This is a genomic window from Cupriavidus sp. KB_39 (assembly GCF_052114485.1).
GTDB lineage: Bacteria > Pseudomonadota > Gammaproteobacteria > Burkholderiales > Burkholderiaceae > Cupriavidus.
This window is the reverse complement of the sequence record NZ_JBFREV010000002.1, coordinates 167,399-223,294: the sequence shown is the minus strand read 5'-3', so window position 1 is coordinate 223,294 and position 55,896 is coordinate 167,399. Positions and strand designations below refer to the sequence as shown.

At 65.0% G+C, this 55,896-nt stretch carries 57 protein-coding genes, 1 tRNA gene and 1 pseudogene (1 of these 59 running past the window's edge); 54 read left to right on the top strand and 5 right to left on the bottom strand.

Annotated features, from left to right (window positions below; translation table 11 throughout):
• Positions 1-10 precede the first annotated feature (10 nt).
• From ilvC to AB4Z27_RS02340, 5 genes are all read left to right on the top strand, one after another.
• Complete coding sequence (gene ilvC, locus AB4Z27_RS02360) at positions 11-1,027, top strand: ketol-acid reductoisomerase (RefSeq protein ID WP_092292365.1); 1,017 nt, start codon at positions 11-13, stop codon at positions 1,025-1,027.
• A gap of 263 nt (positions 1,028-1,290) precedes the next feature.
• Positions 1,291-1,953 carry a phosphatidylserine decarboxylase gene (locus tag AB4Z27_RS02355; RefSeq protein WP_092292367.1) on the top strand — a complete coding sequence of 221 codons (663 nt, stop codon included), beginning with the start codon at positions 1,291-1,293 and terminating at the stop codon, positions 1,951-1,953.
• A 34-nt stretch (positions 1,954-1,987) separates the two neighbouring features.
• Complete coding sequence (gene pssA, locus AB4Z27_RS02350) at positions 1,988-2,893, top strand: CDP-diacylglycerol--serine O-phosphatidyltransferase (protein ID WP_092292369.1); 906 nt, start codon at positions 1,988-1,990, stop codon at positions 2,891-2,893.
• Between the two features lie 113 nt (positions 2,894-3,006).
• Positions 3,007-3,510 (top strand): peptidoglycan-binding protein LysM, encoded by a 504-nt coding sequence (gene lysM / locus AB4Z27_RS02345; RefSeq protein ID WP_092292371.1) that lies wholly within the window; start codon positions 3,007-3,009, stop codon positions 3,508-3,510.
• A gap of 317 nt (positions 3,511-3,827) precedes the next feature.
• The gene (locus tag AB4Z27_RS02340) at positions 3,828-5,366 is read left to right on the top strand and encodes a 2-isopropylmalate synthase (protein ID WP_092292373.1); all 1,539 of its coding nucleotides are present in this window, start codon (positions 3,828-3,830) and stop codon (positions 5,364-5,366) included.
• Positions 5,367-5,492: 126 nt separating this feature from the next.
• Here AB4Z27_RS02340 and AB4Z27_RS02335 read toward each other — a convergent pair whose 3' ends face one another.
• Entirely contained in the window at positions 5,493-6,029 is a 537-nt protein-coding gene (locus AB4Z27_RS02335) for a hypothetical protein (RefSeq protein WP_092292375.1), read from the bottom strand.
• Positions 6,030-6,184: 155 nt separating this feature from the next.
• Here AB4Z27_RS02335 and AB4Z27_RS02330 point away from each other — a divergent pair, with 155 nt between their 5' ends.
• From AB4Z27_RS02330 to ureG, 46 genes are all read left to right on the top strand, one after another.
• Complete coding sequence (locus tag AB4Z27_RS02330; RefSeq protein WP_441591969.1) at positions 6,185-7,477, top strand: branched-chain amino acid ABC transporter substrate-binding protein; 1,293 nt, start codon at positions 6,185-6,187, stop codon at positions 7,475-7,477.
• Positions 7,478-7,649: 172 nt separating this feature from the next.
• Positions 7,650-7,913, top strand: coding sequence for a 30S ribosomal protein S15 (rpsO, locus tag AB4Z27_RS02325; protein ID WP_092292379.1), 264 nt, complete (start codon positions 7,650-7,652; stop codon positions 7,911-7,913).
• Positions 7,914-8,355: 442 nt separating this feature from the next.
• Positions 8,356-10,518, top strand: coding sequence for a polyribonucleotide nucleotidyltransferase (gene pnp / locus AB4Z27_RS02320; protein ID WP_092292381.1), 2,163 nt, complete (start codon positions 8,356-8,358; stop codon positions 10,516-10,518).
• Between the two features lie 149 nt (positions 10,519-10,667).
• Positions 10,668-11,672, top strand: a complete 1,005-nt coding sequence (locus AB4Z27_RS02315; protein WP_441643848.1) for an NAD(P)H-quinone oxidoreductase — start codon at positions 10,668-10,670, stop codon at positions 11,670-11,672.
• Between the two features lie 130 nt (positions 11,673-11,802).
• Positions 11,803-12,540, top strand: a complete 738-nt coding sequence (gene tpiA, locus AB4Z27_RS02310) for a triose-phosphate isomerase (RefSeq protein WP_441643847.1) — start codon at positions 11,803-11,805, stop codon at positions 12,538-12,540.
• Positions 12,541-12,589: 49 nt separating this feature from the next.
• Entirely contained in the window at positions 12,590-12,955 is a 366-nt protein-coding gene (secG, locus tag AB4Z27_RS02305; RefSeq protein ID WP_092292387.1) for a preprotein translocase subunit SecG, read from the top strand.
• A gap of 189 nt (positions 12,956-13,144) precedes the next feature.
• A tRNA-Leu gene (locus AB4Z27_RS02300) sits at positions 13,145-13,229 on the top strand.
• 173 nt (positions 13,230-13,402) lie between these two features.
• Entirely contained in the window at positions 13,403-13,762 is a 360-nt protein-coding gene (locus tag AB4Z27_RS02295) for an NADH-quinone oxidoreductase subunit A (RefSeq protein ID WP_092292389.1), read from the top strand.
• 6 nt (positions 13,763-13,768) lie between these two features.
• On the top strand, positions 13,769-14,251 hold the full coding sequence (locus AB4Z27_RS02290) for a NuoB/complex I 20 kDa subunit family protein (RefSeq protein WP_008643342.1): 483 nt from the start codon (positions 13,769-13,771) through the stop codon (positions 14,249-14,251).
• 1 nt (position 14,252) lies between these two features.
• Complete coding sequence (locus AB4Z27_RS02285; RefSeq protein ID WP_092292391.1) at positions 14,253-14,855, top strand: NADH-quinone oxidoreductase subunit C; 603 nt, start codon at positions 14,253-14,255, stop codon at positions 14,853-14,855.
• 10 nt (positions 14,856-14,865) lie between these two features.
• The gene (locus tag AB4Z27_RS02280; RefSeq protein WP_092292393.1) at positions 14,866-16,119 is read left to right on the top strand and encodes an NADH-quinone oxidoreductase subunit D; all 1,254 of its coding nucleotides are present in this window, start codon (positions 14,866-14,868) and stop codon (positions 16,117-16,119) included.
• 224 nt (positions 16,120-16,343) lie between these two features.
• Positions 16,344-16,841, top strand: coding sequence for an NADH-quinone oxidoreductase subunit NuoE (gene nuoE, locus AB4Z27_RS02275; RefSeq protein ID WP_092293283.1), 498 nt, complete (start codon positions 16,344-16,346; stop codon positions 16,839-16,841).
• Between the two features lies 1 nt (position 16,842).
• The gene (nuoF, locus tag AB4Z27_RS02270) at positions 16,843-18,138 is read left to right on the top strand and encodes an NADH-quinone oxidoreductase subunit NuoF (protein ID WP_092292395.1); all 1,296 of its coding nucleotides are present in this window, start codon (positions 16,843-16,845) and stop codon (positions 18,136-18,138) included.
• Between the two features lie 12 nt (positions 18,139-18,150).
• A complete protein-coding gene (gene nuoG / locus AB4Z27_RS02265) occupies positions 18,151-20,523 on the top strand; it encodes an NADH-quinone oxidoreductase subunit NuoG (RefSeq protein WP_441591979.1) in 2,373 nt (790 codons plus the stop codon).
• 18 nt (positions 20,524-20,541) lie between these two features.
• Positions 20,542-21,606, top strand: a complete 1,065-nt coding sequence (nuoH, locus tag AB4Z27_RS02260; protein WP_092292399.1) for an NADH-quinone oxidoreductase subunit NuoH — start codon at positions 20,542-20,544, stop codon at positions 21,604-21,606.
• A gap of 74 nt (positions 21,607-21,680) precedes the next feature.
• The gene (gene nuoI / locus AB4Z27_RS02255) at positions 21,681-22,169 is read left to right on the top strand and encodes an NADH-quinone oxidoreductase subunit NuoI (protein ID WP_177219886.1); all 489 of its coding nucleotides are present in this window, start codon (positions 21,681-21,683) and stop codon (positions 22,167-22,169) included.
• Between the two features lie 171 nt (positions 22,170-22,340).
• Entirely contained in the window at positions 22,341-22,982 is a 642-nt protein-coding gene (locus AB4Z27_RS02250) for an NADH-quinone oxidoreductase subunit J (protein ID WP_092292403.1), read from the top strand.
• 17 nt (positions 22,983-22,999) lie between these two features.
• Positions 23,000-23,305 carry an NADH-quinone oxidoreductase subunit NuoK gene (gene nuoK, locus AB4Z27_RS02245; RefSeq protein ID WP_029050842.1) on the top strand — a complete coding sequence of 102 codons (306 nt, stop codon included), beginning with the start codon at positions 23,000-23,002 and terminating at the stop codon, positions 23,303-23,305.
• A gap of 55 nt (positions 23,306-23,360) precedes the next feature.
• Positions 23,361-25,451: an NADH-quinone oxidoreductase subunit L gene (gene nuoL / locus AB4Z27_RS02240; RefSeq protein ID WP_441643846.1), complete on the top strand. Its 2,091-nt coding sequence runs from the start codon at positions 23,361-23,363 to the stop codon at positions 25,449-25,451.
• 27 nt (positions 25,452-25,478) lie between these two features.
• On the top strand, positions 25,479-26,945 hold the full coding sequence (locus tag AB4Z27_RS02235) for an NADH-quinone oxidoreductase subunit M (RefSeq protein WP_092292407.1): 1,467 nt from the start codon (positions 25,479-25,481) through the stop codon (positions 26,943-26,945).
• A 21-nt stretch (positions 26,946-26,966) separates the two neighbouring features.
• Positions 26,967-28,442 (top strand): NADH-quinone oxidoreductase subunit NuoN, encoded by a 1,476-nt coding sequence (nuoN, locus tag AB4Z27_RS02230; RefSeq protein WP_092292409.1) that lies wholly within the window; start codon positions 26,967-26,969, stop codon positions 28,440-28,442.
• A 28-nt stretch (positions 28,443-28,470) separates the two neighbouring features.
• A complete protein-coding gene (locus AB4Z27_RS02225; RefSeq protein WP_092292411.1) occupies positions 28,471-28,785 on the top strand; it encodes a DUF2818 family protein in 315 nt (104 codons plus the stop codon).
• A gap of 44 nt (positions 28,786-28,829) precedes the next feature.
• A complete protein-coding gene (locus AB4Z27_RS02220; RefSeq protein WP_092292413.1) occupies positions 28,830-29,471 on the top strand; it encodes an NUDIX domain-containing protein in 642 nt (213 codons plus the stop codon).
• 205 nt (positions 29,472-29,676) lie between these two features.
• Positions 29,677-30,147 carry a DUF1178 family protein gene (locus tag AB4Z27_RS02215; RefSeq protein ID WP_092292415.1) on the top strand — a complete coding sequence of 157 codons (471 nt, stop codon included), beginning with the start codon at positions 29,677-29,679 and terminating at the stop codon, positions 30,145-30,147.
• A 96-nt stretch (positions 30,148-30,243) separates the two neighbouring features.
• Positions 30,244-31,446 carry an acyl-CoA dehydrogenase family protein gene (locus AB4Z27_RS02210; RefSeq protein ID WP_092292417.1) on the top strand — a complete coding sequence of 401 codons (1,203 nt, stop codon included), beginning with the start codon at positions 30,244-30,246 and terminating at the stop codon, positions 31,444-31,446.
• Between the two features lie 13 nt (positions 31,447-31,459).
• Positions 31,460-32,578 (top strand): acyl-CoA dehydrogenase family protein, encoded by a 1,119-nt coding sequence (locus AB4Z27_RS02205; protein WP_441643845.1) that lies wholly within the window; start codon positions 31,460-31,462, stop codon positions 32,576-32,578.
• A 79-nt stretch (positions 32,579-32,657) separates the two neighbouring features.
• Positions 32,658-33,107: a MaoC family dehydratase gene (locus AB4Z27_RS02200; protein WP_092292421.1), complete on the top strand. Its 450-nt coding sequence runs from the start codon at positions 32,658-32,660 to the stop codon at positions 33,105-33,107.
• A gap of 40 nt (positions 33,108-33,147) precedes the next feature.
• Complete coding sequence (locus AB4Z27_RS02195) at positions 33,148-33,621, top strand: MaoC family dehydratase (protein ID WP_092292423.1); 474 nt, start codon at positions 33,148-33,150, stop codon at positions 33,619-33,621.
• 615 nt (positions 33,622-34,236) lie between these two features.
• Positions 34,237-35,205 carry a ubiquinol oxidase subunit II gene (gene cyoA / locus AB4Z27_RS02190; RefSeq protein ID WP_441643844.1) on the top strand — a complete coding sequence of 323 codons (969 nt, stop codon included), beginning with the start codon at positions 34,237-34,239 and terminating at the stop codon, positions 35,203-35,205.
• A gap of 8 nt (positions 35,206-35,213) precedes the next feature.
• On the top strand, positions 35,214-37,187 hold the full coding sequence (gene cyoB, locus AB4Z27_RS02185; RefSeq protein ID WP_441643863.1) for a cytochrome o ubiquinol oxidase subunit I: 1,974 nt from the start codon (positions 35,214-35,216) through the stop codon (positions 37,185-37,187).
• Between the two features lie 5 nt (positions 37,188-37,192).
• Positions 37,193-37,843, top strand: coding sequence for a cytochrome o ubiquinol oxidase subunit III (cyoC, locus tag AB4Z27_RS02180; RefSeq protein ID WP_092292427.1), 651 nt, complete (start codon positions 37,193-37,195; stop codon positions 37,841-37,843).
• Complete coding sequence (gene cyoD, locus AB4Z27_RS02175) at positions 37,843-38,190, top strand: cytochrome o ubiquinol oxidase subunit IV (RefSeq protein ID WP_092292429.1); 348 nt, start codon at positions 37,843-37,845, stop codon at positions 38,188-38,190. The genes cyoC and cyoD overlap by 1 nt, the downstream gene beginning before the upstream one ends.
• Before the next feature lie 313 nt (positions 38,191-38,503).
• Positions 38,504-39,766, top strand: coding sequence for an urea ABC transporter substrate-binding protein (gene urtA, locus AB4Z27_RS02170; protein ID WP_092292431.1), 1,263 nt, complete (start codon positions 38,504-38,506; stop codon positions 39,764-39,766).
• 117 nt (positions 39,767-39,883) lie between these two features.
• Positions 39,884-41,527: an urea ABC transporter permease subunit UrtB gene (gene urtB, locus AB4Z27_RS02165; RefSeq protein ID WP_092292433.1), complete on the top strand. Its 1,644-nt coding sequence runs from the start codon at positions 39,884-39,886 to the stop codon at positions 41,525-41,527.
• A 1-nt stretch (position 41,528) separates the two neighbouring features.
• Positions 41,529-42,746, top strand: coding sequence for an urea ABC transporter permease subunit UrtC (gene urtC / locus AB4Z27_RS02160; RefSeq protein WP_092292435.1), 1,218 nt, complete (start codon positions 41,529-41,531; stop codon positions 42,744-42,746).
• Entirely contained in the window at positions 42,743-43,612 is an 870-nt protein-coding gene (urtD, locus tag AB4Z27_RS02155) for an urea ABC transporter ATP-binding protein UrtD (RefSeq protein ID WP_092292437.1), read from the top strand. The genes urtC and urtD overlap by 4 nt, the downstream gene beginning before the upstream one ends.
• 2 nt (positions 43,613-43,614) lie before the next feature.
• Positions 43,615-44,307, top strand: a complete 693-nt coding sequence (gene urtE / locus AB4Z27_RS02150) for an urea ABC transporter ATP-binding subunit UrtE (protein WP_092292439.1) — start codon at positions 43,615-43,617, stop codon at positions 44,305-44,307.
• Positions 44,308-44,316: 9 nt separating this feature from the next.
• Positions 44,317-45,186 carry an urease accessory protein UreD gene (locus AB4Z27_RS02145; protein ID WP_441643843.1) on the top strand — a complete coding sequence of 290 codons (870 nt, stop codon included), beginning with the start codon at positions 44,317-44,319 and terminating at the stop codon, positions 45,184-45,186.
• A 33-nt stretch (positions 45,187-45,219) separates the two neighbouring features.
• Entirely contained in the window at positions 45,220-45,522 is a 303-nt protein-coding gene (locus AB4Z27_RS02140) for an urease subunit gamma (protein ID WP_441643842.1), read from the top strand.
• Positions 45,523-45,550: 28 nt separating this feature from the next.
• Positions 45,551-46,189 (top strand): HupE/UreJ family protein, encoded by a 639-nt coding sequence (locus AB4Z27_RS02135; protein ID WP_092292445.1) that lies wholly within the window; start codon positions 45,551-45,553, stop codon positions 46,187-46,189.
• A 31-nt stretch (positions 46,190-46,220) separates the two neighbouring features.
• Positions 46,221-46,526, top strand: coding sequence for an urease subunit beta (locus AB4Z27_RS02130; RefSeq protein ID WP_092292447.1), 306 nt, complete (start codon positions 46,221-46,223; stop codon positions 46,524-46,526).
• Positions 46,526-48,244 (top strand): urease subunit alpha, encoded by a 1,719-nt coding sequence (gene ureC, locus AB4Z27_RS02125; RefSeq protein WP_441643841.1) that lies wholly within the window; start codon positions 46,526-46,528, stop codon positions 48,242-48,244. Before AB4Z27_RS02130 ends, ureC begins: the two co-directional genes overlap by 1 nt.
• A 12-nt stretch (positions 48,245-48,256) precedes the next feature.
• Positions 48,257-48,877: an urease accessory protein UreE gene (gene ureE / locus AB4Z27_RS02120; RefSeq protein WP_092292451.1), complete on the top strand. Its 621-nt coding sequence runs from the start codon at positions 48,257-48,259 to the stop codon at positions 48,875-48,877.
• 75 nt (positions 48,878-48,952) lie between these two features.
• Positions 48,953-49,513, top strand: coding sequence for an endonuclease domain-containing protein (locus tag AB4Z27_RS02115; RefSeq protein ID WP_255370740.1), 561 nt, complete (start codon positions 48,953-48,955; stop codon positions 49,511-49,513).
• Entirely contained in the window at positions 49,510-50,202 is a 693-nt protein-coding gene (locus tag AB4Z27_RS02110) for an urease accessory protein UreF (RefSeq protein ID WP_441643840.1), read from the top strand. The genes AB4Z27_RS02115 and AB4Z27_RS02110 overlap by 4 nt, the downstream gene beginning before the upstream one ends.
• Before the next feature lie 13 nt (positions 50,203-50,215).
• Complete coding sequence (gene ureG / locus AB4Z27_RS02105; protein ID WP_092292457.1) at positions 50,216-50,839, top strand: urease accessory protein UreG; 624 nt, start codon at positions 50,216-50,218, stop codon at positions 50,837-50,839.
• Between the two features lie 3 nt (positions 50,840-50,842).
• Here ureG and AB4Z27_RS02100 read toward each other — a convergent pair whose 3' ends face one another.
• Both AB4Z27_RS02100 and AB4Z27_RS02095 read right to left on the bottom strand, forming a co-directional pair.
• Positions 50,843-51,025 (bottom strand): hypothetical protein, encoded by a 183-nt coding sequence (locus tag AB4Z27_RS02100; RefSeq protein ID WP_369823399.1) that lies wholly within the window; start codon positions 51,023-51,025, stop codon positions 50,843-50,845.
• 57 nt (positions 51,026-51,082) lie between these two features.
• Positions 51,083-51,223 (bottom strand): annotated as a pseudogene (locus AB4Z27_RS02095) (helix-turn-helix domain-containing protein); the annotation flags it as partial.
• Between the two features lie 288 nt (positions 51,224-51,511).
• Between AB4Z27_RS02095 and AB4Z27_RS02090 the strand changes: the two are divergent.
• Positions 51,512-52,165, top strand: coding sequence for a hypothetical protein (locus AB4Z27_RS02090; protein ID WP_092292461.1), 654 nt, complete (start codon positions 51,512-51,514; stop codon positions 52,163-52,165).
• A gap of 22 nt (positions 52,166-52,187) precedes the next feature.
• Here AB4Z27_RS02090 and AB4Z27_RS02085 read toward each other — a convergent pair whose 3' ends face one another.
• Both AB4Z27_RS02085 and AB4Z27_RS02080 read right to left on the bottom strand, forming a co-directional pair.
• Positions 52,188-52,880, bottom strand: coding sequence for a glutathione binding-like protein (locus AB4Z27_RS02085; protein WP_092292463.1), 693 nt, complete (start codon positions 52,878-52,880; stop codon positions 52,188-52,190).
• 204 nt (positions 52,881-53,084) lie between these two features.
• The gene (locus AB4Z27_RS02080; RefSeq protein WP_092292465.1) at positions 53,085-54,347 is read right to left on the bottom strand and encodes an acyl-CoA dehydrogenase family protein; all 1,263 of its coding nucleotides are present in this window, start codon (positions 54,345-54,347) and stop codon (positions 53,085-53,087) included.
• Between the two features lie 156 nt (positions 54,348-54,503).
• Here AB4Z27_RS02080 and AB4Z27_RS02075 point away from each other — a divergent pair, with 156 nt between their 5' ends.
• Complete coding sequence (locus AB4Z27_RS02075; protein ID WP_092292467.1) at positions 54,504-55,445, top strand: LysR family transcriptional regulator; 942 nt, start codon at positions 54,504-54,506, stop codon at positions 55,443-55,445.
• A gap of 237 nt (positions 55,446-55,682) precedes the next feature.
• Positions 55,683-55,896, top strand: the start of a protein-coding gene (locus AB4Z27_RS02070) for a CAP domain-containing protein (RefSeq protein WP_441643839.1). Its footprint extends 947 nt past the window's final position; only the first 214 of its 1,161 coding nucleotides appear in the window; its start codon is at positions 55,683-55,685; its stop codon lies off the right edge, out of view.

Genomic DNA, 55,896 nt, shown 5'->3' with positions numbered 1-55,896 from the left:
AGGAATCATCATGAAAGTGTTTTACGACAAGGACGCCGACCTCTCCCTGATCAAGGGCAAGAACGTCACCATCATCGGCTACGGCTCGCAAGGCCACGCCCACGCACTGAACCTGAAGGATTCGGGCGTGAACGTGACGGTCGGTCTGCGCAAGAGCGGCGCGTCGTGGAACAAGGCCGTCAACGCCGGCCTGCAGGTCAAGGAAGTGGGCGAGGCCGTCAAGAACGCCGACGTGGTCATGATCCTGCTGCCGGACGAGCAGATCGCCGACGTGTACAAGAACGAAGTGCACGGCAACATCAAGGAAGGCGCCGCCCTGGCCTTCGCGCACGGCTTCAACGTGCACTACGGCGCCGTGATCCCGCGTGCCGACCTGGACGTGATCATGATCGCCCCGAAGGCCCCGGGCCACACGGTGCGCTCGACGTACTCGCAAGGTGGCGGCGTGCCGCACCTGATCGCCGTGCATCAGAACAAGTCCGGCGCCGCCCGTGACATCGCGCTGTCGTACGCTACCGCCAACGGCGGCGGCCGTGCCGGCATCATCGAGACCAACTTCCGCGAAGAAACCGAAACCGACCTGTTCGGCGAGCAGGCCGTGCTGTGCGGCGGTACCGTCGAGCTGATCAAGGCTGGCTTCGAAACGCTGGTGGAAGCCGGCTACGCGCCAGAAATGGCCTACTTCGAGTGCCTGCACGAGCTGAAGCTGATCGTCGACCTGATCTACGAAGGCGGCATCGCCAACATGAACTACTCGATCTCGAACAACGCCGAATATGGCGAATACGTCACCGGCCCGCGCGTCGTGACGGAAGAGACCAAGAAGGCCATGAAGCAATGCCTGACCGACATCCAGACCGGCGAATACGCCAAGAGCTTCCTGCTCGAGAACAAGGCCGGCGCCCCGACCCTGATCTCGCGCCGTCGCCTGACGTCCGAGCACCAGATCGAGGAAGTGGGTGCCAAGCTGCGCGCGATGATGCCGTGGATTGCCAAGAACAAGCTGGTCGACCAGTCGAAGAACTAAGCTGACGACAGCTGGCAGGGCGGGGCCCCCGGGCCCGCCGCCCTCGGCCGTCCAGCCCGCCGCCGGCCCCGCGCAGTGTTGCGTGAGGCATTTTGGCGGAGGCTGGACGGCTTTTTGTTATCCTTGTCGGACTTTTTTCGGGCGTTGGCTCGAATCTTTCTTATTATTCGCGGCGATACCCCTGAATTGCCCACGGCGGCCAGCCCCTGGCGCCGGCGCGGCATGGCGTATCGTTTCTACCTGAACTTCAGACCAAGTCTTGCATGAACTATCCTCATCCGCTGATCGCCCGTGAAGGCTGGCCATTCCTGGCCGGCGCATTCGTCATCTCGCTGCTGGTGCATGTCAGCGCAGGTTTCTGGTGGGCGCTGCCGCTGTGGATTCTCACGATCTTCGTGCTCCAGTTCTTCCGCGATCCGCCCCGGCCGATTCCGTCGACGCCCAACGCCGTGCTGGCACCCGCCGACGGCCGCATCGTCGTGGTCGAGAAGACCCAGGACCCGTACGCCGGGCGCGAGGCGCTGAAGATCAGCGTGTTCATGAACGTGTTCAACGTGCATTCGAACCGCGCGTCGGTGGATGGCAAGGTCGAGAAGCTCGAGTACTTCCCGGGCAAGTTCGTCAATGCCGATCTGGACAAGGCGTCGGTGGAGAACGAGCGCAACGCCATCGTGATCCGCCGCGCGCAGGACGGCCAGGTGGTCACGCTGGTCCAGGTGGCCGGGCTGGTGGCGCGCCGGATCCTGTGCTACACCAAGGTGGGCGACGCGATCTCGCGTGGCCAGCGCTACGGCTTCATCCGCTTCGGCTCGCGCGTGGACGTGTACCTGCCCGTGGATGCCCGGCCGCGCGTGACGATTGGCGAGAAGGTGTCCGCCTCGTCGACCGTGCTGGCCGAACTGGACGTGCAGGGCGCGCAGCAGTAAGCCGCCGCCATCCACACTGATAGGAGAGGCTGGCATGGGTGCCTTCAATCGACGGAACAAGCGCGTCAGCATCGGCAACGTGACGCATCTGCGACCGTTCCGCCGCAACCAGTTGCGCAACGACCCTGGCTACGACGAGGCCGAGGAAGGGCCGGACATCGAGTACGTGCGCCCGCGCCGGCGCGGCATCTACCTGCTGCCCAATGCGTTCACCACGGCCGCGCTGTTCGCCGGCTTCTACGCCATCGTGGCGGCGATGAACGGCCATTTCGACTCGGCCGCCATCGCCATCTTCGCGGCCATGGTGCTGGACGGCATGGATGGCCGCGTGGCGCGCATCACCAACACGCAGAGCGCATTCGGCGAGCAGTACGACTCGCTCTCGGACATGACCTCGTTCGGCGTGGCGCCGGCGCTGGTCATGTACACCTGGATCCTGCGCGACCTCGGCAAGTGGGGCTGGATCGCCGCGTTCGTCTACTGCACCTGCGCGGCGCTGCGCCTGGCGCGCTTCAACGCCAATATCGGCGTGGTGGACAAGCGCTTCTTCCAGGGCCTGCCGAGCCCGGCCGCGGCGGCCCTGGTGGCCGGCTTTGTCTGGCTGGTCATCGATAACAAGCTGCCGGTCAGGGAGCTGTGGATGCCGTGGGTCGCCTTTGCGATCACGCTCTATGCGGGCCTGTCGATGGTCTCCAACGCCCCGTTCTACAGCGGCAAGGCGCTGGACGTGCGCTACCGCGTGCCCTTCGGCATGATGGTGCTCGTGCTGGTGCTGTTCGTGGTGGTTTCCACCGATCCGCCGGTAGCGCTGTTCGGGCTGTTCGTGGCCTATGCCGTGTCGGGCTACCTGCTGTGGGCCTGGCGCGCGCTGCACGGCGAGCCGGGCGAGGTACGCAAGGCACGCGCCGGCGGACCCGACGGTCTCGGCGGCGGTAACTAGCAAGCATGGCAACAGGGCGTCTTCGGGCGCCCTGTGTCGTTCCAGCGGTATCCCAATCCGCATCACGCATCACGCGTTACGCATTACGTTCCACTCACCGTCAGGAGAATGTCATGGGTATGTTTGACTTCATCAAGGAAGCGGGCGAAAAGCTGTTCGGCAAGGGCGAGGCCAAGGCTGCGCAGGATGCGGCCAAGGCGGATGCCTCGGCAGAGAAGCTGGAGGCCGCCAACCGCGCCGCCGGCGATGCCATCGAAAATTACATCAAGCAGATGGGGCTCGACGCCACCGGGCTGATGGTCCAGGTGGATGGGTCGCAGGGCAAGGCGACGGTGTTCGGCGTGGCGCCGGACCAGGCCACCCGGGAGAAAATCATCCTGTGCGCCGGCAACGTGGAGGGCGTGGAGTCGGTGGAGGACAAGATGTCCGTCAACGTGGAGTCCACCGAATCGCAGTGGCATACCGTGGTCAAGGGAGACACGCTCTGGGCCATTGCCCAGGCCGCCTACGGCAACGGTGCGGACTACAACAAGATCTTCGAAGCGAACAAGCCGATGCTTTCGCACCCGGACAAGATCTATCCGGGTCAGAAACTGCGGATTCCGCCGAAGGGCTGAAACCGGCTCGGGTCAGCCCGCCTTGCACGCGCGCGCCAAACCGGATATAGTCCCCGACATGATTTCGCGCCAGTCCCTACTCGCCCGCACCACCCTAGGTGGCCTACTAGGCCATCGGGTCGGGACGCGCGCGCGCTAAGGGACGCTATCGCCCTAGCGCGGAATCACCAGGAATTTTCCTAGTTTTCAAACGCCCCGGCCTGCAACCATGCACGCCGGGGCGTTTTGCATTTCGATTTCGAGGACTGCGACGCCCGACGGCAAGAAGGACGGGACGGCACGGCACACAACAAGGTACAGCCCAGGAGCTCCACAAAATGTCTGACAAACTCATCATTTTCGATACCACCTTGCGTGACGGCGAGCAGTCGCCCGGCGCCTCGATGACCCGCGAAGAGAAGATTCGCATCGCGCGCCAGCTGGAACGCCTGAGGGTCGATGTGATCGAGGCAGGCTTTGCGGCTAGTTCCAATGGTGACTTCGAAGCCATCCGCTCGATCGCCCAGGTGATCAAGGATTCGACGATCTGCTCGCTGGCCCGCGCCAACGACAAGGACATCGCCCGTGCCGCGGAGGCCCTCAAGCCCGCCAACTCGTTCCGGATCCACACGTTCATCGCCACCTCGGCGCTGCACATGGAGAAGAAGCTGCGCATGACGCCGGACCAGGTGTACGAGCAGGCGCGCCTGGCCGTGCGCTTCGCGCGCCAGTTCACCGACGACATCGAATTTTCGCCAGAAGACGGCAGCCGTTCGGACATGGACTTCCTCTGCCGCGTGCTCGAGGGCGTGATTGCCGAAGGCGCGACCACGATCAACCTGCCCGATACGGTGGGCTACGCGGTGCCGGAAGGCTACGCGGACCTGATCCGCTCGGTGCGCGAGCGCATCCCCAACTCGGACAAGGCTGTCTGGTCGGTGCACTGCCATAACGACCTGGGCATGGCCGTGGCCAACTCGCTGGCCGCCGTGAAACTGGGTGGCGCGCGCCAGATCGAGTGCACGATCAACGGCCTCGGCGAGCGGGCCGGCAACACGAGCCTGGAAGAGGTGGTAATGGCCGTGAAGACGCGCCGCGACTACTTCGATATGGACGTGAACATCGACACCACGCAGATCGTGCCGGCATCCAAGTTGGTATCGCAGATCACCGGTTTCGTGGTGCAGCCGAACAAGGCCGTGGTGGGCGCCAACGCCTTCGCGCATGCCTCCGGCATCCACCAGGATGGCGTGCTCAAGGCGCGTGACACCTACGAGATCATGCGCGCGGAGGACGTGGGCTGGAGCGCCAACAAGATCGTGCTGGGCAAGCTCTCGGGCCGCAATGCGTTCAAGCAGCGCCTGCAGGAGTTGGGCATCGAACTCGAGAGCGAGAGCGAAGTCAACGCCGCCTTCGGCCGCTTCAAGGAACTGGCCGACCAGAAGGCCGAGATCTTCGACGAAGACATCATGGCCATCGTTTCGGATGAGGCGCACGACGTGAACGAGCACTACCGCTTCGTGTCGCTGTCGCAGCGCTCCGAGACCGGCGAGCGCCCGCATGCGCGCGTGGTATTCAATATGGATGGCAGCGAGCAGACCGGCGAAGCCGAGGGCAATGGCCCGGTGGACGCCACCATGCACGCCATCGAAGGCAAGGTCAACAGCGGCGCGGAACTGGTGCTGTACTCGGTGAACGCGATCACCACCGGCACCCAGGCGCAGGGCGAAGTGACCGTGCGCCTGTCGAAGGCCGGCCGCATCGTCAACGGCGTGGGCACCGATCCGGACATCGTCGCGGCATCGGCCAAGGCCTACCTGGCCGCCTTGAACAAGCTGCACGACAAGGCCGTACAGAAGATCAACCCGCAGATCTGATCCCCGATCCGCGTGCCGGCGCCGGGGGCTCACAAGGCCTCCGCGACCATCAACCGCCCGTCAGTCGCCTATCCCGCGACGACGGGCGGTTTTTCGTTGGATTGCGATGTTTGCAAGCGATGCGGGTCAGCGACGATCGGAGCGGTCGTACAGCGGATCGGGCGTGATCTGGGTCTGGCGCAGCACGCCGGCGTCATCGAAATAGAAGTTGAACAGCGAGTACCACTGGTCCTCGTGACGGAACCGGTAGCTCCACACCTCGCGTTTCATCAGCGGAAAGTACTGGTTTGGCTCGCGCGGGGCACCGAAGTGCTCGAGCACGTCTTTCTTGGTCCAGACATTGACCTGCGCCTTGTACAGTTCCGGCGTTCGGAGCATCTGGCGGAAATTCGTCAGATTGCCATTCTTGTCGAAGTCAGCGGCGTACGATTCCTGGCCCAGCGGCTGTTTCGAATAGAACCAGCGCACGGTGCCGTCGTCGAGCTTAAAGATGTCGGTGGGCTTGCCGAAGGTGGCCATCACGGCGCTCTCGGGCTGGCCGACCAGTTTCAGGCCGGTATCGACCGGGGCGAGGGCGGAACAGGCGGCGAGCAGGGCGGCACCCAGGCCCAGGGCCACGGTCTGGGCCAGCCGGCGGCCGGCGAAGCGGAGGGGGGAGGTCATGGGATTTCTCGACTGGCAATCGTACGAATGCTGGAAGTGTAGTCCGCTCGGGCGCTGGTGTGCATCACACGCTGCTTTTTTGGTGGGATTGCCGCCATCGGCCCCACTGCCGTACCATCCACGCCTTTGTTGTGCGATGTAGAACAGGAGTGAGGATGTCCGGAGCGGAAAAAGGGCGGCGGCGCGGCCCGTGGCGTGCATGGCTGGCGGCGACGCTGCTGTGCCTGGCGGGGAGCGGGCATGCCCAGGGCGAGGCTGGCGCGCCGATCCGGCTTGGCATGATCGAGGGGCTGTCCGGCCCGTTCGCCAACGCAGGGGACGCCGTGGCGCGCAACCTGCGCATCGCCATCGACCGCGTGAACGCGCGGGGCGGGGTGAAGACCGCCGAGGGCGCCCGGCCGCTGGAATTGGTCACGTTCGACAGCAAGGGCAATGTCGATGAGAGCCTGATCCAGTTCCGCTCGCTGGTGGACAAGCGCATCCCGTTTGTACTGCAGGGCAACAGCTCGGCCGTGGCCGGGGCGCTCGTGGCGGCGATCAACCGCCACAACATGCGCCAGCCGGACGCACGCGTGCTGTTCCTCAACTACTCGGCCGTCGATCCCGCGCTGACCAACGAGAATTGCAGTTTCTGGCATTTCCGCTTCGACGCGAGTTCGGACATGCGCATGCAGGCGCTGACCGAGGCGATTCGCGGCGAACACGCGGTGCGGAAGGTCTATCTGATCGACCAGGACTACAGCTTCGGCCATCAAGTGGCGAAATCGGCACGTGAGATGCTGGCGGCCAAGCGGCCGGACATCCAGATCGTGGGCGACGAATTCCACCCGATCGGCAAGATCAAGGATTTCGCGCCGTACATCGCCAAGATCAAGGCCAGTGGCGCCGACGCGGTGATCACCGGCAACTGGGGCAATGACCTGACGCTGATGGTCAAGGCCGCGCGCGAGGGTGGGCTGGGCGCCCGCTTCTATACCTTCTATGGCAACGGCCTGGGCGCGCCGGCGGCGATGGGCGATGCCGGCGTGGGCCGTGTGCTGGCGGTGGCCGAATGGCATCCGAACGTGGGCGGCGCGGCGTCCGACGCCTTCTACCAGGCGTTCCGCACCCGCTACCCCGAGCCGCGCGACGACTACGTGCACCTGCGCATGCAGATGATGGTGGAAATGCTGGCGCGGGCCATCACCCAGGCTGGTACCACGGAGGCGGTCAAGGTGGCGCTGGCGCTCGAGAACATGCGCTTCACCAACGATTTCCACGACGCCACCGTGCGCGCGGACGACCACCAGGTGCTGCAGCCGCTCTATGTCTCGGTCATGGCGAAGCAGGGCGGGGACGTGCGCTTCGACAACGAAGGTTCTGGCTACGGCTTCCGCACGGTAAAGAAGCTCAAGACGGCCCAGACCACGCTGCCCACCACGTGCCGTATGGAGCGCCCGGCGGGCTGATCAGGCAGGCCGCGCGGATGAATTTCGCCGCGCCGGCAAATTCGGCTATAATCCGCGGCTGTCGTGCAAGGACCCCTGCGCACGGCACATGCCTCAGTCCATACCAGGCTTCAAGGCACGACGCAGGTGGCGCATTCCGCGCTGCAGCGTTCGCAAGTGAAAGGAAACCATCATGGCAATCGCCAACAAGTCCGAAGTTATCAAGCAGTTCGCCCGCGGCACCAACGACACGGGTAGCCCCGAAGTTCAGGTCGCTCTGTTGACCACCCGCATCAACGAACTGACCCCCCACTTCAAGGCCAACATGAAGGATCACCACAGCCGCCGCGGTCTGCTGCGCATGGTGAGCCGTCGTCGCCGCCTGCTGGACTACCTCAAGGCCAACGACGCCGACCGTTACCGCACCCTGATCGAAAAGCTGGGCCTGCGTAAGTAAGGTCTGCGGATGGCAGCACGAATCCTGCACAAGTTGTTCCTGCACGATTTCACGTGAGGCCGCGATGCCTGCGTCAGCTCTGCTGAGGCAGGCATTTTGCTTTTCTGGCCCGGCGGCACACCCGCTGGGTCGGCGTTGATTGTGATGTTTGCTTCACTAAATTGTCCTGGCCAAGCGGCCCGGACGCCCGTTGCGCCAAGACGTGTAACGGAGTAAGTTACCTCGCTCTTTATATTGCTCTGTGACCGGAGTCGGCCAAGGAACCGGGGTTTTGTGTCATTCCATCGCCGCATCGCCAGCCTGGTGGTGCCGCGATGGAATGGCATAGCACTTCCCTGAGACTGCGACCGGCATGAATCCGGCAGTTCGCCTGCCGCTGTGAGCGCAGGCGTCGCGGGACGCGCGTGTGTGCGCCCCGCATGCATGTATCAAGGAAACGCTCATGACCATGTTCAACAAGATCGTCAAGGAATTCCAATGGGGCCAGCATACGGTCCGCATGGAAACCGGCGAAGTCGCCCGCCAGGCTGGCGGCGCCGTGATCGTCGACGTGGAAGACACCGTGGTGCTGGCCACCGTGGTGGCCGCCAAGAGCCCGAAGGCGGGCCAGGACTTCTTCCCGCTGACCGTCGACTACATCGAAAAGACCTACGCTGCCGGCAAGATCCCCGGTGGCTTCTTCAAGCGTGAAGGCCGTCCGTCGGAAAACGAGACGCTGACCTCGCGCCTGATCGACCGTCCGCTGCGCCCGCTGTTCCCGGAAGGCTTCTACAACGAAGTGCAGGTGGTGATCCACGTGCTGTCGATCAACCCGGAAGTGCCGGCCGACATCCCCGCGCTGATCGGCGCGTCCGCCGCGCTGGCCGTGTCGGGCATCCCCTTCAATGGTCCGGTGGGCGCCGCCCGCGTGGGCTACAAGGATGGCCAGTACCTGCTGAACCCGACCCGCTCGCAGATCGCCGCGTCCGACCTGGACCTGGTGGTGGCCGGTACCGAGCGTGCCGTGCTGATGGTGGAATCGGAAGCGCAACAGCTGTCGGAAGAAGTGATGCTGGGCGCCGTGGTGTACGGCCATGAGCAGATGCAGATCGCCATCAACGCGATCCACGACCTGGTGCGCGACGGCGGCAAGCCCGAGTGGGACTGGGCCCCGGCAGCCAAGAACGAGCCGCTGATCGCCAAGGTTGGCGAGATCGGCCTGCCGCTGCTGCAGGAAGCTTACCAGCTGCGCCAGAAGTCGGCCCGCAGCCAGAAGCTGAAGGAAGTCTACGCCTCGGTGACGGCCGGTCTGGCCGAAGCTGGCGTGGAAGCCGAGAAGGTGGAAGTCGGCAACATCCTGTTCGACCTCGAAGCGAAGATCGTCCGTGGCCAGATCCTGGCCGGCGAGCCGCGCATCGACGGCCGCGACACGCGCACCGTGCGCCCGATCGAGATCCGCTCGTCGGTGCTGCCGCGCGCGCACGGCTCGGCCCTGTTCACGCGTGGGGAAACCCAGGCGCTGGTGGTGGCCACGCTGGGTACCAAGAGCGACGAGCAGATCATCGACGCGCTGGCTGGCGAATACCGCGACCGCTTCATGCTCCACTACAACATGCCCCCGTTCGCCACTGGCGAGACGGGCCGCGTGGGTAGCCCGAAGCGTCGTGAAATCGGTCACGGCCGTCTGGCCAAGCGCGCGCTGATTCCGGTCCTGCCGAAGGACGACGAGTTCGCGTACACGATCCGCCTGGTGTCGGAAATCACCGAATCGAACGGTTCGTCGTCGATGGCTTCGGTCTGCGGCGGCTGCCTGGCACTGATGGACGCCGGCGTTCCGGTCAAGGCACACGTGGCCGGCGTGGCCATGGGCCTGATCCTCGAAGGCAACAAGTTTGCCGTGCTGACCGACATCCTGGGTGATGAAGATCACCTGGGCGACATGGACTTCAAGGTGGCCGGCACCGACGCGGGCATTACCGCGCTGCAGATGGACATCAAGGTCCAGGGCATCACGAAGGAAATCATGCAGGTGGCGCTGGCGCAAGCCCGCGAAGGCCGCATCCACATCCTGCAGAACATGCAGGGCGCGATGGGCCATGCGCGTACCGAACTGTCCGCACACGCACCGCGCATGATCACGATGAAGATCCATCCGGACAAGATCCGCGAAGTCATCGGCAAGGGCGGCTCGACCATCCAGGCCCTGACCAAGGAAACCGGTACGACCATCGACATCGGCGAAGACGGCACGATCACGATCGCGTCGACGTCGACCGAAGGCATGGCGGAAGCCAAGCGCCGCATCGAGGGCATCACCGCGGAAGCCGAAGTGGGCAAGATCTACGCCGGTACCGTGCTGAAGCTGCTGGACTTCGGCGCCATCGTGAACATCCTGCCGGGCAAGGACGGTCTGCTGCACATCAGCGAGATCGTCAATGAGCGCGTGAAGGACATCAAGGACTGGCTGAAGGAAGGCCAGCAGGTGCGCGTGAAGCTGATCCAGGCCGACGAGAAGGGTCGTCTGCGCCTGTCGTTGAAGGCAGCGCTGGCGGAAGAGGGCGGCAGCATCAGCCCGATCGTCCAGAGCGACGCCCCGGCGGCGCCGGCCTCGCCCGACCAGCAGTAAGCCGGTTCGGCAGTATCCGTAGTCCTCGTAGTACCAAAAAAGCGGCTGGCGATGTCCAGCCGCTTTTTTGTTTACACTGCCGGTCATTCCATGCGGATGGGGTTTGCCCAGGCCGCATGCCACGCACGACACACTGATGAGGAACGATCATGAAAGCCATCGAGATCCGTGAATACGGCGCGCCCGAAGTCCTGCAACTGGCCGAGTGCCCCGATCCGGAGCCGAAGGCGGGCGAAGTCCTGATCCGCGTGGCGGCGGCCGGCATCAATCGTCCCGATGTGTTCCAGCGCACCGGCAACTATCCGGTGCCGCCGGGTGCTTCTGACCTGCCCGGCCTGGAAGTGGCGGGCGTGGTGGTGGGCGGCGACCTGTCGCACGCCGACAATCGCTTCGGCCTGAAGGTGGGCGACCGCGTCTGCGCGCTGGTGCAGGGCGGCGGCTACGCCGAGCTGTGCACGGCCCCGGTGGCGCAATGCCTGCCGGTGCCGGCGGGCCTGTCCGATATCGAAGCCGCCGCGCTGCCCGAGACCTTCTTCACGGTCTGGAGCAATGTGTTCGACCGTGGCCTGCTGGGCCAGGGCCCGCGCGGCAAGGACGAGACGCTGCTGATCCAGGGCGGCTCGAGCGGTATCGGCACGACCGCCATCCAGATCGCCAAGGCGCTCGGCTTCAAGGTCTTCGTGACGGCTGGCAGCGACGAGAAGTGCAAGGCCTGCGAGGACTTGGGCGCCGATCGCGCGATCAACTACAAGACCCAGGACTTCGTGGCCGAGGTCAAGGCGCTGACGGAAGGCAAGGGCGTGGACGTGATCCTCGACATGGTGGCCGGCTCGTACCTGGCGCGCGAGTTGTCGTGCATCGCCGATGACGGCCGCATCGTCATCATCGCCCTGCTGGGCGGCGGCAAGGCCGAGATTCCGCTGGGCGACATCCTGCGCCGCCGGATCACCGTGACGGGCTCGACGCTGCGGCCCCGTCCGTCGTCGTTCAAGGGCAAGATTGCCGAAGCGCTGCACCAGCAGGTGTGGCCGCTGCTGGCGGCCGGCAAGATCAAGCCGGTGATCCACCAGGTCTTCCCGGCCGCGCAGGCTGCCGACGCCCATCGCCTGATGGAGTCGAGCGAGCATATCGGCAAGATCGTGCTGACCTGGTAACGGACGGCCGATCGGCGCGACGGGGCGTCCTGTTGCGCCGGATCGGCGGCGTGTATGCAATTGTCCGCCCGTTGTGGCGGACCCCTTCCGGCCACGCTACAATAGCGGGTTTATTTCAGAGGGGGCGCTTGTGAGACAAAAGCTGGTCATCGGCAACTGGAAGATGCACGGCAGCCTGGCTGCCAACGCGGCGCTGCTCGACGGTATCAAGGCGGCTTCGGCCCGCGCGACGCTGGCTGTTTGCGCACCGTTCCCCTATCTTGCCCAGTGCCAGGCGCTGTTGTCGGGCTCGCAAGTGGCCTGGGGTGCCCAGAATGTGTCGGCTGAAGCACGTGGCGCCTTCACGGGCGAGGTCGCGGCATCGATGCTGGCCGAATTCGGGGTGAGCTACGCGCTGGTCGGCCATTCCGAGCGTCGCACCTATCACGGCGAAACCGACACCACCGTGGCGGCCAAGGCGCTACGGGCGCTCGAATTTGGCATCGTGCCCGTGGTCTGCGTCGGTGAGACGCTGGCCGAGCGCGAGGCCGGGCAGACCGAGGCCGTGGTCGGTCGTCAGTTGCAAGCCGTGTTGGATACGCTGTCTATCGAGCAGCTGGGTCGGATTGTTCTGGCCTATGAGCCCGTCTGGGCGATCGGCACCGGCAAGACCGCCACCAGCGCCCAGGCGCAAGCCGTGCATGCCGTCCTGCGTGGGCAGGTGGCAGGCAAGGACGCTGGCGTGGCATCGCGCATGGCCATCCTGTACGGCGGTAGCGTGAAGCCGGACAATGCGGCCGAACTGTTTTCCATGTCCGACATCGACGGGGGCCTGATTGGTGGCGCCTCGCTGAAGGCGGATGATTTCCTCGCGATCGGCAACGCCTGATGCCGGTTCCGATCGTCTGATCAGGCAAGTTCGAAACGAATTCAACCAAATGGCAATCTTCAAGACTTTGTTGGTAATCGTGCAGGTCCTGTCCGCGCTGGGCGTGATCGCACTGGTCCTGCTGCAGCACGGCAAGGGCGCCGATGTCGGTGCGGCGTTCGGCTCCGGTGCGTCGGGCAGCCTGTTCGGCGCCTCGGGCTCCGCGAACTTCCTGTCGCGTACCACGGCTGTGCTCGCATCGTTGTTCTTTGTCTGCACGCTGGGCTTGACGCTGCTGGGCAACTACAAGCCCAGCGCTTCGCTGGGCGTGATGGGCGCCGCGCAACAGCCCACGCCGGCCTCCGCGCCGGCTGGTGCATCGGCGCCCGCGGCCGCTGCGGCCTCGGCTCCGGCAGGTCCTGCTGTACCGAAATAATCCGCCTGTGTTCTGGCTGATTCCTGAGTTTTTTTAAAGTTGTGCGTTGAACAATTCAGGGATCTTGGGTTAGAATGCAAGGCTTGAAACGATTCCCCAGCGACGGGGCCCAAAGCGGAAGAAAACCTCTTCCACGCAGGCTCCGGAGGGTGTAAAAACCCGGCGCAAGGCAATATTGTTTCTCCCCCAGCCGACGTGGTGAAATTGGTAGACACGCTATCTTGAGGGGGTAGTGGCGAAAGCTGTGCGAGTTCGAGTCTCGCCGTCGGCACCAAACAACTTGATCGGCGTCCGTCCGGAGCCGGCCCTCGGGCCATGCTTTGGATTGCGGCGCCGGCAGTCCGCAAGGCGGCGCCGTAGCTAAGACGGGATGGCGCTTGGGGTGGGCAACAGGACGCCGCTTCAGCTGGTGCTGTTGACAACATTCCAGATAAGGCTGGCCGTATCTTGACTCTCGAAGCCTACTTCCCCGTCCTCATCTTCATCCTCTTTGGCGTCGTGCTCGGTGTGGCACTGATGTCCATTGGTCGGATACTCGGTCCCAACAATCCTGATACCGCGAAGCTGTCGCCCTACGAGTGCGGCTTCGAAGCGTTCGAGGACGCGCGCATGAAGTTCGACGTGCGCTACTACCTCATCGCCATCCTCTTTATCCTGTTCGATCTCGAAACTGCCTTCCTGTTTCCGTGGGGTGTCGCCCTCAAGGAAATCGGTTGGCCGGGATTCATCGCCATGGGCGTGTTTCTGCTGGAATTCATCGTGGGCTTCGTCTACATCTGGAAAAAGGGCGCGCTCGATTGGGAGTGATGTGAAATGGCAATCGAAGGCGTTCTCAACGAAGGTTTTGTCACGACTACCGCTGACAAGCTGATCAACTGGACCCGCACGGGCTCGCTCTGGCCGATGACGTTCGGCCTGGCCTGCTGTGCCGTGGAAATGATGCATGCCGGCGCCGCGCGCTACGACATGGACCGGTTCGGCGTGATTTTCCGCCCGTCGCCGCGTCAGTCGGACGTGATGATCGTGGCCGGCACGCTGTGCAACAAGATGGCCCCCGCGCTCCGCAAGGTCTACGACCAGATGGCCGAGCCGCGTTGGGTGATCTCGATGGGCTCGTGCGCCAATGGCGGCGGCTACTACCACTACTCGTATTCGGTGGTGCGTGGCTGCGACCGCATCGTGCCGGTCGACATCTATGTTCCGGGCTGCCCGCCGACGGCGGAAGCGCTGATCTACGGCGTGATCCAGCTCCAGAACAAGATCAAGCGTACCAACACCATTGCGCGCAAGGGCTGACATGGCGAATAACCTGGACACCCTCAAGGCCGCGCTCGAAAAGGTTCTCGGCAAGCGCGTGCAGAGCCTGGTCGAAGCGGTTGGCGAACTGACGCTGATCGTCAAGGCCGACGACTACCTCGACGTGGCCCGCCTGCTGCGCGACGAACCGTCGCTGCGCTTCGAGCAGCTGCTGGATATCTGCGGCGTCGACTATTCCGATTACGCCGATGGCGCCTGGGACGGCCTGCGCTTCGCGGCCGTGTCGCACCTGATCTCGATCACGCACAACTGGCGCCTGCGCCTGCGCGTGTTCGCGCCGGATGACGACCTGCCCGTGGTGCCGTCGCTGATCGACGTGTGGAACTCGGCCAACTGGTTCGAGCGCGAAGCCTTCGATTTCTACGGCATCGTGTTCGAAGGCCATCCGGACCTGCGCCGCATCCTGACCGACTATGGTTTCGTCGGCCACCCGTTCCGCAAGGATTTCCCGGTTTCTGGTTTCGTAGAAATGCGCTACGACCCGGAACAGAAGCGGGTGATCTACCAGCCGGTGACGATCGAGCCGCGCGAAGTCACGCCTCGCGTGATTCGCGAGGAAAACTACGGCGGCGTGCAGCACTGAGATCGACGTCATGGCAGATATCAAGAACTACACCCTGAACTTCGGCCCGCAACACCCGGCAGCGCACGGCGTGCTGCGCCTGGTGCTCGAGCTGGACGGCGAAGTCATCCAGCGTGCCGACCCCCACATCGGCCTGCTGCACCGTGCCACCGAGAAGCTGGCCGAACAGAAGACCTGGATCCAGAGCGTGCCGTACATGGACCGTCTCGACTACGTGTCGATGATGGTCAACGAACACGCCTACGTGATGGCCATCGAGCGCCTGCTGGGCCTCGAGGTGCCGGTGCGTGCGCAGTACATCCGCGTGATGTTCGACGAAATCACCCGCCTGCTGAACCACCTGATGTGGATCGGCTCGCACGCGCTCGACGTGGGCGCGATGGCGGTGTTCCTCTACGCGTTCCGTGAGCGCGAGGACATGTTCGACATGTACGAGGCGGTGTCGGGCGCGCGGATGCACGCGGCCTACTACCGTCCGGGCGGCGTCTACCGCGACCTGCCTGACACGATGCCGCAATACCGGGCGTCGAAGATCCACAACGAGCGTGCCATCAAGGTGATGAACGAAGCCCGTTCGGGCTCGCTGCTGGACTTCATCGAGGACTTCACGAATCGTTTTCCGACGTACGTGGATGAATATGAGACGCTTCTGACCGATAACCGTATCTGGAAGCAGCGTCTGGTGGACATCGGCGTGGTCAGCCCGGAGCGGGCACTGCAGATGGGCTTTACCGGCCCGATGCTGCGCGGCTCGGGCATCGAGTGGGATCTGCGCAAGAAGCAGCCCTACGAGGTGTACGACCAGCTCGACTTCGACATCCCCATTGGCACCGGCGGCGACTGCTACGCGCGCTACCTGGTGCGCGTGGAAGAGATGCGCCAGTCGAACCGGATCATCAAGCAGTGCGTGGACTGGCTGCGCCGCAACCCGGGCCCGGTGATCACCGAGAACCACAAGGTGGCGCCGCCCTCGCGCGTGGACATGAAGTCCAACATGGAAGAGCTGATCCACCACTTCAAGCTGTTCACCGAAGGCATTCACGTGCCGGCTGGCGAGGCTTACGCGGCGGTGGAGCACCCGAAGGGCGAGTTCGGTATCTATGCGATCTCGGACGGCGCGAACAAGCCGTACCGTCTGAAGATCCGTGCACCTGGCTTTGCCCACCTGGCCGCGCTGGACGAAATGGCCAGGGGACACATGATCGCCGATGCCGTGACGATCATCGGGACGCAGGACATCGTGTTCGGCGAGATCGACCGCTAAGTCGATCGAGAATCCGGAGACGGGAGTCTCCACCCAGGCGTAAAGGCCGTCACCCGGACGACGATTCGGGTTCATGCGGCCGGCCCCGCGAGTGACGGGGGCGGCAGGCGATGCCTGCGACGGACCGGCGAGGCGCAGAGCGACCTGGCCGGCGGAACATGGCAGCGACGGCTGCAAACCAGCGGAGGCCGCGAGCCGGCGTCCGCCGTATTACTGCAATGACCATGCTATCAGCAGAAGCTCTCAAGGAAATCGATCGCGCGATCGCGAAGTATCCGACCGACCAGAAACAGTCGGCCGTGATGGCGGCACTCGCCGTGGCACAGGGCGAGGTGGGCTGGGTTTCCCCCGAAGTCATGCAGTTCGTCGCCAGCTACCTCGACATGCCGCCCGTGTGGGTGGAAGAGGTGGCCACGTTCTACAACATGTATGACACCAAGCCGGTGGGCAAGTACAAGCTCACCGTCTGCACCAACCTGCCGTGCGCACTGTCCGGCGGCGACCGCGCGGGCGACTACCTGAAGCGCAAGCTCGGCATCGACTATAACGAGACCACCGCCGACGGCTGCTTCACCCTGAAAGAGGGTGAATGCATGGGCGCCTGCGGCGATGCACCGGTGATGATCGTGAACAACACCCGTATGTGCAGCTTCATGAGCAATGACAAGCTCGACGCGCTGGTCGACGAGCTGAAGACCGAAGCTGCCAAGGGAGCCAAGTAACATGACCTCTCTGCACGACCGTCACATCAAGCCGCTGATCCTGGCCGGCCTGGACGGCAAGAACTGGCACCTCGAAGACTACGTCAAGCGCGGCGGCTACAAGCAGCTGCGCCGGATCCTGACCGAGAAGATTCCGCCCGAGCAGGTGATTGCGGACGTCAAGGCGTCTGGCCTGCGCGGCCGTGGCGGCGCTGGCTTCCCCACGGGCCTGAAGTGGAGCTTCATGCCGCGTGCGTTCCCGGGCCAGAAGTACCTGGTCTGCAATACGGACGAGGGTGAGCCGGGCACGTTCAAGGACCGCGACATCATCCGCTACAACCCGCATTCGCTGATCGAGGGCATGGCCATCGGCGCGTATGCGATGGGCATCACCGTGGGTTACAACTACATCCACGGCGAGATCTGGAACGAGTACAAGATCTTCGAGGAAGCCCTCGAGGAAGCGCGTGCGGCCGGGTTCCTCGGCGACAAGATCATGGGCTCGGACTTCGACTTCCAGCTCCATGCGCACCATGGCTACGGCGCCTACATCTGCGGCGAGGAAACGGCGCTGCTGGAGTCGCTCGAAGGCAAGAAGGGCCAGCCGCGCTTCAAGCCGCCTTTCCCGGCGAGCTTCGGCCTGTACGGCAAGCCGACCACGATCAACAACACCGAGACGTTTGCCGCGGTGCCCTTCCTGCTGGAAGTGGGCCCGGAAAACTATCTCAAGCTGGGCAAGCCGAACAACGGCGGCACCAAGATCTTCTCGATCTCGGGTGACATCGAGCGTCCGGGCAACTACGAGATCCCGCTGGGCACGCCGTTCTCGACGCTGCTCGAGCTGGCTGGCGGCATGCGCGGTGGCAAGCGCATCAAGGCAGTGATTCCGGGCGGCTCGTCCGCTCCGGTGGTGCCGGGCGACCTGATGATGGCGTCGGACATGGACTACGACTCGATCGCCAAGGCCGGCTCGATGCTGGGCTCGGGCGCCGTGATCGTCATGGACGAAACGCGCTGCATGGTGCGCTCGCTGCTGCGCCTGTCGTATTTCTACTTTGAAGAATCGTGCGGCCAGTGCACGCCGTGCCGCGAAGGCACCGGCTGGCTCTATCGCATGGTCAATCGCATTGAACACGGAGAAGGGCGCCAGGAAGACCTGGACCTGCTCAACAACGTCGCGGAAAACATCATGGGGCGCACGATCTGCGCGCTCGGCGATGCAGCGGCGATGCCGGTACGCGGCATGCTCAAGCACTACTGGAAAGAGTTCGAGTATCACGTCGAACACAAGCAGTGCATGGTCCCGGCCCATTCTTAAGCGTGGCAGAACATGGTTGAACTCGAGATCGACGGCAAGAAGGTAGAGGTTGCGGAAGGCAGCCTCGTGATGGAAGCCGCCCGCAAGCTGGGCACTTACATCCCGCATTTCTGCTACCACCGCAAACTCTCCATCGCGGCGAACTGCCGCATGTGCCTGGTGGAAGTGGAGAAGGCGCCCAAGGCGCTGCCCGCCTGCGCCACGCCGGTGACGCCCGGCATGAAGGTCTTCACGAACTCTGAAAAGGCCGTCAAGGCCCAGAAGTCCGTGATGGAATTCCTGCTGATCAACCACCCGCTCGACTGCCCGATCTGCGATCAGGGCGGCGAATGCCAGCTCCAGGATCTGGCGGTGGGCTACGGTGCGTCGGAGTCGCGCTACAAGGAAGAGAAGCGCGTGGTGTTCCACAAGAATGTGGGCCCGCTGATCTCCATGGAGGAGATGACCCGCTGCATCCACTGCACCCGTTGCGTGCGCTTCGGCCAGGAAGTGGCCGGCGTGATGGAACTGGGCATGCTGAACCGTGGCGAGCACTCGGAAATCACGACCTTCGTCGGCCAGACCGTGGATTCGGAACTGTCCGGCAACATGATCGACCTGTGCCCGGTTGGCGCGCTGACGAGCAAGCCGTTCCGCTACTCGGCCCGTACGTGGGAACTGGCGCGCCGCAAGTCGGTGTCGCCGCACGACGGCCTGGGCGCGAACCTCGTGATCCAGACCAAGAACCAGCGCGTCATGCGCGTGCTGCCGCTGGAAAACGAAGAGATCAACGAGTGCTGGCTGTCGGACAAGGACCGCTTCGCCTATGAAGGCCTGAACAGCCCGGACCGCCTGGTGCGTCCGCTGCTGAAGCAGGGTGGCGAATGGATGGAAACCGACTGGCAGACCGCGCTGGAATACGTGGCCAACGGCCTCGCGAGCATCAAGCGCGACCATGGCGCCGACCAGATCGCCGCGCTGGCCAGCCCGCACAGCACGCTCGAAGAGCTGTACCTGCTCGGCAAGCTGGTGCGCGGCCTCGGCAGCGACAACATCGACTTCCGCCTGCGCCAGACCGATTTCTCGGCAGCCCTGAAGGGCACGCCGTGGCTCGGCATGCCGGTGGCCGACGTGACCACGCTGCAACGCGTGCTCGTGATTGGTTCGTCGTTGCGCAAGGATCACCCGCTGCTGGCCTCGCGTCTGCGTCAGGCTGGCAAGAAGGGCGCTCGCTTGACGGTGCTGGGCGCTGGCGGTGAAGACCTGCTGATGCCGGCAACGCGCATCGACGTGGCCCCGTCCGCCTGGACCGCCGCCCTGGCCGGTGTGGCCCGTGCCGTGGCGTCTGCCAAGGGCGTGGCGGCTCCCGCCGGTACCGATGGTTTCGATGGCGGCGACGCCGCGGCCAAGCTGGCCGAAGCGCTGCTGTCCGGCGAACGCCGCGCGGTGTTCCTCGGCAACGAGGCCGTGCGCCACCCGCAATTCTCGGCGCTGCACGCGCTGGCACAGTGGATCGCCACGGAAACGGGCGCGACGCTGGGCTTCCTGACCGAAGCGGCCAACACCGTCGGCGGCTACATCGCCGGCGCGCTGCCGCAGCAAGGCGGTGCCAATGCACAGGCGATGCTCGACACGCCGCGCAAGGCCTATATCGTACTGAACGCCGAGCCCGAGTTCGACACCGCCGACGCCCGCAAGGCGCTGGCTGCGCTAAACCAGGCCGGTACGGTCGTGGTGCTGTCGCCGTTCCGCTCGGAAGCGGCCATGCAGTACGCCGACGTGATCCTGCCGGTGACGCCGTTCACGGAAACCGCCGGTACCTTCGTCAATGCCGAAGGCACGCCGCAGAGCTTCAACGGCGTGGTGCGCGCACTGGGCGAATCGCGTCCGGGCTGGAAGGTGCTGCGCGTGCTGGGCAACCTGCTGGACGTGCCGGGCTTCGACTTCGACACGGCGGAAGCCGTGCGCGAGGAAGTGCTGGCCAAGCCGGTGGCGCCGCAACTGAATAACACCACCGATGCCCCGATCCGCGTGACGGCAGCTGCCGCCAACGGTATCGAGCGCATTGCCGATGTACCGATCTACCACGCCGACCCGATCGTGCGCCGTGCCGACTCGCTGCAGCTGACCGCGGCTGCGCGCCGTGCAATGCAGGTGGCGCTGTCGTCGGACCTGTTCGACAAGCTGGGCGTGCAGGTGGGCGACCCGGTGCGCGTGACGCAGGGCGAGGGTAGCGTGGTGCTGCCGGCTGCACTGGAAATCACGCTGCCGGCCAACACCGTGCGCGTGCCGGCCGCTACCGTGGCCGCCGCGACGCTGGGTGCGCTGTACGGTAACGTCACCGTCGAGAAAGCCATCGAGCTGCCGGGCCAGCAGGCCACGGCAACGCCGGCGGCCACCGCATAAGAAGAGCGAGAACGCAACATGATCGATTGGATTACCTCGCAAGGCCAGGCCGTGTTCGGTGGCGCGTGGACGCCGCTGTGGATTCTCATCCGCGCGGTGGTCATCGTGGTCCCGCTGCTGCTGTGCGTGGCCTACCTGATTCTCTGGGAGCGCAAGCTGATTGGCTGGATGCACGTGCGGATCGGTCCGAACCGCGTGGGCCCGCTCGGCCTGCTGCAGCCGATTGCCGACGTGCTGAAGCTGCTGCTCAAGGAAGTCATGATGCCGTCGCAGGTCAGCCGGGGCATGTACCTGGTGGCCCCGCTGATGGTGCTGATGCCGGCCGTTGCGATCTGGGCGGTGATCCCGTTCCAGGCCGAGGTGGTGATGGCCGACGTGAACGCCGGCCTGCTCTATGTGATGGCGATCAGCTCGGTGGGCGTCTATGGCGTGATCCTGGCCGGTTGGGCCTCGAACTCGAAGTATGCGTTCATCGGCGGGATGCGCGCCGCTGCGCAGATGGTGTCGTATGAAATCGCCATGGGCTTCGCGCTCGTGACGGTGCTGATGGTGTCGGGCAGCCTGAACCTGTCGGCCATCGTGAACAGCCAGAACACCGGCTACTTCGCCAACATGGGCATCAACGTGCTCTCGTGGAACTGGTTGCCGCTGCTGCCGATGTTCGGCGTCTACTTCATCTCGGGCGTGGCGGAAACAAACCGTCACCCGTTCGACGTGGTGGAAGGCGAATCGGAAATCGTCGCCGGCCACATGATCGAATACTCGGGCATGGGCTTCGCGCTGTTCTTCCTGGCCGAATACATCAACATGATCGTCATCTCGACGATGACCGCGCTGATGTTCCTTGGCGGCTGGGCGCCCCCGTTCTCGAGCGCGCTGACCAACTGGATTCCGGGCTTCTTCTGGCTGCTGATCAAGGTTTTCCTGCTGCTGTCGGTATTCATCTGGATCCGTGCATCGTTCCCGCGCTACCGCTATGACCAGATCATGCGCCTGGGTTGGAAGATCTTCATTCCGCTGACCGTAGGCTGGCTGATCATCGTGGCGATCTGGATCAAGTCGCCGTGGAACATCTGGCACTGATGTGCCCGGCGACGGCGCGCTGCTGCAAGTGGCAGGGCGCGCCGCGCGGAAATAATTAGGAAGCAATCGTCATGCTGCTCGCCATCAAGGACTTCTTCAACAGCCTGCTCCTGAAGGAACTCTTCAAGGGCATGGCGCTGACCGGCCGCTATCTCTTCGCGCGCAAGATCACCGTCCAGTTCCCGGAAGAGAAAACGCCGATGTCGCCGCGTTTCCGCGGTCTGCACGCGCTGCGTCGCTACCCGAACGGGGAAGAGCGTTGCATCGCCTGCAAGCTGTGCGAAGCGGTGTGCCCGGCCGTGGCCATCTCGATCGAGTCGGACCAGCGTACGGACGGCACGCGCCGCACCACGCGTTACGACATCGACCTGACCAAGTGCATTTTCTGCGGCTTCTGCGAGGAAGCCTGCCCGGTCGACGCGATCGTCGAGACGCACATTCTCGAGTATCACGGCGAGAAGCGCGGCGACCTGTACTTCACGAAGGACATGCTGCTGGCCGTGGGCGACCGCTACGAGCCGCAGATTGCCGCGAGCAAGGCTGCGGACGCCAAGTACCGCTAAGCAGGTCAGCCTCGCTGAACAGGGCGGGCGCCGGAAGCGGCACCCGGACCTGAAGTGAATTTGAATTTGAATCGGCCCTGAACAGGGGCCACCAGAAGGATGCCGCGCACGGCGCGGGCCACCCCGGGGGTGGTTCGTGCCGCGCGGCCCAAAGAGGATCCGATAGGGACCATGGAACTCACGACCGCCATCTTCTACGTCTTTGCGCTGGTGCTGGTGCTCTCTGCACTGAAAGTCATCACGGCAAAGAACCCGGTGCATTCCGCACTGTTCCTCGTCCTGGCGTTCTTCACCGCCGCGGCGATCTGGATGATCCTGAAGGCGGAGTTCCTCGCCATCCTGCTCGTGCTCGTCTACGTGGGCGCCGTGATGGTGCTGTTCCTGTTCGTGGTGATGATGATCGATATCGATATCGAGCACCTGCGCCGCGACTTCTGGACCTACGTGCCGCTGGCCTCGGTGGTGGGCGCGCTGATCATCGCCGAAATGGCGATCGTGCTGGTGCGCAACTTCATCGGCACCACGGCCGCCGCGCTGCCGCCCGGCTCGCAGGACCCGAACTACTCGAACACCGGCGCGCTCGGCAAGCTGATCTACACCGACTACATCTTCGCGTTCGAAGTGGCCGGCATCATCCTGCTCGTGGCCATCGTCGCCGCCGTGGCGCTGACGCTGCGCCGCCGCAAGGACGTCAAGGCACAGGATGTGTCGAACCAGCTGCGTACCCGCCGCGACGACCGCGTGCGCCTGGTGAACATGCCGGCCGAGGGCCGGGCCGGAGCGGATGCGAACGCAGCCGCCAATAAGAACTAAGCCCGGAGAATAACGCTGTGCTCTCTCTCGCCCACTTCCTCGTGCTCGGTGCGATCCTGTTCGCAATCAGCATCGTTGGCATCTTCCTGAACCGCAAGAACGTAATCGTGCTGCTGATGGCGCTCGAGTTGATGCTGCTTGCGGTCAATATGAACTTCGTCGCCTTCTCGCACTATATGGGCGACCTGGCCGGACAGGTTTTCGTTTTCTTCATCCTTACGGTGGCCGCTGCCGAGTCGGCAATCGGTCTGGCAATCCTGGTCGTGCTGTTCCGTAACCTGGACACGATCAACGTGGATGACATGGATACGCTCAAGGGCTGATCCATGACCTCCATGACCCAAGACTGCTCCCCGACCGCACACCAATAAGCGTCCTATGGCAACCACGCTCAACCCCAACCTGCTGCTGGCGATTCCGCTGGCGCCGCTCGCCGGCGCCGCGATAGCCGGCCTGTTCGGCACCAAGTTCTTCGGCACGTTCTCCTCGGACACGCGCGGCGGCCGCATCGTGGCCCACACTGCCACGATCCTCGGTGTGGCCATCGCCTTCATCCTCTCGCTGCTGGTGCTGCGCGACGTGATGGACGGCGCCGGCTACAACGGCACTGTCTACGAGTGGATGGCCATCGGCAGCCTGAAGATGGAAGTCGGCTTCCTGGTGGATTCGCTGACCGCGATGATGATGGTCGTCGTGACCTTCGTGTCGCTGATGGTGCACATCTACACCGTCGGCTACATGCAGGGCGACGACGGCTACAACCGATTCTTCGCCTACATCTCGCTGTTCACCTTCTCGATGCTGATGCTGGTGATGAGCAACAACTTCCTGCAGCTGTTCTTCGGCTGGGAAGCGGTGGGCCTCGTCTCGTACCTGCTGATCGGCTTCTGGTACACGCGCCCGACGGCCATCTTCGCCAATATGAAGGCGTTCCTGGTCAACCGCGTGGGCGACTTCGGTTTCATCCTCGGCATCGGTCTGCTGCTGGCCTACAGCGGCAGCATGGATTACAGCGCCGTGTTCGCCAAGCGCGAGGCACTGGCCGCCGTGACCTTCCCGGGCACCGACTGGATGATGCTGACCGTGGCCTGCATCTGCCTGTTCATCGGCGCGATGGGCAAGTCGGCGCAGTTCCCGCTGCACGTGTGGCTGCCTGACTCGATGGAAGGCCCGACCCCGATCTCGGCACTGATCCACGCGGCAACGATGGTGACCGCCGGCATCTTCATGGTGGCGCGCATGTCGCCGCTGTTCGAACTGTCGGATACCGCGTTGTCCTTCGTGCTGGTGATCGGCGCGATCACCGCGCTGTTCATGGGCTTCCTGGGCATCATCCAGAACGACATCAAGCGCGTGGTGGCGTACTCCACGCTGTCGCAGCTGGGCTACATGACCGTGGCACTGGGCGCTTCGGCCTACTCGGTGGCGGTGTTCCACCTGATGACGCACGCGTTCTTCAAGGCACTGCTGTTCCTTGGCGCCGGCTCGGTCATCATCGGCATGCACCACGACCAGGACATCCGCAACATGGGCGGCCTGCGCAAGTACATGCCGATCACCTGGATCACGTCGCTGGTGGGCTCGCTGGCCCTGATCGGCACGCCGTTCTTCGCGGGCTTCTATTCGAAGGACTCGATCATCGAGGCCGTCGCCGAGTCGCATATCGCCGGTTCGGGCTTTGCGTACTTCGCGGTGCTGGCCGGTGTGTTCGTGACCGCCTTCTACTCGTTCCGCATGTACTTCCTGGTGTTCCACGGTGAAGAGCGCTTCGGCAAGGCCCACGCGCACGATCACCACGATCATCACGAGGAAGAAGAAGAATCGCACGGTGACGACCATCACCATGGTCTGGCACCGGGCGAGAAGCCGCACGAGTCGCCGTGGGTGGTGACGCTGCCGCTGGTGCTGCTGGCCATTCCGTCGGTCATCATCGGCGCCATCGCCATCGAGCCGATGCTGTTCGGCGAGTTCTTCAAGCACGGCGTCGCGTTCAAGGACGTGATCTTCGTGGGCGAGAACCACCATGCGATGGAAGAGCTGCGCGAAGCGTTCCACGGCTGGGTGCCGATGGCGATCCACTCGCTGACGACCCCGGTGCTGTGGCTGGCCATCGCTGGCGTGGTGCTGTCGTGGTTCTTCTACATGAAGCGCCCGGACATTCCGGCCGCGATCCAGCAACGCTTCTCGGGCCTCTACAAGCTGCTCGACAACAAGTACTACATGGACGCGTTCAACCAGGCGGTGTTCGCACGTGGTGCGCGCCTGCTGGGTACCGGCCTGTGGAAGGGCGGCGACCAGGGCCTGATCGATGGCCTGTTCGTCAACGGTTCGGCCCGTGTGGTGGCGTCTTTCGCTGCCGCCAGCCGCTACCTGCAGTCCGGCTACATCTACCATTACGCATTCGCGATGATCCTCGGCATGCTGGTGCTCCTGACGCTGACGATCACTGGCGTGATAGGCACCAAGTGATAGGCACCAAGTAAGGAAAACAAAGAAATGGTTCTGTCTTTCGCAATCTGGCTGCCTATCTTCTTCGGCTTGCTGGTCCTCGCCTCGGGCTCTGATCGCAGCAAGTGCTACGTGCGCTGGATGTCGCTGTTCGGCGCGCTGGCCAGCTTCGTCGTTACGCTGCCGCTCGTGTTTCACTTCGAGACCGCCTCGGCGGCCATGCAGTTCGTCGAGAACGTGAACTGGATCGACCGCTTCAAGATCAACTACCACCTCGGGGTGGACGGGATCTCGATGTGGTTCGTCGTGCTGACCTCGTTCATCACCGTGATCGTCGTGATCTCGGCCTGGGAAGTGATTACCGAGCGCGTGGCCGAGTACATGGCCGCGTTCCTGATCCTGTCCGGGCTGATGGTCGGCGTGTTCTGCGCGCTCGACGGCATGCTGTTCTACGTGTTCTTCGAGGCCACGCTGATCCCGATGTACATCATCATTGGTGTCTGGGGCGGCCCGAACCGCGTCTACGCGGCCTTCAAGTTCTTCCTCTACACGCTGCTCGGCTCGCTGCTGACGCTGGTTGCGCTGCTGTATCTCTACAGCAAGACCGGTACCTTCGACATCCTGTCGTGGCACCAGGCCAAGCTGTCGATGAACGAGCAGATCGCGCTGTTCCTGGCGTTCTTCATGGCCTTCGCGGTCAAGGTGCCGATGTGGCCGGTCCACACCTGGCTGCCGGACGCCCACGTGGAAGCGCCGACCGGCGGTTCCGTGGTGCTGGCCGCGATCATGCTGAAGCTGGGTGCTTACGGCTTCCTGCGGTTCTCGCTGCCGATCGCCCCGGATGCCAGCCACACGCTCGCCCCGTTCATCATCACGATCTCGCTGATCGCGGTGATCTACATCGGCCTCGTGGCGCTGGTCCAGGCCGACATGAAGAAGCTGGTGGCCTACTCGTCGATCGCCCACATGGGTTTCGTGACGCTGGGCTTCTTCATCTTCAACGACATCGGCGTGGAAGGCGGCATCATCCAGATGATCTCGCACGGCTTTATCTCGGGCGCCATGTTCCTGTGCATCGGCGTGCTCTATGATCGCGTGCACTCGCGCCAGATCGCCGACTACGGCGGTGTGGTGAACACGATGCCGAAGTTCGCAGCGCTGTCGGTGTTCTTCGCCATGGCCAACTGCGGCCTGCCGGCCACCTCGGGCTTCGTGGGCGAGTTCATGGTCATCCTGGGCGCCGTGAAGTACAACTTCTGGATCGGCCTGCTGGCTGCCACGGCCCTGATCCTCGGCGCGGCGTACTCGCTGTGGATGGTCAAGCGCGTGATCTTTGGCGACATCGTGCACCAGCACGTGCGCGAGCTGATCGACCTGAACAAGCGCGAGTTTTTCATGCTGGGCCTGCTGGCCGTCATGACGCTGTACATGGGCCTGTACCCGAAACCCTTTACCGATGTGATGCACGCGTCGGTCGCGAACCTGCTGTCCCACGTGGCGCAGTCCAAGCTGTAACAGCGGGGGAGAGAAATCAACATGCAACCGTCTTCTAGCCTGGCTCCGGTGGCGCCAATCATCTTCCTGGCGATTGCCGTCGCGGCGATCAACTGGATCGACCTTGCCCGTGGCAAGGGCAGCAAGAGCGTGGCGTACCCGCTGTCGCTGCTGACCACCCTGGTGCTTACCGTCTGGTTCGGCATGGACGCCGCCGCCGGCGAAACGCACTACGCCTTCGCCAACCTCGTCGTGATCGACCCGATGGCCAATGTGCTGTCGGCGTTCTGCTCGGCCGGCATGTTCCTGACGCTGGTCTATACGCGCAGCTACCTCGGCGAGCGTGACATGTTCGCGGGCGAGTTCTACATGCTCGCGCTGTTCACGCTGGGCGGGCAGATCGTCATGATCACCGGCAACAACTTCCTGACCCTGTACCTGGGCCTGGAACTGCTGTCGCTCTCGTCCTACGCGCTGGTGGCCCTGCGCCGCGAGTCGCGCGTGACGTCGGAATCGGCAATGAAGTACTTCGTGCTGGGCGCGCTGGCTTCGGGCTTCCTGCTCTACGGCGTGTCGATGATGTACGGCGCCACCGGTTCGCTGAATCTGGGCGAAGTGTTCCGTGCCGTGGAATCGGGCCGTATCAACACGACGATGCTGGCCTTCGGCGTGGTGTTCATCGTCGCCGGCCTGTCGTTCAAGCTCGGCGCCGCGCCGTTCCATATGTGGATTCCGGACATCTACCAGGGTTCGCCGACTGCCGTGACGCTGCTGATCGCGGCCGGCCCGAAGGTCGCCGCCTTCGCGCTGTTCATGCGCGTGCTGGTGGAAGGCCTGCTGCCGCTGGCCAATGACTGGCAGATGATGCTGGTCGTGCTGTCGGTGCTGTCGCTGGCGATCGGTAACCTGACCGCCATCGTCCAGACCAACCTGAAGCGGATGCTGGCGTACTCGACCATCTCGCACATGGGCTTCATCCTGCTGGGCCTGCTGTCCGGCGTGGTGGCGAACAAGACGGATGGTGCCGCCGATGCGTACAGCGCATCGATGTTCTACTCGGTGACGTACATGCTGACCACGCTCGGCACGTTCGGCCTGATCCTGATCCGCACCCGCAAAGGCTTCGAAGCCGAGACGCTTGATGACCTGAAGGGCATGTCGCGCCGCCACCCGTGGTTCGCGCTGCTGATGCTGGTGATGATGTTCTCGATGAGCGGCATCCCGCCGACCGTTGGCTTCTACGCCAAGCTGGCCGTGCTGGAAGCGGTGGTTTCGGCTGGCATGAGCTGGCTGGCGATCGTCGCGGTGCTGTTCTCGTTGATCGGCGCGTTCTACTACCTGCGCGTGATCAAGCTGATGTACTTCGATGCGCCGGTGGGTGAAGAGCCGCTGGAAGCGTCGATTGGCCTGCGCTCGGTGCTGAGCCTGAATGGCCTGGCCATCATCCTGCTGGGCCTGTTCCCTGCGGCGCTGATGAACCTGTGCTACCAGGCGATCCGCGCCACGCTGGCGTCCTGATCGTCACCCATAGAATAGGCACCGGATCATGAGTTCCTCGGCGGGCGGCTGGTTTGTCATCTTGTTGGCACTGGTGTGTGCCAACCTGCCGTTCGTCAACCAGCGCCTGTTCGCGGCCGTGGGCCTCCGCTGGAAGGATGCCCGCAAGCCGCTGTGGGTGCGGGTGGCGGAACTGATCGTGTGGTACGCGGTGGCAGGTGCCGCCGGTTTCGCGGTGGAGGCTGGCCTCGGCAACGCCTTCCCGCAGGGCTGGCAGTTCTACGCCATTACAGCTTGCATGATGCTGGTGTTCGCCTTCCCCGGCTTCACTTGGCAATACCTGGTCAAACATCGCACGGCCTGAAGGCTTGCCCGCGCCCCGGCCGTGCTTTCCTCACCGGAGCGTTCATGACGGACAAGACCCACAAGGCCCCCCCGGCGCCCGCAAGCGGTGCCGACGAGCATCTCAGCGAAACCTGCGTGGCGTCCGCCACCCTCCATCGCGGTAAATTCCTCACCCTCAAGCAAGACATCGTCAGGCTGCCGGACGGCAAGCAAGCCGGCCGCGAGTACGTGCTGCATCCGGGCGCGGTCATGATGATCCCGCTGTTCGACGACGGCACCGTGCTGATGGAACGCCAGTTCCGCTACCCGGTGGGCGAGGTCATGCTCGAGTTTCCGGCCGGCAAGCTGGACCCGGAGGAGGGCGCGCTGCGCTGCGGCCAGCGCGAGTTGCTGGAGGAGACCGGCTATACCGCCCAGCGCTGGGACTATCTGACGCGGATTCACCCGGTCATTTCCTACTCTACCGAATTCATCGACCTGTTCCTGGCGCGCGACCTGACGGCCGGCGAATCCAAGCTCGATGACGGCGAATTTCTCGAGACCTTCATCACGCCGGCGGGCCAGGTCATTGACTGGGTCCGGCAGGGCCGGATCACCGACGTCAAGACCATCATCGGCGCGTTCTGGCTCGAAAAGATCCTCTCAGGAGCTTGGCAGCCGGGCGAACAATCCGAGCCGCCGTTCCCCGTGAGCCGCGTCGGCTGAATCTGCACATTACTGTTAAGCTTGCGGCGGCTGCGAGCCGGACATCCCGGGGTTTTCCCTTGGTTTTCCTGGTCTGGCGGGCCCGCCTTGGCCGTTTGTGTTTCCAACGCATCCTGCTAGGCGAAACGGTCAGAGAAAAAATTAGCACGACCGTTCACAAAATTTCGATTCACGGCTAATATTTGCCCGACGGGCTGGAAAGATCATGAAGGTGCTCGACCTGCGCTGTGCGCAAGACCATCGTTTCGAGGGCTGGTTCGCCTCGGAGGAAGATGCGCAATCGCAGTTCTCGCGCGACCTCGTCCAATGCCCGGTCTGTGGCGACCACGCGGTCAGTCGTTTGCCGAGCGCGCCGCGCCTGAATCTCTCGGGCGCCACCGCCAGGCAGGAGACACCCAAGCCGGCCAATGCGCCGGGCGCGGTGAATGCCGAAGTCCAGCAAGCGTTGCAGGCAGTGCAGGCGCGCTACCTGTCGGCGGTACGGCAGGTGCTGGCACAGACCGAGGACGTGGGCGACCGCTTTGCCGAGGAGGCGCGGCGCATGCACTACGACGAAGCACCGGAACGCGGCATTCGCGGTTCGGCTTCGGCGGAGGATGTGCAGGCGCTGGCCGAGGAGGGCATCGAGACCTTTCCGCTCATCGTGCCGGACGCATTGAAGCAGACGGCCCACTGAACAAGCATCCTGTGCCCGGTTTTCCCGCGCAGTGATGCGCAGGGATAACAACTCGCCGCGCGCTCAACTAGGGAGCCGGCACCACTGGAGACGGGCATGGATCTCAACTACTCGGCGGCCGACAACGACTTCCGACAGGAAGTGCGTAGCTGGCTCGAAGCCAACCTGCCGGCGCAAATCAGCGAGAAGGTTCTCAATCATCGCCGCCCCAATCGCGATGATTTCAAGACGTGGCACAAGCTGCTGGCCGGCAAGGGCTGGTCGGCCCCGCACTGGCCGGTAGAGTTCGGCGGCACGGGCTGGAATGCTACGCAGCGCCATATCTGGGACGAGGAAAATGCCCGCGTCGGCGCGCCCGGCGTGCTGCCGTTCGGCGTGGCGATGGTCGCGCCCGTGATCATCAAGTACGGCAATGCCGAGCAGAAGTCCTACTACCTGCCGCGTATTCTCGATTGCACCGACTGGTGGTGCCAAGGCTACTCCGAGCCAGGTTCAGGTTCGGACCTCGCATCGCTGAAGACGCGCGCCGAACTGACCTCGGACGGCAAGCACTACATCGTCAACGGCCAGAAGACCTGGACCACGCTCGGCCAGCACGCCGACATGATCTTCTGCCTGGTCCGCACGGATCCCGAAGCCAAGAAGCAGGAGGGCATCTCCTTCCTGCTGATCGACATGAAGACGCCCGGCATCACCGTGCGCCCGATCATCATGCTCGACGAAGAGCATGAGGTGAACGAGGTCTTCTTCGACAACGTAAAGGTACCTGTCGAGAACCGCGTGGGCGAGGAAAACCGCGGCTGGACCTACGCCAAGTACCTGCTCGGCCATGAGCGCACCGGCATTGCCCGCGTGGGCAACTCCAAGCGCGAACTGGGCTTCCTGAAGCGGGTGGCGCGCCAGCAGCAAAAGAATGGCAAGCCGCTGCTGGAAGATCCGGTGTTCGGCGCCAAGGTAGCTGCGCTCGAAATCGAACTGATGGCGCTGGAGTTGACCGTGCTGCGCGTGGTGTCCAGCGAGGCGGCAGGGAAGGGTCCCGGCCCTGAGGCATCGATGCTCAAGATCAAGGGCACCGAGATCCAGCAGATGCTGACCGAACTGATGGTGGAAGCCGTCGGCCCGTACGCACAGCCGTTCGATACGGCCTACCTCGAGTGCGAGCAGCCGCACGCGGTGACCGGTTTCGACGACGCCGCGCCGCTGGCCGCGTACTACTTCAACTATCGCAAGACCTCCATCTACGGCGGGTCCAACGAAATTCAGAAGAACATCATCAGCCAGATGATTCTGGGGCTGTGAGGAGACACGCAACATGAACTTCAATCTCAGCGACGAACAGAAGCAACTGGCCGACGCCGTCCGCCGCTTCATCGACAAGAGCTACGACTTCGAGTCGCGCAAGAAAAACATCAAGGCCGAGGCTGGCTACGGCGAGGGCACCTGGGGCGCGCTGGTCGAACTGGGCCTGACCGCGCTGCCGGTGCCGGAAGCGCAGGGCGGCTTCTCGGGCACGGCCGTCGACATGATGGTGGTGCAGCAGGAACTGGGCCGCGGCCTGGTGGTGGAGCCGTACTTCGCCACCGTGGTGGCTGCGCATGCGCTGAAGCTGGCTGGCGGCCAGGACGCCCTGCTTGAGCAGGTAGCCGGTGGCGAGGTCAAGCTGGCCACGGCGTTCAACGAGCCGCAGTCGCGCTACACGCTGAATGATGTGCGCGTGACGGCCAAGGGCGGCAAGCTCAACGGCCGCAAGGTGGTGGTGATCCACGGTGCGCAGGCCGACAAGCTCGTGGTGTCCGCCCGCACCAGCGGCGCCGATGCCGACACGAACGGCATCTCGCTGTTCCTGGTCGATACGAAGGGCGCCGGCGTGACCGTGACCGACTACCGCACCATCGACAACCTGCGCGCTGCCGACGTGACCTTCCAGGACGCCCCGGCCACGCTGCTGGGTGCCGAAGGGCAGGGCTGGGACGTGCTCGAATCTACCGCCGACTACGGCGCGGTGCTGCTCTGCGCCGAAGCCGTGGGCGTGATCGACACGCTGAACGCCGCCACGCTCGAATACGCCAAGACGCGCCAGCAGTTCGGCATGCCGATCGCCCGCTTCCAGGCGCTCCAGCACCGCATGGTCGAGATGTTCATCCATGCCGAGCAGGCCCGTTCGATCACGCTGCTGGCTGCGGCCCGCTTCGAGGAGTCGAATCCCGAGGCGCGCCGCCGCTACGTGTCCGCCGCCAAGGCGCGCGTGGGGCAGGCCGCTCGCACGGTTGGCCAGGAAGCGGTGCAGATCCACGGTGGCATGGGCGTGACGGACGAACTGCCGGCCGCGCACATGTTCAAGCGCCTGACGCTGATCAACACCACGTTTGGCGATGTGGACCATCACCTGGGTCGCTTCGCCAGCCAGCCGGGTTTCCAGGCAGCCGCCTGAGGCCCCCGCAGTACAGAAACCGCGCCCGTTGTCCCCGGCGCGGTTTTTTGCTTCTGGTTACGCCATCTACGGAGCGAACATGTCAAAGATGTATTTCGAGGATTACCAGGTCGGCGGCGAGCACCCGCTGGGCAGCTACACGGTCACCGAGGCGGAGATCGTGGCATTTGCCAGCCAGTACGACCCCCAGCCGTTCCATATCGACAAGGACGCGGCCGCCAAGAGCATCTACGGCGGGCTGATCTCGAGCGGTTGGATGACCTGCGCGATCATGATGAAGCTGCTGGTGAAGTCCATGGGCGACCGGAGCAGCAGCATGGGCTCGCCGGGCGTGGACGAGATCCGCTGGATCAAGCCCGTCTATGCTGGCGATACGCTGACGGTCGTGCTGAAGGTGCTGGAGACGCGGCCGTCCTCGTCCAAGCCGGACCGCGGCGTGGTGCTGACCCAGTGGCAGGCCACCAACCAGCATGGCGAGCTGGTTTGCACGGTCAAGGGCATGGGCATGTACGGCCGGCGGCCGGCATAATACGAACCCCGAATCGAGACGACGCAAGAGAGGAGACACCATGCGCACCATCGCATCGCTGGAAGAGCTGGAGGGCCTGCAAGGCCAGGAAGTGGCCGTCAGCGACTGGACCGAGATTACGCAGCAGCAGGTCAACCTGTTTGCCGAAGCCACTGGCGACCATCAGTGGATCCACGTCGACGTGGAGCGCGCCAAGCGCGAGTCCCCGTTCGGCGCCCCGGTTGCCCATGGCTTCCTGACGCTGTCGCTGCTGCCGCAGTTCATGCAGAACGCCATCCATATGGAAGGCGTCAAGATGGGCGTCAACTACGGCCTGAACCGGGTGCGATTCACTTCGCCGGTGCCGGTGGGCAGCCGCCTGCGCGCCCGCGTGAAGCTGCTCAAGGTCGAGCGGCTCGACCCGACGCCCAACGGCCTGATCGGCGCCCAGTCCACCTGGGAGGTGACGGTCGAGCGGGAGGGCAGCGATCGCCCGGTCTGCGTGGCAGAATCGATTAGCCGACGCTACTCCTGAGCGCCAGCCAGTTCCGATCTGAATCGGAAAACGACGAGGGCCGCTAGAACGCGGCCCTCGTCGTTTGTCCAGCGGAATCGTCGAAAAACGATCCATCACGACATGACTGTTTCCTGCGCGCGACACTTTCGGGCGGCCGATGTCATTGTCCGATTTTCCGAACAGTGTTTCCGCACCCCGTGGGTTTACCCCTAATGTTGCGTTGCGGTACAGTCGCGCCCACGATGCTTTATGTTATGCGATATCCGCTCGAAGACCGTGCCCGCTGCGCTGGCGGGGTGGTCGAAACCGGTGGAAATCGCGTGAGCGTCGTGACACAACGCTCGTCCCGGCGGCAGTCTTGAGCCGGGATCGATCGCAGTTCAGGCAGTCGGTTACCTCAGCGCACGCACCGCCCCCTCCGGCATCCCGCGCACGCAGTCGTCAGTTGCTGTCCAGCCGCGTTCATGGCGTTGCCCGGCCGCATGGTCCGCAGGCGCTTGCATCGCCAGTCCCGCAACGCCAGCTTTGGACACGTCCTCCGGTTTTTCCCAGCCCAGCCAGCCAGTTGCCCCGTGCAGCGGATGGCGGTGCCGCGCCTGCATGTCGGGAGCGGCCCAACCAGACCGTCGTGACATGAAAAAACCCATAATGCCGCGCTGGACGCGGTTCCTGCCTAGCCTTGGCTTGCTGTTGCTGGCCGGCTGCAACATGACGCTGCTCGACCCGAAGGGTCAGGTCGGTGTCGACATCAAGGGCATCATCCTGATCGCCACCTGGCTCATGCTGCTGGTGGTGGTGCCGGTGATCGTCCTGACGCTGGTCTTCGCCTGGAAGTACCGCGCCACGAACACGGCTGCCCGGTACGAGCCGGACTGGTCGCACTCGACCAAGATCGAAGTGGTGGTCTGGCTGATCCCCTGCATCATCATCGCGGTGCTGGGCTACATCACCTGGAAGTCGTCGCACGACCTGGACCCCTACAAGCCGCTGGAATCGAACGTCAAGCCGATCACGGTGGAAGCGGTCGCGCTGAACTGGAAATGGCTGTTCATCTATCCGGAACTGAAGATCGCCACGGTCAACCAGCTGGCGCTCCCGGTGGGTACCCCGGTGAACTTCAAGATCACCTCGGATTCGATCATGAATTCGTTCTTCATCCCCCAGCTGGGCAGCCAGGTGTATGCCATGGCCGGGATGGAGACCAAGCTGCACCTCATCGCCAACGAAACCGGCACGTATGACGGCATGTCCGCCAACTACAGCGGCGGCGGCTTCTCGGGCATGAAATTCAAGGCCATTGCGATGTCGAACTTCGACTTCGACGCGTGGGTGGCCCAGGTGCGCGCTTCTGACCGCCAACTCGCTGCCGCGGACTACAAGGTCCTGGCCAAGCCGAGCGAAGCGGAACCGGTTGCCCTCTACGGCAAGGTCGAAGACGGCCTGTACACCGGCATCCTGCATCAGTACATGGGCGCCGACGGCCGCGCCATGGCCCGCGAGGGCTTCGATGGCGGCCCGGTCTGCACGTCGCGTAACACGCTCGGCGAAGAGCGGGTGTCCATGACCACGCCGGCCAAGCCGGCGCTGGGCGCGCAATCCTAGGAGCAATGATGTTTGGCAAATTGAGTTTGTCGGCGATTCCGTTTCATGAGCCGATCATCATGATCACACTGAGCTGCGTGGCCCTGGGCGGGCTGGCGCTGCTCGGTGGGATTACGTACTTCAAGAAGTGGAACTACCTGTGGAGCGAGTGGATTACGTCCGTCGACCACAAAAAGATCGGCGTGATGTATTCGCTGGTGGCGCTGATCATGCTGCTGCGCGGCTTTGCCGACGCGGTCATGATGCGTACCCAGCTGGCGCTGGCCACCAACGGCGACCCCGGCATCCTGCCCCCTGAGCACTACGACCAGATCTTCACCGCCCACGGCGTGATCATGATCTTCTTCGTGGCCATGCCGCTGATGACGGGCCTGATGAACCTCGTGGTGCCGCTGCAGATCGGCGCGCGCGACGTGGCGTTCCCGTTCCTGAACACGCTGAGCTTCTGGCTGTTCGTGGCCGGCGCGATGCTGGTCAACGTGTCCCTGGGGGTTGGTGAATTCGCACGTACCGGCTGGCTGGCGTATCCGCCGCTGTCGGGCATCGACTACAGCCCTGGCGTAGGGGTGGATTACTACCTCTGGTCCTTGCAGATATCAGGCTTGGGCACGCTGCTGACCGGCGTGAACTTCCTTGTGACCATCCTCAAGATGCGCGCCCCGGGCATGACCCTGATGCGCATGCCGGTGTTCACCTGGACCGTGCTGGGCACCAACGTGCTGATCGTGGCCGCCTTCCCGGTGCTGACGGTGTCGCTGGCGCTGCTGGGCCTGGACCGCTACTTCGGCATGCACTTCTTCACGAACGACGGTGGCGGCAACGCCATGATGTACGTGAACCTGATCTGGATCTGGGGCCACCCCGAGGTGTACATCCTGATCCTGCCGGCGTTCGGCATCTTCTCGGAAATCATCTCGACGTTCTCGGGCAAGAAGCTGTTCGGCTACAAGGGCATGGTCTACGCGACGGCCGCGATCATGGTGCTGTCGTTCCTGGTCTGGCTGCACCACTTCTTCACGATGGGCTCCGGCGCCAACGTGAATGCCTTCTTCGGCATCACCACGATGATCATCTCCATCCCGACCGGGGTGAAGATCTTCAACTGGCTGTTCACGATGTACCGTGGCCGCGTGCAGCTGACGTCGCCGGTGCTGTGGACGCTGGGCTTCATGGTCACCTTCGTGATCGGTGGCATGACCGGCGTGCTGATGGCCGTGCCGGCCGCCGACTTCGTGCTGCATAACAGCCTGTTCCTGATTGCCCACTTCCACAACGTGATCATCGGTGGCGTGCTGTTCGGCTACCTGGCCGGCGTGACCTACTGGTGGCCGAAGGCGTTCGGCTTCAAGCTGGACGAGCGTCTGGGCAAGTGCGCGTTCTGGTGCTGGCTGGTTGGCTTCTACTTCGCGTTCATGCCGCTGTACGTGCTGGGCCTGATGGGCATGACCCGCCGCCTGAACCATACCGACAACCCGGCCTGGACCCCGTTCCTGTACGCGGCCGTGATCGGCGTGGTGTTCATCGCCATGGGTATCGGCTTCCAGGTGCTGCAGATCGTCGTGTCGATCCGCAACCGCAAGGCGCTGGCGGACGTCACGGGCGATCCCTGGGGTGGCCGTACGCTGGAGTGGGCCACGTCGTCGCCGCCCGCGTTCTACAACTTCGCGCACACCCCGGTGGTGCGTGACCTGGACGCGTTTGCCGACATGAAGGCCCGTGGCGAGACCATCCGCACGGACGGCTACGAGCAGATCCACATGCCGAAGAACACCGCTGCAGGCTTCTACATGGGTGCCTTCAGCCTCGCGCTGGGCTTCGCGCTGACCTGGCATATCTGGTGGCTTGCCGCCGTGGGCCTGGTTGGCATGGTGGTGGCGTTCATCCGCCGCGCCAACGACGACCATATCGATTACTACGTGCCGGCCAAGCAGGTCGAGCAGATCGAAACGCTGCACCAGCAGCGCATCGCTACGCAGGGCTGATCATCATGTCGACTGAAGTTCTAGACCGTTTTGGGGCGCAAGCCCCCGCCCACGGCCACGCGCACGATGCCGCGCATGACCACGACCACGCCCATCACGACACCAGCGAGAACACCGTCTTTGGTTTCTGGCTGTACCTGATGAGCGACTGCATCTTGTTCGCGTGCCTGTTCGCCGCCTACGCCGTGCTGCGCGGCGAAGTGGCGGGCGGCCCGTCGGGCAAGGAGCTGTTCGAGCTCAACTTCGTGCTGGTCGAGACGTTCATCCTGCTGTTCTCGTCGATCACGTACGGCTTCGCGATGATCTCGCTGCAGAACCGCAGCAAGGGTCGCGTGCTGATCTGGCTGGGCGTGACGTTCCTGCTGGGCGCCGCGTTCATGTCGATGGAAATCTATGAGTTCCATCACCTGATCCACGAAGGCGCCGGCCCGGGCCGCAGCGCGTTCCTGTCGTCGTTCTTCACGCTCGTGGGCACCCACGGCCTGCACGTGGCCAGCGGCATGGTCTGGATGCTCGTGCTGATGTGGCAGCTGAACAAGAAGGGCATGACCCCGACGATGGAAAAGCGCCTGAACTGCCTGAGCCTGTTCTGGCACTTCTTGGACATCGTCTGGATCGGCGTCTTCACCGTCGTCTACCTGATGGGAGCACTGTAATGGCACAACAACATGCAACGGCCGCCCACGGCGAGTCGCACGGCCACAGCAGCGTCAAGTCGTATGTGATCGGCTTCGTGCTGGCCGTGATCCTGACGGTGATCCCGTTCAAGATCGTGATGGACGGCACGATGGACCGCGGCACCATCCTCTGGATCATCCTCGGCATGGCCGTGGTCCAGATCGTGGTCCACCTGAAGTACTTCCTCCACATGGATGGCTCCAAGGGCCAGCGCTGGAACGTCATGGCGTTCCTGTTCACGCTGCTGATCCTGTTCATCGTGCTGGCCGGTTCGCTCTGGATCATGCACAACATGAATGCCAACATGATGCCGATGATGAAGTAAGCATCGTCAGGCATGCAGCGAAGACGGGGCCCTCGGGCCCCGTTTTTTATTGTCGGCGGTGCGCGATGCACTGTCGCCGGCCCGGATCCTGCACTGATTTGCGGCCATGCACGATGCCGGTGCGGGAGTTGGCGCGCCCCCGCCGGCCCCGGTGACCCGATTGGCACCGGATTGGTGCGACGGGATCACCCGCCGTGACGTTTTCTCCCACCTTTGATCGTTCCCGGCCCGGCAGTCCATGGCACGCTAGTTGCAGAAGGATCACCCGGGGTGCGTAGAGTCCCTGACCACATACGACAAACTGGGAGCTGCAATGAAACGACGTGACATGCTGAAGCTGTCGGCGGTAGCCGCCGCGGCAATGATCGGTACCAGCCCGCTGCTGGCGCAGTCGAAGGATCCGATCAAGGTCGGCATCCTGCATTCGCTGTCGGGCACGATGGCCATCTCCGAGACCTCGCTTAAGGACGTGGCGCTGATGACCATCGACGAGATCAACAAGAGCGGCGGCGTGCTGGGCCGCAAGCTCGAGCCGGTGGTGGTGGACCCCGCCTCCAACTGGCCGCTGTTCGCCGAGAAGGCGCGCCAACTGGTCACTCAGGACAAGGTCGCCGTCACGTTTGGCTGCTGGACCTCGGTATCGCGCAAGTCCGTGCTCCCGGTCTACGAGGAACTGAACTCGCTGCTGTTCTACCCGGTGCAGTACGAGGGCGAGGAAATGTCGAAGAACGTGTTCTACACCGGCGCCGCGCCTAACCAGCAGGCCATCCCGGCTGTGGAATACCTGATGAGCAAGGAAGGCGGTGGCGCCAAGCGCTTCTTCCTGCTCGGCACCGATTACGTGTACCCACGCACGACCAACAAGATCCTGCGCGCGTTCCTGAAGAGCAAGGGCGTGGCCGACAAGGACATCGAGGAGGTCTACACCCCGTTCGGCCATAGCGACTATCAGACCATCGTCGCCAACATCAAGAAGTTCTCGCAGGGCGGCAAGACGGCCGTGATCTCGACGATCAATGGCGACTCCAACGTGCCGTTCTACAAGGAACTGGGCAACGCTGGCCTGAAGGCCAAGGACGTGCCGGTGGTGGCCTTCTCCGTGGGCGAGGAAGAACTGCGCGGCATCGACACCAAGCCGCTGGTCGGCCATCTGGCCGCCTGGAACTACTTCATGTCGGTGAAGAACCCCGAGAATGACGCGTTCAAGAAGCAATGGGCGGCATGGGTCAAGGCCAACAACCTGCCCGGCGGCGACAAGCGCGTGACCAACGACCCGATGGAAGCCACCTACGTCGGCATCCATATGTGGGCGCAGGCGGTCAAGAAGGCCGGCACCACCGATCCGGACAAGGTGCGCCAGGCCATGTATGGCCAGACCTTCAAGTCGCCGGACGGCTTCACGCTGACCATGGGCGAGAACCACCACCTGTACAAGCCGGTGATGATCGGCGAAGTGAAGGGCGACGGCCAGTTCTCCGTGGTGTGGAAGACGGCGAAGCCGGTGCGCGCGCAGCCGTGGAGTCCGTTCATCGCGGGTAACGAAGGCAAGCCGGACAAGGTTGTCGCCGGCCGCTGATCTCCAGCGTACCCATGGTGTTTTGCCCCTCTCCCTTGGGAGAGGGGAGCCCTCCCTCGGTCGTTCCACGCATAAAAGACGCGAACCATCGCGCCATATCAGACGCCAGCCAGCCCTATGCACCGATCTCCATTCCCGTCCGCCTTGCCGTGGCTGCGCGCCATGCTGGCTGCGCTGTTGCTGGCCGCCGCGCCGCTGTGGGCGGCACCGCTCACGCAGGCTGACCTCAAGCCGCTGGTCGAAGACGACTTCGACGCGAAGACCGCCGCGCTCGCCGCGCTGACCCAGGCGCCGCCCGAGCAGGCCGGCCCGATCCTGCGCGCGCTCCAGGACGATGCACTCCAATTTGCGCCATCGGTGGGCATGGTGCGCCAGGATGGCGACAAGACCGTCGATGCCATCACTGGCAAGCCGGTGACCGTGAAAGCCGATGAACTCGAGTCCCTCACGCTGAACAACAGCCTGCGGGCCATCGTCGATAGCGCCGCGAGCAGCCTCCTGCTGCAGTCGCCGGACATCGCGGTGCGTACGCAGGCCATCAACACCTTGTCCGATCAACCCGAGAGCGCCTCGCGCGAAGTCGTGGAAGCGGCCCGCAAGGCCGAGGCCGATGCCGGCCTGCGCGCCCGGCTCGACGTGATCTGGGCCAACACCGTACTGGCGCAGGGCACCGACGCCACGCGCGACGCGCGGCTGGAAGCCATCCGCATCCTCGGCCAGGACAGCAATCCGCAGATCCGCCAGAAGCTGACGCCGCTGGTGGAGCGCGATGAAGCGGGCAAGTTCAAGGAGCCCGACGCCGACGTGCGCGCCGCCGCCCAGCAGGCCATCGACAAGATGCGTGGCGAGCAAGGCCGCGCCGAGCTGCTCGGCAACCTGTTCGCCGGCCTGAGCCTCGGCAGTGTGCTGCTGCTGGCCGCGCTGGGCCTGGCCATCACCTACGGGCTGATCGGCGTCATCAACATGGCGCACGGCGAGTTCCTGATGATCGGCGCCTACGCCACCTACGTGGTGCAGACGCTGTTCCGCGCCTATGCGCCGAATGCGTTCGATTGGTACCTGCTGGCGGCGCTGCCGGCGTCGTTCCTGGCAGCGGGTGTCGTCGGCTTCGCCATCGAGCGGATCGTGCTGCGCCACCTGTACGGCCGCCCGCTCGAGACGCTGCTGGCCACGTTCGGTATCAGCCTGCTGCTGATGCAGGCCGTGCGCACCATCTTCGGCGCCCAGAACGTGGAGGTAGCCAACCCCAACTGGATGAGCGGCGGCGTCACGGCGATGGCCGGCCTCGTGATTCCGTACAACCGCATCGTCATCATCGCCTTCGCGCTGGCCGTGGTGGCCGTGGCGTGGGCGGTGCTGAATCGCACGCGGCTCGGCCTGTTCGTGCGCGCCACCACGCAGAACCGCACCATGGCGGCCTGTGTGGGCGTGCGCACGTGGAAGGTGGATAGCTACGCCTTCGCCTTCGGTGCCGGCATCGCCGGGCTGGGCGGCTGCGCGCTGTCCCAGATCGGCAACGTAGGGCCGGACCTCGGGCAGGCCTACATCATCGATTCGTTCATGGTGGTGGTGCTCGGCGGCGTGGGCCAGCTGGCCGGCACCATCGTCGGCGCCTTCGGGCTCGGCCTCATCAACAAGTTCATCGAGCCGTTCTACGGCGCGGTGCTGGCCAAGATCTTCGTCCTGGTGCTGATCGTGCTGTTTATCCAGAAACGCCCGCAGGGCCTGTTCGCGCTCAAAGGGCGCAGCGCGGAGGCATGACATGCGTAGCTTTCAATCGAAATCCTCGAACGGGGCGCCGTTCCGCCTCTCGGTTCCCGAGCGCCAGCCGCTCTTCTCGCGCAAGGTGTGGCTGGCGCTGGTCATCCTCACGCTGGTGGTCGCGGTCGGCGTGCCGATCTGCGCGCTGGTGATTCCGGAGGGCCACCCGCTTCACCTGTCGGCCTACGCGCTGACGCTGATCGGCAAGATCATGTGCTTCGCGCTGGCGGCCATTGCGCTGGACCTGGTGTGGGGCTACTGCGGCATCCTGAGCCTCGGCCACGGCCTGTTCTTCGCGCTGGGCGGCTATGCGATGGGCATGTACCTGATGCGGTCGATCGGCCGCGAAGGCGTGTACAAGAGCGACCTGCCCGACTTCATGGTGTTCCTCGACTGGAAGGAGCTGCCCTGGTTCTGGCACGGCACCGAGCACCTGCCGTACGCGCTGCTGCTGGTGGTGCTGGTGCCGGGCGTGCTGGCGTGGCTGTTCGGCTTCTTCGCCTTCCGCTCGCGCATCAAGGGCGTGTACCTGTCGATCATCACGCAGGCCATGACCTACGCGGCGATGCTGCTGTTCTTCCGCAACGAGACCGGCTTCGGCGGCAACAACGGCTTCACGGACTTCAAGCGCATCGCCGGCTACGCCGTGGCCGCGCCGGAAACCCGCGCCGCGCTGTTCGTGCTGACCTTCCTGGCGCTGCTGGCCGGGTTCGTGGCGTGCCGCTATATCGTCACGTCCAAGCTGGGCCGGGTGGTCACCGCCGTGCGGGATGCCGAGATGCGCGTGATGTTCTCCGGCTACAACCCGCTCGGCTACAAGCTGTTCGTCTGGACCTTCTCGGCCGTGCTGTGCGGGATTGCCGGCGCGCTTTACGTGCCGCAGGTGGGCATCATCAACCCGGGTGAGATGTCGCCAGCCAACTCCATCGAGATGGCGGTCTGGGTGGCCGTGGGCGGCCGCGGTACGCTGATCGGGCCGATCGTCGGCGCCTTCCTGGTCAATGGCGCCAAGACCATGTTCACGGCCTACTTCGCCGAATACTGGTTGTTCCTGCTCGGCGCGATGTTCGTGCTCGTGACGCTGTATCTGCCCGATGGCGTGGTGGGCCTGTGGCGCCGCCTGCGTGGCAAGCGCACGGCCGCCCAGAAGATCCAGGCGGCCACGGGCGAGCCGGTGAACCCGGCCGCCGTGACCCCGCAACAAGGGAGCGAAGCATGAACGCGGCCACTTCGCAACAAGGTGCAAAACACGGCGCGGATCAGGCGGAGAGCGGCGACGCCACCGGCCTGGGCCGCGTGCTGGAGCCCGGCGTCATCGACACCTCGCACGGTCCCATCCTCTACCTGGAGGACCTGACCGTGCAGTTCGACGGCTTCCGCGCCCTGAACAAGCTGTCGCTGTCCATCGATCACGGCGAGCTGCGCTGCGTGATCGGCCCGAACGGCGCTGGCAAGACCACGATGATGGACGTCATCACCGGCAAGACCGGCCCGCGCAACGCCAACGTCAGCGGGCGCGTCTTCCTCGGGCAGTCCATCGACCTGATGCGGATGACCGAGCCGCGCATCGCGCAGGTCGGTATCGGCCGCAAGTTCCAGAAGCCCACGGTCTTCGAGCAGCACGAGGTCTGGGAGAACCTGGAACTGGCGATGAAGGCGGACAAGCGCTGGTGGTCGTCGCTGCGCGCGCGGCTGACCGGCGAGGGCCATCGCCGCATCGAGGAAACGCTGGCGCTGACCGGGCTCGAAGACGAGGCGTATCGCCCGGCCGGCCTGCTGTCCCACGGCCAGAAGCAGCGGCTCGAAATCGGCATGTTGCTGATGCAGCAACCGCAACTGCTGCTGCTCGATGAACCCGTGGCCGGCATGACGGACGAAGAGACGATGCAACTGGCCGGCCTGCTGAACAGCCTGCGCGGCAGTTGCTCGATGATGGTCGTGGAGCACGACATGGAATTCGTGGCGGCGCTGGCCGGCGAGTCCGGCAAGGTTTCGGTGCTGGCCGAAGGCAGCCTGCTGGCCGAAGGCACCCTAGACGCCGTGAAGCGCGACGAGCGCGTGATCGAGTCCTATCTGGGAAGGTAACCATGCTGCAGGTCAATGCACTGAACCAGTTCTACGGCGGCAGCCACATCCTGCGCGACATCTCGTTCGAGGTGCCGCAGGGCAAGCTGACCACGCTGCTCGGCCGCAACGGCGTGGGCAAGAGCACGCTGCTCAAATGCCTGATGGGCGTGGTGCCCACGCGCAGCGGCCACATCAGCTGGGAGGGCAAGGCCCTCGAGAAGAAGGCCCCGTACGAGCGCGTCTCGGCCGGGCTCGCCTACGTGCCGCAGGGCCGCGAGATCTTCCCGCGCCTGACCGTCGAGGAAAACCTGCTGATCGGCGCCGCCAGCCGCGCGCGCCCGAACGGCGTGCCGGACCGGATCTACCAGCTCTTCCCGGTGCTGCGCACCATGCGTTCGCGCCGCGGCGGCGATCTCTCCGGCGGCCAGCAGCAGCAACTGGCCATCGGCCGGGCGCTGATGAGCGAGCCGCAGCTGCTGATCCTCGACGAGCCCACCGAAGGCATCCAGCCGTCCATCATCCAGGACATCGGCCGCGCGCTGCGCCTGCTGGTGGACGAGTTCGGCATGACGGTGCTGCTGGTGGAGCAGTACTACGAATTCGCCCGCCATCTGGCCGATCACTACGTCGTGATGAGCCGGGGCGAGGTGGTGGCCCGGGGCGAGGGCGCCACGATGGAACAGGATGGTGTGCGGGAGCTGATCGCGGTGTAATCTTCGCCCATGCGTCACCCCGATTTCCCCTCCCAACTCGCCATGCCTGCCTGGCATGCCAGCCTGCGCCTGCGCTTTGCCGCGCGCGCGGGCCGCACGGCCTTGGTCGAACGCCGCCATCAGGGGCCGCTGCTGGTGCAGAAGCCGCTGTATCCCGAGGGCGGCATCTGCCACGTGGTGGTGCTGCATCCGCCCGCCGGTGTGGCTGGTGGCGACCGGCTCGACATCGACATCGCCGTGGAAGCCGGCGCCCATGCCGTGCTGGCCACGCCGGGCGCCACCAAATGGTACAAGTCGCTCGGCCGCGAGGCCGCCCAGCAGGTGCGCATCGAGGTGGCCGACGGCGCCCGGCTGGACTGGCTGCCGCAAGAGAACATCGTGTTCGACGATGCACGCGCCCGCATCGCCACGGACGTCGTCGTGGCGCCCACCGGCAGCGCCATCGGCTGGGATGCCGTGGTGCTGGGCCGGCAGGCCTCGGGCGAACGCTGGTCGAGCGGCGCGCTGTGGCTGGACACCCGCGTGGCCGGCCCCGACCGCGCGCTGTGGATCGAGCAATCGCAGGTCGATGCCACCTCGCCGCTGCGCCCCGCCGTGGCGGGCATGGACGGCCTGCACATCCTCGGCACGCTCTGGGCGGTGGGGCAGGGCGCCACGCCGGCGCTGGCCGAAACCCTGGCTGAACAATTACCCTATGTCCCGGACCTGCGCGCCGGCGTGACCTGCCTCGCCGGGTCTGCAGGGCAGTCCATGCTGCTGCTGCGCGTACTCGGGCGCGACATGGAAGCCGTGCGGCGCGTGATGACCGGCGCCTGGGCCACGCTGCGCGCGCCGATCCATGGCGTGGCGGCGCGGCCGCTGCGCCTCTGGGCCACCTGACAACAAGACAAGCAAAGAACGAGGAACAGAACGATGGAACTGACGCCGCGCGAGAAGGACAAGCTGCTGATCTTCACCGCCGCCCTGCTGGCCGAGCGCCGCCGCGCACGCGGGCTCAAGCTCAACTACCCCGAGGCGGTGGCCCTGATCACCGCCGCGATCATGGAAGGCGCGCGCGACGGCCGCACCGTGGCCGACCTGATGCACGAGGGCACCACCGTGCTGACCCGCGAGGACGTCATGGACGGCGTGGCCGAACTGATCCCCGAGATCCAGGTCGAGGCCACCTTCCCGGACGGCACCAAGCTCGTCACCGTGCACCATCCCATCGTCTGACACCCAATTCCACAACAAGAGAGCAACCATGCACCGATTCCTCCATCGCGCCGCCACCGGCGCCGTGCTGACCCTGGCCACCGCCTCCGCCTTCGCCCACCCCGGTCATGACGCCGGCACCGTGGGCGCCAGCCTCTGGGCCGGCGTGCTGCACCCGTTCACCGGCGCCGACCACCTGCTGGCGATGGCGGCCGTGGGCGTGTGGAGCGCGCTCGCCACGAATTCGCGCGGCGCCTTCGGGCAAGGCGCGCCGGCCAAGGCCGACCTGCTGCGCCTGCCGCTGGCCTTCGTCGCCATGATGCTGGTGGGCGCGGCGCTGGGCCTTGCCGGCGTGACGCTGCCGGCCGTGGAGCCGATGATCGCGGTGTCGCTGCTGGTGATCGGCCTGCTGGTGGCCGTGCGGGCGCGGCTGTCGGCCATGGCCGGGATGGCCATCGTCGGCGGCTTCGCGCTGTTCCACGGCTACGCGCACGGCGCCGAGCTGCCGGCCACGGCCGGGGCGATGCCGGCGGTGCTGGCCTATGTGGGCGGCTTCGCCGTGGCGACGATGGCGCTGCACGGCCTGGGCATCGGTGCGGGCCTGTTCCTGCGCCGCCATGCGGGCTGGCTCGCCCGCGTGGCCGGGGCTGGCGTGGCGCTGTACGGCGCCGGCCTGCTGGTCGCCTGAGCGGCGGACGTCACGATCAAGGAGCCTTGCGATGATTCCCGGTGAACTGATGCCGCTCGACGGCGAAATCGAACTGAACGCGGGCCGCGCCACGGTGAGCGTCACGGTGGCCAACACCGGCGACCGCCCCGTGCAGGTGGGTTCGCACTTCCACTTCTACGAAACCAACGCCGCGCTCGACTTCGACCGCGAGGCCGCGCGCGGCTTCCGGCTCGACATCGCGGCAGGCACGGCGGTGCGCTTCGAGCCCGGCCAGTCGCGCACGGTGCAACTGGTGGCGCTTGCCGGCGACCGCATCGTCTACGGCTTCAACGGCAAGATCATGGGAGCGCTGTAATGAGCGTGAAAATTTCCAGGCAGGCCTATGCCGAGATGTTCGGCCCCACCACCGGCGACCGCCTGCGGCTGGCCGACACCGGGCTGGTGATCGAAGTCGAACGTGACTACACGATCTACGGCGAGGAAGTGAAGTTCGGCGGCGGCAAGGTGATCCGCGACGGCATGGGTCAGAGCCAGCGCATGGCCAAGGACTGCGTCGACACCGTCATCACCAATGCGCTGATCGTGGACCACTGGGGCATCGTCAAGGCCGACATCGGCCTCAAGCACGGCCGCATTGCGTCGATCGGCAAGGCCGGCAACCCGGACATCCAGCCCGGCGTGACCATCGTCGTGGGACCGGGGACGGAGGTCATCGCGGGCGAGGGCATGATCGTCACCGCCGGCGGCATCGACAGCCACATCCACTTCATCTGCCCGCAGCAGATCGAGGAAGCGCTGATGAGCGGCGTGACGACGATGATCGGCGGCGGCACCGGCCCGGCCACGGGCACCTTCGCCACCACCGTCACGCCGGGGCCGTGGTACATGGAGCGCATGCTCCAGGCGGCCGATGCCTACCCGATGAATATCGGCTTCCTGGGCAAGGGCAACGCCAGCCAGCCCGGCCCGCTGACCGAGCAGGTCGAGGCGGGCGCCATCGGCCTGAAGCTGCACGAGGACTGGGGCACCACGCCGCAGGCCATCGACACCTGCCTGACCGTGGCCGACGCCACCGACACCCAGGTGGCCATCCACACGGACACGCTCAACGAGGGCGGCTTCGTCGAGGCCACCATCGCCGCCTTCAAGGGCCGCACGATCCACACCTACCATACCGAGGGCGCCGGCGGCGGCCACGCGCCGGACATCATCAAGGTCTGCGGCGAGGCCAACGTGCTGCCGTCGTCGACCAATCCCACGCGCCCGTACACCGTCAACACGCTGGACGAGCACCTGGACATGCTGATGGTGTGCCATCACCTGGATCCGGCGATTGCCGAGGACATCGCCTTCGCGGAGTCGCGCATCCGCCGCGAGACCATCGCGGCCGAGGACATCCTGCACGACCTGGGCGCGTTCTCGATGATTTCGAGCGATTCGCAGGCCATGGGGCGCGTGGGCGAGGTCATCATCCGCACCTGGCAGACCGCGCACAAGATGGCGGCGCAGCGCGGCAAGCTGCCCGGCGATCCGCACGACGCGCGCGGCGGCCACGACAACTTCCGCGTGAAGCGCTACATCGCCAAGTACACGATCAACCCGGCGCTGACGCATGGCATCGCGCACGAGGTGGGCTCGATCGAGGTCGGCAAATGGGCGGACCTGGTGCTGTGGAAGCCGGCCTTCTTCGGCGTGAAGCCGAGCCTGATCCTGAAGGGCGGGATGATCGCGGCGGCGGCGATGGGCGACCCCAACGCGTCGATCCCCACGCCCCAGCCGGTGCACTATCGGCCGATGTTCGCCTCGGCGGGCGGGGCGCTGCCGCGCTCGTCGCTGACCTTCGTGTCGCAGGCGGCGCTGGCGGCGGACGTGGGCGGGCGCTACGGGCTGGCCAAGACGCTGGCGGCGGTGCGCGGCACGCGCACGGTGAGCAAGCGCGATATGGTCCACAATGACTGGCAACCGAACGTCACCGTGGACCCGGAAACCTACCAGGTGGTGGCCGACGGCCAACTGCTGATGTGCGAACCCGCCACCGTGCTGCCCATGGCGCAGCGCTATTTCCTGTTCTGACGGCCCCGGATTGTGATCAAGATCGACAAACACCTCCCCGCCCCGCACGGCATCGCGCCGGTGCTGGTGCGCCGCGCCCCGAAGCTCGTGCTGCCGTTCGGCGAGCGTAGCAAGAGCCGCCTGCGCGCCGTGCTCGACAACGGGGCGGAAGCAGCGCTGTTCCTGCCGCGCGGCACCGTGCTGCGCGGCGGCGACCTGCTGGTAGCCGAGGACGGTACTTTCGTCGAAGTGCAGGCGGCCCCCGAGTCCGTGCTGCAAGTGACGGCGGCCGACCCGCTGGCCCTGATGCGCGCCGCCTACCACCTGGGCAACCGCCACACCCCGGTGGAAGTCGGCCGCGATTACCTCCGCCTCGAATTCGATGCCGTGCTGGCCGACATGCTGGCCCGCCTCGGCGTGCAGGCCACCCGCGCCGAACTGCCCTTCGAACCCGAAGCCGGCGCCTACGGCGGCGGCCACAAACACGGCCACGACGCGACCTTCGCCGAAGACTACGCAGCGGCGCAGGCGGTGTTCCAGGATCACCATGGGCATTCGCACGGGCATGACCACGGCCACAGCCATGCCCACGGGCACGACCACAGTCACGACCATGGTCACGTCCATGACGAGCACTGCGGCCACAAGCACTGAATCGCGATGACGCAGGTTGAGGCGCGTTCCCTCTCCCCCGACCCCTCTCCCGCAAGCGGGAGAGGGGAGCAAGCCGTGGGTGGTCTCCCCTCTCCCTCAGGGAGAGGGGTTGGGGGAGAGGGCCGGCGCGCGCCGAAGCCAACGTTCGTCCGTGCGCTAAGAGCCGGCATGACCGAGGCAGAGCAACGACTGTGGTACCACCTCCGTGCCCACCGTTTCCTGGGCTTGAAGTTCAAACGCCAGGTGCCGCTTGGCCCGTACATCGTCGATTTCGTCTGCATGGAATACAAGCTCGTGCTCGAAGCCGACGGCGGCCAGCACGGAGGCCAATCGGATCGGAAGCGCGACGCGTGGTTTCGCCGCGAGGGCTATGTCGTCCTGCGGTATTGGAACAATGAGGTGCTTCAGCAGACTGAATCCGTGCTGGTGGCCATTCATCAGGCTTTGATCGCCCGCGGATTTGTAGACGCGCCCGCCCTCGCCCCCAACCCCTCTCCCGCAAGCGGGAGAGGGGAGCAGCCCCTCGGCACGGCAAATGCTGTGGGTTGTCTCCCCTCTCCCTCAGGGAGACGGGCCGGGGGAGAGGGCCGGCGCGTGCCGAAGTCCACTCCGCGCAAACCGCATCCGCACCCATGACCGCGCTCCCCCAATTGATTTCGCTGCTGCATCTGGCGTCGCCGGCGTTGCCGATTGGCGGTTTCAGCTATTCGCAGGGGCTTGAGGCGGCCATCGACTGCGGGCTGGTTAGCGATGCGGCCAGCGCCGAGCGGTGGATCCGGGACAACCTCACGCATGTGCAGGCGCACTGCGAGGCGCCGGTCTGGCTGCTGCTTCATCGTGCCTGGCAGGCGCACGACCTGGCTGCTGTACGGCGTTGGAACGACTGGTTTCACGCCACGCGCGAGACGGCGGAGCTTCGGCTTGAAACCGAGCAGATGGGCTGGTCGCTGTCGAAACTGATCGGCCAGATGGGGTGGGGCGAGGCCGCCATGGCATCGGACTTGTCCGAACTGGCGCCGATCTGCCTGCCCACCGCGTTCACGGCCGCCTGCGTGGCGCTTGGCGTGGATGCGCGCGACGGTCTCGCGGCCTATGCCTTCAACTGGGCCGAAAACCAGGTCGCCGCCGCGCTCAAGGCGGTGCCGCTCGGCCAGGTGGCCGGCCAGCACATCCTGCACGGGCTGCACCCGGCCGTGCTGGCCGTGGTCGACGAAGCGGCGCAGCGCGCCGACGCCGATCCGCCCCGCCTGTCCACTTTTTCCCCGATGCTGGGCCTGCTCTCCGCACGCCACGAGACGCAGTACTCCCGGCTGTTCCGTTCCTGACCCAGCCACAAACATGACCCGAACCAAGAAAAATCCGCCCCTGCGCGTTGGCGTGGGCGGCCCCGTGGGCTCCGGCAAGACCACGCTGCTGGAAATGCTCTGCAAGGCCATGCGCGACCGCTACGACCTGGTCGCTATTACCAATGACATCTATACGAAGGAAGACCAGCGCCTGCTGACGATCTCCGGCGCGCTGCCGGCGGAGCGGATCATGGGGGTGGAGACGGGCGGCTGCCCGCACACGGCGATCCGCGAGGACGCCTCGATCAACCTCGAGGCCGTGGACCGTATGCTGGCGAAGTTTCCCGATGCCGACATCGTCTTCATCGAGTCTGGCGGCGACAACCTGGCCGCCACCTTCAGCCCGGAATTGTCCGACCTGACGATCTACGTGATCGACGTGGCCGGCGGGGAGAAAATCCCGCGCAAGGGCGGGCCGGGGATCACGAAGTCTGACCTGCTGGTGATCAACAAGACTGACCTCGCGCCGTACGTGGGGGCCTCACTCGAGATCATGGAAGCCGATGCCCGCAAGATGCGCGGGGAGCGGCCGTTCGTGATGGGGAGTGTCAAGGCCGGGCAGGGGCTCGATCAGATCATCGCCTTCATCGAACGCCAGGGCCTGCTGACGGTATAAGGCTCAGCGCGGCTGCTTGCGGGCCAGCGCGCGGGCCACGCCGGCCACCACGTCGCGCTCGAAATCGCTCAGTTCGGCCATGTAGCGCATCGTTGCCTGCACGGCCGGCGAGGTGTCGGCCTGATACGGCGAGCGCGGCGCCTCCACGGGCGCGGCGGCGGTTTCGTGGCGCGAGAAGTCCAACATCTCGGGCGGAGCCACGCCGAGTGTGTCAGCTAGAGTACATATGTTATAAAGAGCCACATTACGTGTGCCGCGTTCGATGCCGCTGAGGTACGATCTTGCCAGACCGCTTTCCAGCGACAGGGCTTCTTGTGACCAGCCGCGCTGCTTGCGCAACCAGGTCAGATGTCGCCCGAACAGCTTGAGAGGGTCGCCTGTCATATGCTGCTTTGTGGATTTTAAGTCGCTCAGAGCCTAAGGGTTTGACCCAAGCGTCACGACAACCTATAGTTCGTCGTTCTATCGGTACCAGATCCGCATCATAAGGGATGTGCCCAAAACGGGTACGGAGCGATGGTATTACCGGACGGCACCTAAGCCGTACCGAAACGGGGCAGTCGCGCAGTGAGGGGGGAGGTCGTCGGGCGGGAGATCCGCGCCGCATCGGGCCTGCCGCCATTGCGCATTCCGTGGGACCCCTGCGTCCCAGGCTCCGTTTTGGGGAATGCCATGCAGATTTTTTCGTTTTTCGACGCCGGGTTGTGCGGTGCAACGCCGCCCCTGCCGGACTCTCCGGACCTGAGCGTCGGTTTACAGTTATGTGTCATTCCGGCAACGGCCGGGCTCGGCCACGCCTGCCACCACGTGTTCCTGCGTGCCGGCGACGTGCAATCCGGCATTGTTTCCGCCCCGTCCGAATGGTGGGCCTGCCTGCGCGGCGGCCTGCGCGTGCTGTCCTCCGGGCAGGAACTGGCCGCGCTGGCCGGAGGCGATGTCTTCACGCCCCAGCCGGGGCAGCCGGTCATGCTCCAGGCCGTGCTGGACAGCGTGCTGGTGCGCACCGTGCCGCAGGCCGGCAGCCGGCCCGGCACGCCGAGTTTTGTCGTGATCGAGCCCGGCGAGCCCGACTGGGCCCAGCAGCTGCACGCGCATGACACGATGTGGGCCACCTGCTATCGCGGCACGTTGTGCCTGCAATGGCGCGCCACGCGCGGCACGGCCGGTGTGCGCACCGTCTACCTGCAGCCGGGCATGGCTTTCGCGCCGGACCGTCACGACGACTACTGCATCGACGCCATGGTGCCCGGCGCGGGTCTGCTGTGCTGCGCGCGCTCGCCAATCTTGGAAGCCGAACCCGTGGTCGCGCTGCCCCGGGCGGCCTGAAGGCTGACCGGGATGCAGGCGATCAGCGGCGCTGGTACTGCGTGGCGCCGAACAGGATCTCGCGCTCCGCGTCGGTCCGCATAGGCTTGCGCTCCTTGGCGAGCACTTCCACGCCACGCTTCACGGCGGGGCGCTCGGCAATCTCGTTGAACCAGCGCTTCAGGTGCGGGTAGTCGTCCAGCTCCACGCCCTGGTTCTGCCAGCTGCGCAGCCACGGGAAGGTGGCGATGTCCGCCACGCTGTAGCTGTCGCCGGCCAGCCAGGCGTGCTGCGACAACTGCTTGTCGATCACGCCGTAGAGCCGCTTGGCCTCGTTGGTGTAGCGGTTCACCGCGTACTCGATCTTCTCCGGCGCGTAGATGCGGAAGTGATGCGCCTGGCCCAGCATCGGCCCCACGCCACCCATCTGGAACATCAGCCACTGCAGGGCCTCGTACTTGCCGCGCACGTCCTCCGGCAGGAACTTGCCGGTCTTGCCGGCCAGGTACAGCAGGATGGCGCCCGATTCGAATAGCGAGATGGGCTGGCCGTCCGGCCCGTCACTGTCGACGATGGCCGGGATCTTGTTGTTCGGGCTGATCTTGAGGAAGGCCTCGCCGAACTGGTCGCCGGCGCCGATGTTGATCGGATGAACCTTGTACTCGAGGCCGCATTCCTCGAGCATGATGTGGACCTTGTGACCGTTGGGCGTGGCCCAGGTGTAGACGTCGATCATGAGGGAGCGCTCTCCTGGCTGCTTCGGAAACTTTCGGAAAATTCCGATGGGGAAGGGGCCCGGCGACCAGCGTCGCCAGGGTCCGAGCGATTAGAGCACAGAAGAAATAAGCCTGCTGGCGGTGCGGTCATCGCGGCGGCTCCCATGAAAAAACGCGCGACCGACAGGCCGCGCGTTTCGGGGAATTACGACTACCAGCGAGGCTCAGGAGCCGCGCGTCACCGGCATCTGGATGCTGTCCGGGTTCAGGCTCATGTGCTTGGCCAGTTCCAGCTTGGCGATGGCATTGCGGTGCACCTCGTCCGGACCATCGGCCAGGCGCAGCGTGCGCTGGTGCGCCCACCAGTTGGCCAGCGGGAAGTCGCCCGAGACACCCGCGGCGCCATGCACCTGGATCGCCCAGTCGATCACGCGCAGCGCCACATTCGGCGCCACCACCTTGATCATGGCGATCTCGGCCTTGGCTACCTTGTTGCCTACGGTATCCATCATGTAGGCGGCCTTCAGCGTCAGCAGGCGGGCCATCTCGATGTCGCAACGGGCTTCGGCGATGCGCTCCTGCGTCACACCCTGGCGGGCGATCTGCTTGCCGAAGGCCACGCGGTCCAGGCTGCGCTTGCACATCAGTTCCAGCGCGCGCTCGGCCACGCCGATGCTGCGCATGCAGTGGTGGATCCGGCCCGGGCCGAGGCGGCCCTGGGCGATCTCGAAGCCGCGCCCTTCACCCAGCAGGATGTTGGCGGCCGGCACGCGCACGTTCTTGAGTTCGATCTCCATATGGCCGTGCGGCGCATCGTCATAGCCGAACACGGGCAGGAAGCGCTTGATAGTGATGCCCGGGGTGTCCGCCGGCACGACGACCATCGACTGCTGCTCGTGGCGGCCGGCATCGGGATTGGTCTTGCCCATCACGATGTAGACCTTGCAGCGGGGGTCGCCGGCGCCCGACGACCACCACTTGGTGCCGTTGATCACGTAATGGTCGCCGTCGCGCTCGATGCGGCAGCTGATATTGGTGGCGTCCGAGGAGGCCACGTCCGGCTCCGTCATCAGGAAGGCCGAGCGGATCTCGCCGCGCAGCAGCGGTTCCAGCCACTGGTCCTTGAGTTCCTCGGTGGCGTAGCGCTCCAGCGTTTCCATGTTGCCGGTGTCCGGCGCAGCGCAGTTGAACACCTCGGGCGACCAGGGCGCGCGGCCCATGATCTCGCACATCGGTGCGTATTCGAGGTTCGACAGCCCCTCCGGCGCCCGCTTGGAGCGCGGCAGGAACAGGTTCCACAGCCCGGCTTCGCGTGCCAGCGGCTTCAGTTCCTCGACCACCTTGGTGGGAATCCAGGCGTTGCCGGCTTCGCGGTTGGCCTGGATCTCGGCGTAGAAGCGCTTTTCGTTCGGATAGATATGCTTGTCGAAAAAGGCCAGCAGCCGGGCCTGCATGTCCTTGACCTTGGGCGTGTACTCGAATTGCATGGGGTCTCCTCGCTACATTCGGGGGTGTGACGGCAGGCATCGCTTGGGAAGGATGCCGACTGGGGCCTACTCTAGCGGACTGCGCGTAATAAGAAAAATGAATTTTCTGGATTGGACAGTATCAATGTCCTGCATTTTAATGCCAGAATGCCTGCCATGCAGCTATCCCGGATCGACCTCAACCTCTTCGTGGTGTTCGATGCCATCTACAGCGAAGGCAGCATCACCGCAGCCGCGCGTCAGCTCAACCTGACGCAGCCCGCCGTCAGCCACGCGCTGGGGCGGCTTCGCACGCTGTTCGACGATCCGCTGTTCGAGCGGCGCGGGCAGGGCATGGCGCCCACGCCGCTGGCGCGCTCGCTGGCGGGCGAGGTGCGCGGCGCGCTGCAGTCGTTCGCGCGCACGCTGCAGGATACGCCGCACTTCGATCCCACCGCCACCACGCGCCGCTTCACTATCGGCATGCGTGATGCGCTGGAGTCCACGCTGCTGCCGCCGCTGATGGCGCGTGTGACGGCCATGGCACCGCACGTGGAGATCGCGGCGATCCGCTTCGACCGTCGCGAGATGGAGTCCGAACTGCTCGCCGGCACGCTCGATGCGGCCATCGACATCCTGCTGCCGGTGTCCCCGGCGATTCACCATGCCGCGTTCATGTCCGATCCGATGGTGGTGCTGGCGCGGCGCGACCATCCGCTGGTGAAGAAGGAGCTGACGCTGGAGCGCTATCTGGCGGCCGAACATGTGCACGTGTCGTCACGCCGGCGCGGGGCGGGCCTGGAGGACCAGGCGCTGCACCGAATGGGCCTGACCCGCCGCGTGCGGCTGCGCTGCCAGCACTATGCGGCGGCGTGCCGCGTGGTCAGTTGCACGGACCTGCTCGCCACCTTGCCGATGCGCTACGCCCGCATCGCCAACGAACCGTACGCCAACCGGCTGCTGGCGTTGCCGTTCAAGGTGCCGGCGCTCGAACTGCATCTTTATTGGCATGCCGGCGGCGAGAACGACGGCGCCAACCGCTGGCTGCGCGAGCAGCTGATGGCGGTGATGACGTCGCTCGGCAATGGCATGGGCGACGGTCCCCCCGCCGACGCGTAACGCGTAACGCGCATTTCCCCCGCGTGCCGCGCGCGCGGGTCACAACGTAAGCCATTGTTAGCAGGCTGGACGGTGCGGGAGGCGCTCCCTAACATCGTCCCGTTCCACCTGCCCCGGACGCCTCATGCCACGCATGACACCGCGCCGCCGCGCGCGCGTCCACACCCAGGCAGCCCCCTCCATCCACGACGACAGATCCGCATTCCGATGCCAGGGAAACACTTGTCTAACGATTTCATGCCCTCCCGCGCGAACGCCTTCGCGCGACCGATCCCGATGGCGATCCTGGCAGCCTGCGCTGCCTTCGCGCTCAGCGCCTGTGGCGGTGGCGGCGATAGCGCCCCCAGCGCGGGCACCAGCGCCGCCCCGGCAGCCGGCGCCGCCAATGCGAGCCAGGCGGCGTCCGGGCAGTCCCCCGCCAACGGCAGCCAGACGGCGACGCTCCCGGCCG

Excerpts from the sequence above, each read along its gene's own strand:
- AB4Z27_RS02195 (WP_092292423.1), top strand. The coding sequence starts at position 33,148 with ATGCGCACCATCGCATCGCTGGAAGAGCTGGAGGGCCTGCAAGGCCAG.
- AB4Z27_RS02110 (WP_441643840.1), top strand. The coding sequence starts at position 49,510 with ATGACCGCGCTCCCCCAATTGATTTCGCTGCTGCATCTGGCGTCGCCG.
- AB4Z27_RS02075 (WP_092292467.1), top strand. The coding sequence starts at position 54,504 with ATGCAGCTATCCCGGATCGACCTCAACCTCTTCGTGGTGTTCGATGCC.
- nuoF (WP_092292395.1), top strand. The coding sequence starts at position 16,843 with ATGACCTCTCTGCACGACCGTCACATCAAGCCGCTGATCCTGGCCGGC.
- ureG (WP_092292457.1), top strand. The coding sequence starts at position 50,216 with ATGACCCGAACCAAGAAAAATCCGCCCCTGCGCGTTGGCGTGGGCGGC.
- nuoN (WP_092292409.1), top strand. The coding sequence starts at position 26,967 with ATGCAACCGTCTTCTAGCCTGGCTCCGGTGGCGCCAATCATCTTCCTG.
- AB4Z27_RS02315 (WP_441643848.1), top strand. The coding sequence starts at position 10,668 with ATGAAAGCCATCGAGATCCGTGAATACGGCGCGCCCGAAGTCCTGCAA.
- AB4Z27_RS02210 (WP_092292417.1), top strand. The coding sequence starts at position 30,244 with ATGGATCTCAACTACTCGGCGGCCGACAACGACTTCCGACAGGAAGTG.
- lysM (WP_092292371.1), top strand. The coding sequence starts at position 3,007 with ATGGGTATGTTTGACTTCATCAAGGAAGCGGGCGAAAAGCTGTTCGGC.
- AB4Z27_RS02100 (WP_369823399.1), bottom strand. The coding sequence starts at position 51,025 with ATGTTGGACTTCTCGCGCCACGAAACCGCCGCCGCGCCCGTGGAGGCG.
- cyoC (WP_092292427.1), top strand. The coding sequence starts at position 37,193 with ATGTCGACTGAAGTTCTAGACCGTTTTGGGGCGCAAGCCCCCGCCCAC.
- nuoL (WP_441643846.1), top strand. The coding sequence starts at position 23,361 with ATGGCAACCACGCTCAACCCCAACCTGCTGCTGGCGATTCCGCTGGCG.
- AB4Z27_RS02330 (WP_441591969.1), top strand. The coding sequence starts at position 6,185 with ATGTCCGGAGCGGAAAAAGGGCGGCGGCGCGGCCCGTGGCGTGCATGG.
- AB4Z27_RS02280 (WP_092292393.1), top strand. The coding sequence starts at position 14,866 with ATGGCAGATATCAAGAACTACACCCTGAACTTCGGCCCGCAACACCCG.
- rpsO (WP_092292379.1), top strand. The coding sequence starts at position 7,650 with ATGGCAATCGCCAACAAGTCCGAAGTTATCAAGCAGTTCGCCCGCGGC.
- AB4Z27_RS02140 (WP_441643842.1), top strand. The coding sequence starts at position 45,220 with ATGGAACTGACGCCGCGCGAGAAGGACAAGCTGCTGATCTTCACCGCC.
- AB4Z27_RS02340 (WP_092292373.1), top strand. The coding sequence starts at position 3,828 with ATGTCTGACAAACTCATCATTTTCGATACCACCTTGCGTGACGGCGAG.
- urtB (WP_092292433.1), top strand. The coding sequence starts at position 39,884 with ATGCACCGATCTCCATTCCCGTCCGCCTTGCCGTGGCTGCGCGCCATG.
- ilvC (WP_092292365.1), top strand. The coding sequence starts at position 11 with ATGAAAGTGTTTTACGACAAGGACGCCGACCTCTCCCTGATCAAGGGC.
- AB4Z27_RS02085 (WP_092292463.1), bottom strand. The coding sequence starts at position 52,880 with ATGATCGACGTCTACACCTGGGCCACGCCCAACGGTCACAAGGTCCAC.
- AB4Z27_RS02215 (WP_092292415.1), top strand. The coding sequence starts at position 29,677 with ATGAAGGTGCTCGACCTGCGCTGTGCGCAAGACCATCGTTTCGAGGGC.
- urtA (WP_092292431.1), top strand. The coding sequence starts at position 38,504 with ATGAAACGACGTGACATGCTGAAGCTGTCGGCGGTAGCCGCCGCGGCA.
- pssA (WP_092292369.1), top strand. The coding sequence starts at position 1,988 with ATGGGTGCCTTCAATCGACGGAACAAGCGCGTCAGCATCGGCAACGTG.
- nuoE (WP_092293283.1), top strand. The coding sequence starts at position 16,344 with ATGCTATCAGCAGAAGCTCTCAAGGAAATCGATCGCGCGATCGCGAAG.
- cyoB (WP_441643863.1), top strand. The coding sequence starts at position 35,214 with ATGTTTGGCAAATTGAGTTTGTCGGCGATTCCGTTTCATGAGCCGATC.
- AB4Z27_RS02145 (WP_441643843.1), top strand. The coding sequence starts at position 44,317 with ATGCGTCACCCCGATTTCCCCTCCCAACTCGCCATGCCTGCCTGGCAT.
- nuoH (WP_092292399.1), top strand. The coding sequence starts at position 20,542 with ATGATCGATTGGATTACCTCGCAAGGCCAGGCCGTGTTCGGTGGCGCG.
- AB4Z27_RS02335 (WP_092292375.1), bottom strand. The coding sequence starts at position 6,029 with ATGACCTCCCCCCTCCGCTTCGCCGGCCGCCGGCTGGCCCAGACCGTG.
- cyoA (WP_441643844.1), top strand. The coding sequence starts at position 34,237 with ATGAAAAAACCCATAATGCCGCGCTGGACGCGGTTCCTGCCTAGCCTT.
- cyoD (WP_092292429.1), top strand. The coding sequence starts at position 37,843 with ATGGCACAACAACATGCAACGGCCGCCCACGGCGAGTCGCACGGCCAC.
- pnp (WP_092292381.1), top strand. The coding sequence starts at position 8,356 with ATGACCATGTTCAACAAGATCGTCAAGGAATTCCAATGGGGCCAGCAT.
- nuoG (WP_441591979.1), top strand. The coding sequence starts at position 18,151 with ATGGTTGAACTCGAGATCGACGGCAAGAAGGTAGAGGTTGCGGAAGGC.
- AB4Z27_RS02290 (WP_008643342.1), top strand. The coding sequence starts at position 13,769 with ATGGCAATCGAAGGCGTTCTCAACGAAGGTTTTGTCACGACTACCGCT.
- AB4Z27_RS02285 (WP_092292391.1), top strand. The coding sequence starts at position 14,253 with ATGGCGAATAACCTGGACACCCTCAAGGCCGCGCTCGAAAAGGTTCTC.
- urtC (WP_092292435.1), top strand. The coding sequence starts at position 41,529 with ATGCGTAGCTTTCAATCGAAATCCTCGAACGGGGCGCCGTTCCGCCTC.
- AB4Z27_RS02205 (WP_441643845.1), top strand. The coding sequence starts at position 31,460 with ATGAACTTCAATCTCAGCGACGAACAGAAGCAACTGGCCGACGCCGTC.
- urtD (WP_092292437.1), top strand. The coding sequence starts at position 42,743 with ATGAACGCGGCCACTTCGCAACAAGGTGCAAAACACGGCGCGGATCAG.
- AB4Z27_RS02355 (WP_092292367.1), top strand. The coding sequence starts at position 1,291 with ATGAACTATCCTCATCCGCTGATCGCCCGTGAAGGCTGGCCATTCCTG.
- AB4Z27_RS02250 (WP_092292403.1), top strand. The coding sequence starts at position 22,341 with ATGGAACTCACGACCGCCATCTTCTACGTCTTTGCGCTGGTGCTGGTG.
- AB4Z27_RS02220 (WP_092292413.1), top strand. The coding sequence starts at position 28,830 with ATGACGGACAAGACCCACAAGGCCCCCCCGGCGCCCGCAAGCGGTGCC.
- AB4Z27_RS02130 (WP_092292447.1), top strand. The coding sequence starts at position 46,221 with ATGATTCCCGGTGAACTGATGCCGCTCGACGGCGAAATCGAACTGAAC.
- ureC (WP_441643841.1), top strand. The coding sequence starts at position 46,526 with ATGAGCGTGAAAATTTCCAGGCAGGCCTATGCCGAGATGTTCGGCCCC.
- urtE (WP_092292439.1), top strand. The coding sequence starts at position 43,615 with ATGCTGCAGGTCAATGCACTGAACCAGTTCTACGGCGGCAGCCACATC.
- AB4Z27_RS02200 (WP_092292421.1), top strand. The coding sequence starts at position 32,658 with ATGTCAAAGATGTATTTCGAGGATTACCAGGTCGGCGGCGAGCACCCG.
- AB4Z27_RS02080 (WP_092292465.1), bottom strand. The coding sequence starts at position 54,347 with ATGCAATTCGAGTACACGCCCAAGGTCAAGGACATGCAGGCCCGGCTG.
- AB4Z27_RS02225 (WP_092292411.1), top strand. The coding sequence starts at position 28,471 with ATGAGTTCCTCGGCGGGCGGCTGGTTTGTCATCTTGTTGGCACTGGTG.
- secG (WP_092292387.1), top strand. The coding sequence starts at position 12,590 with ATGGCAATCTTCAAGACTTTGTTGGTAATCGTGCAGGTCCTGTCCGCG.
- AB4Z27_RS02135 (WP_092292445.1), top strand. The coding sequence starts at position 45,551 with ATGCACCGATTCCTCCATCGCGCCGCCACCGGCGCCGTGCTGACCCTG.
- AB4Z27_RS02235 (WP_092292407.1), top strand. The coding sequence starts at position 25,479 with ATGGTTCTGTCTTTCGCAATCTGGCTGCCTATCTTCTTCGGCTTGCTG.
- AB4Z27_RS02090 (WP_092292461.1), top strand. The coding sequence starts at position 51,512 with ATGCAGATTTTTTCGTTTTTCGACGCCGGGTTGTGCGGTGCAACGCCG.